The organism is Cellulomonas sp. ES6 (assembly GCF_030053835.1).
GTDB lineage: Bacteria > Actinomycetota > Actinomycetes > Actinomycetales > Cellulomonadaceae > Cellulomonas.
This window is the reverse complement of sequence record NZ_CP125655.1, coordinates 338,590-396,260: the sequence shown is the minus strand read 5'-3', so window position 1 is coordinate 396,260 and position 57,671 is coordinate 338,590. Positions and strand designations below refer to the sequence as shown.

Sequence of the window (57,671 nt, the reverse complement as noted above, 5' to 3'; positions counted from 1 at the left end):
CACGATCAACCTCGCCGCGGCGCTCGCCGAGTACGGGCGCCGGGTGCTCATCGTGGACTTCGACCCGCAGGGTGCCGCCTCCGTCGGCCTGGGCATCAGCCCGCACGAGCTCGACCGCACCGTCTACGACCTGCTCGTCGACCGGCACGCGCAGGTCGCGGACCTCGTGCGCCCGACCGAGGTCCCCGGGCTCGACCTGCTGCCGGCGAACATCGACCTGTCGGCCGCCGAGGTCCAGCTCGTCTCCGAGGTGGCGCGCGAGTCGATCCTGTCCCGCGTCCTGCGCCCCGTGCTGGACGACTACGACGTCGTGCTCATCGACTGCCAGCCGTCGCTCGGCCTGCTCACCGTGAACGCGCTGACGGCGGCGCACGGTGTGCTCATCCCGCTCGAGTGCGAGTTCTTCGCCCTGCGCGGCGTGGCGCTGCTCGTCGAGACCATCGAGAAGGTGCGCGACCGGCTGAACCCGCGCCTCGAGGTCGACGGCATCCTCGCGACCATGTACGACCCCCGCACGCTGCACGCCCGCGAGGTGGTGGCGCGGGTGCACGAGGCCTTCGGCGACACGCTGCTCCAGACCGTCATCGGCCGCACCGTGAAGTTCCCGGACGCGTCCGTGGCCGCGGAGCCGATCACCACCTACGCGCCGACGCACGCCGGGGCGCACGCGTACCGGCAGCTGGCGCGGGAGCTCGTCGCCCGTGGCGACGCCGCCTGAGGCGCCCGCGCCGCCGCAGCCCGACGGGACGACCGGGGCGGCCCCCGTCGGGTCGAGCGCGTTCGAGGTGCACCTCGACAACTTCTCGGGCCCGTTCGACCTGCTGCTCGGCCTGATCTCGAAGCACAAGCTCGACATCACCGAGGTCGCGCTGGCGGTCGTCACGGACGAGTTCATCGCGCACATCCGCGCCGCCGAGCGTGCGGCCACCGAGGGCGGGCGCACGTGGGACCTCGGGCAGGCGAGCGAGTTCCTGCTGGTCGCGGCGACGCTGCTGGACCTCAAGGCGGCCCGGTTGCTGCCGGCGGGCGACGTCGAGGACGCCGAGGACCTCGAGCTGCTCGAGGCCCGGGACCTGCTGTTCGCGCGGCTGCTGCAGTACCGGGCGTACAAGGTGGTCGCGGCGGACATCGGCACGCGCCTGGTCGAGCAGGGCCGCCGGTTCCCCCGCACCGTCGAGCTCGAGCCGCAGCTCGCGGCCATGCTCCCGGAGCTGGTCTGGCAGATCGGGCCGCAGGAGCTCGCGGCCCTGGCCGCCAAGGCGCTGTCGCCGGCGCCGCCCCCGCCGGGCGTCGACATCAGCCACCTGCACGCGCCCGCGGTGAGCGTCCGGGAGCAGGCCGCCCTGGTGGCGGACCGCCTGCGCCACTCCGGCGCGACGACCTTCCGCGCGCTGACCGCCGACGCGTCGTCGACGCTCGTCGTCGTGGCGCGGTTCCTCGCGCTGCTCGAGCTGTTCCGCGAGGGGGCGGTGGGCTTCGACCAGGTGACGCCGCTCGGCGAGCTGACGGTGCGGTGGACGGGGACGGGCGACGGCGACGTCGCGGTGGAGTCGGACTTCGACGAGGGGACGGACGCATGACGGACGCACCGACCGGGGACGCGCCGGTGCCGGCCCCCGCGGAGGGGGAGCTGGCGCCCGCGCCCGAGGAGCTCGCCTTCGACGTCGCCGACCTGCCCGGCGGGGCGCTGGCGGCGCTCGAGGCGGTGCTCATGGTCGCCGACGAGCCCGTCCCGGCGGTGCGTCTCGCGACCGTGCTGGGCCTGCCCACCGGGGAGGTCGTCGACCTGCTGCGCACCCTCGCGGAGGAGTACCGCGGGGAGCACGGCGGACGCCCGCGCGGGTTCGAGCTGCGGCAGGTGGGCGAGGGCTGGCGGATCTACTCCGCACCCGCGTACCACCAGGTCGCGGGCCGGTTCGTGCTCGACGGGCAGACCGCCCGGCTGACGCAGGCGGCGCTCGAGACGCTCGCGGTGATCGCGTACCGGCAGCCCGTCACGCGCGGGCAGGTCTCGGGGGTCCGCGGCGTCAACGTGGACGGCGTCGTGCGGACCCTGACGGCACGTGGTCTGGTGGCCGAGGCGGGCGTCGACCCGGCCTCCGGTGCGTTCCTCTACCGGACCACGGGATACTTCCTGGAGCGGATGGGCCTCACGAACCTCGACGAGCTGCCCCCGCTCGCTCCGTACCTGCCCGAGATCGACGCGTTCGACGGGCTGGACGGGGCCGACAGGATGAACGGAGACAGGTGATGGGTGCAGCAGGGCAGGACGGTCGCGGAGGGTCGGGCGGCGCACGGCGCGGCGGTGGCCCGCGGGGTGGCGCGACGGGTCGGCCCGGCGGCGCCGGCGCGGGCCGGGGTGCGGGAGGTGCCGGACGCGGCGGTCGTGACGGCGGCGCGGGCGGCGCGGGCCGTGGCGCCGGCGGCCGCGGCGGTGGGCCGCGTGGCGAGGCGGGCGCCCCCGCGTCGCGGGCGGCTCGCGGGGGGCGGTGCGCCGGCCCGCGGCGGCTCGGGCGCACCGCGTGGCGGCTCGGCGGCTCCGCGTGGCGGCTCGGGCGCAGCGCGCGACGGCTCCGGCGCGCCGCGTGGCGGGTCGGAGACGCCCCGCGGCAGCGGCGCCCCCCGCGGCGGTGCCCAGCGCAGCAGCGGGGCCGGTGCACGGCGCGGGCCCGACCTCGGCCGTCCCGGGTCGTCCTGGCCGTCCCGTCCGCCGCAGCAGCGCCGGCCCCGTCCGCAGCGCGCGCAGCAGGACCTCGACGTGCACGACCCCGAGGGCGTGCGGCTGCAGAAGGTGCTCGCGCAGGCGGGTCTCGGGTCGCGCCGGGCGTGCGAGGAGCTCATCACGTCGGGGCGCGTGAGCGTCGACGACCAGGTCGTGGTGGAGCTCGGCGTGCGGGTGGACCCCCGGTCGGCGGTCATCCACGTGGACGGCCTGCGGCTGCAGCTCGACCGGTCGGTGGTGACGCTCGCGCTGAACAAGCCGCTGGGGGTCGTGTCGACCATGCACGACCCCGAGGGGCGCCCGTCCCTCGAGCAGTACGTGCAGAACCGCGAGGAGCGGCTGTTCCACGTCGGACGGCTGGACGCCGACTCCGAGGGGCTGATGCTGCTGACGAACGACGGCGAGCTGGCGAACCGGCTCTCGCACCCGTCGCACGGCGTCACCAAGACGTACCTGGCGACCGTCGAGGGCCGGGTCGCCGGCAACCTCGGGTCGGTGCTGCGCAAGGGCGTCGAGCTGGAGGACGGGGTGGTGACCGTGGACGCGTTCCGGGTCGTGGACGCCACGCCGCAGGCCTCCCTGGTCGAGCTGGTGCTCCACGAGGGCCGCAACCGCGTGGTCCGCCGGCTGCTCGAGGAGGTCGGCCACCCGGTGACGCGGCTGCTGCGCACGCAGATCGGTCCGATCAAGCTGGGCGACCTGCGCCCGGGCCGTACGCGCGTGCTGGGGAAGCCGGAGGTCGGCTCGCTGATGACGTCGGTGGGCATGTGAGCGGGAACGGCGCCGTCGCGACCCGCGGGCCGGTCCGCGTCGTCGGCACCGGCCTGCTCGGCGCGTCCGTCGGCCTGGCGCTGACCGCCCGGGGCGTCGACGTCACGCTGCACGACCCGTCCCGGACGGCCCTCGCCCTGGCGCGGGACGTGGGGGCGGGCCGGCCCGCGGCGGCGGACGACCCGCAGCCCGCGCTCGTCGTCGTCGCGGCGCCCCCGGACGTCACTGCGGACGTGGTGCTGGCGGAGCTCGCGGCCCACCCCGCGGCGGTGGTCACGGACGTGGCGAGCGTCAAGGGCTACGTGCTGCGCGAGCTGCGCGCCGCGGGCGCGGACCTGACGCGCTACGTCGGCTCGCACCCGATGGCCGGCCGGGAGCGTTCCGGCCCGGCCGCGGCGGTGCCGGACCTGTTCGTCGGACGCCCGTGGGTGGTCGTCGACTCGGGGGAGTCGCGGCCCGACGCGCTGCTCGCGGTGCGGGCGCTGGCCGCGGACCTCGGGGCCGTGCCGGTCACGATGGACGCGGAGGCGCACGACGCCGCCGTCGCGGTGGTGTCGCACGTGCCGCAGGTCGCCGCGAGCCTCGTGGCCGCGCGCCTGCGGGACGCCGAGCCGGACGCGCTCGGCCTCGCGGGGCAGGGCCTGCGGGACGTGACCCGGATCGCGTCGTCGGACCCCGCCCTGTGGACGTCGATCCTCGCGGCCAACGCCGGGGCGGTGCGGGACGTCCTGGCCGGCCTGCGCGCCGACCTGGACGAGGTGCTGGCGGCGATCGACAGCGCCGCCCGCGCGACGGGCCCGGAGGACGTCGAGCTCGGCGCGCTCGCCCGGCTGGCGCGGCTGCTCGCCGACGGCAACGCCGGGGTCGCGCTGGTGCCGGGCAAGCACGGCGGCGCGCCGCGCACGTACGCGGTCGTCACGGCGCTGGTGCCCGACCAGCCCGGCGAGCTGGCCCGCCTGCTGACGGACGTCGGTGCCGCGGGCGTGAACCTGGAGGACCTGCAGCTCGAGCACGCCGCGGGACGGCCCGTCGGCATGGCGTCGGTGTCCGTGGACCCGGCGCGCTCGGCGCACCTGGAGGCGGAGCTGACGGCCCGCGGATGGAGGCTGGTGAGGTGACGACGCGCGAGGACGCGACGACGGGGACGGGACGCCGCGGCGTGGTGGTGGCGATCGACGGCCCGTCCGGGTCGGGCAAGTCGACCGTGTCCCGGCGGGTGGCCGAGCGCCTCGGCCTGGCCTACCTGGACACGGGGGCGATGTACCGCGCGGCGACGTGGTGGGCGCTGCACCGCGGCGTCCCGCTGACCGACGTCGAGGCGGTCGCCGCGCTGGTGCGGCGGATGCCGCTGGTCATGGGCGTGGACCCCCGCGACCCGAGCGTGCACGTGGACGGCCACGACGTGGGAGGGGCGATCCGCGAGACCGCCATCTCGGCCGCGGTGAGCGCGGTCGCGACCAACCTCGGGGTCCGCGCGGAGCTCGGGCGCCGGCAGCGCGAGGAGATCGCGGCGCAGGCCGTGCCGACCTCGTTCTCCGGCGGGCGGGGCGTCGTCGCCGAGGGGCGGGACATCACGACCGTCATCGCCCCGGACGCGGACGTGCGCCTGCTGCTGACGGCGAGCGAGGAGGCGCGCCTCGCCCGGCGCGCGCGCGAGGTCCACGGCACGGACGACGCGGCCGCGGTCGCCGCGACCCGCGACCAGGTGGTGCGGCGCGACGCGGACGACTCCACGGTGTCGCAGTTCCTCGTGGCCTCCGACGGCGTGGTCACCGTCGACTCCTCCGAGCTCGACCTGGACCAGACCGTGCAGGCGGTCCTCGACGTGGTGGCCCGCGTCGCGGACGTCCACGCGTGACCGCGGCGGGCCGGGCCGAGGGCGCCGGCGTGCGGTCGGCGGCGCCCGGGCGCCGGTACGCGGAGCGACCGGTCCCGCGCGGGGCCCGGGCCATCGGGTGGTTCCTGGCGCACGCGCTGTGGGACGCGAGGGTGGTGGGGGCGGAGCGCGTGCCGGCCTCGGGACCGGTGCTGTTCGCCGCGAACCACACGAGCGTCGTCGACGGGCCGCTGCTGGCCGGCGTCACCCCGCGACCGGTGCACATCCTGGTCAAGGAGGAGATGTTCGCGGGGCCGTTCGCGGGCATCCTGCGCTGGTCCGGCCAGATCCCGGTCGACCGCTCCGGCGGGCGCGCGGCCCTCGTCACCGCGCTCGGCGTGCTGCAGCGCGGGGACGCCGTGGGGGTGTTCCCGGAGGGCAACCGCGGGCGCGGTGACGCGGCGTCCGCGCGGGCGGGCGTCGCCTGGCTGGCGGTGAACGGCCACGCGCCGGTCGTCCCGGTCGCGATCCTCGGCACCCGGCGCACGGGGGAGTCGGTCGGGCACGTCCCCGGGCCGCGGCGTCGCCTGCACGTGGAGATCGGGGAGCCGCTGGACGTCCAGCCGGCCGCGGGGCAGTCGCGGCGCGACGCGATCGCGTCCGGGACCGAGGCGGTGCGGGTCGCCCTGCAGAGCCTCGTCGCGGCCGCCGCGGAGCGCACGGGCACGTCGCTGCCGAGCGACTGACGGCCCCGCGCCCGGGGTGCGGACGCCCGGCGCGCCGGGCCCGACGCCGGGGCCGGTCGTCTGCGGTCCGCCCGTCGGGGACAATGGTGCCCATGCGTGACAGCGAGCCGGCCCAGCCGACCACCAGCGGACCCGTCGACGGGAACGCCGACGTCGACCTCGACCTCGACCTCGACGCGGGCGGGTCGACCGACGTGCCGGTCGGCGCCGCGGAGGGCGAGCCGGCGGACGACGAGGCCCGCGAGCGGGCGCTGCGCGCCGGCCTGGAGGAGTACGAGCTCGAGGACGAGGACGTCGCGCTGCTGTCCGGCGCGCTCGGCGACGGCGACGACGACGAGATCGAGGTCGCCCTCCCGGTCCTGGCGGTCGTCGGCCGGCCGAACGTCGGCAAGTCGACGCTGGTCAACCGCATCCTCGGCCGACGCGAGGCCGTGGTCGAGGACCGCCCGGGCGTGACCCGCGACCGCGTGTCGTACCCCGCGGAGTGGGCCGGGCGGCGCTTCACCCTGGTGGACACCGGCGGCTGGGAGGTCGACGTCGCGGGCATCGAGGCGCGCGTGGCGGAGCAGGCCGAGGTGGCCATCTCCCTGGCGGACGCCGTGCTGTTCGTCGTCGACGCGACGGTGGGCCCGACGGCCACCGACGAGCGCGTCGTGCGCCTGCTGCGCAAGTCCGGCAAGCCGGTGGTGCTCTGCGCCAACAAGGTCGACGGCCCGCGGGTCGAGGCGGACGCCTCCGAGCTGTGGAGCCTGGGGCTGGGCGAGCCGCACCCCGTCTCCGCCCTGCACGGGCGAGGGACGGGCGACCTGCTCGACGCCGCGATGGACGCCCTGCCGCGCGTCTCCCAGCACGGCACCGTGCGCCCGGGCGGACCGCGCCGCGTGGCTCTCGTCGGCCGGCCGAACGTCGGCAAGTCCTCGCTGCTGAACAAGGTGCTCGGCACGAACCGCGTCGTCGTGGACGACACCGCCGGCACGACGCGCGACCCGGTGGACGAGCTGGTGGAGCTCAAGGGCGTCCCGTGGTGGTTCGTCGACACCGCGGGCATCCGGCGGCGCGTCCACCAGACGTCCGGGGCCGACTTCTACGCGTCGCTCCGCACGCAGGCGGCCATCGAGAAGGCTGAGGTCGCGGTCGTGCTGCTCGACGCGTCGCAGCCGCTGACCGAGCAGGACACGCGCGTGATCCAGCAGGTCATCGACGCGGGCCGGGCCCTGGTGATCGCGTACAACAAGTGGGACCTCATGGACGAGGACCGCCGGCCGTACCTGGAGCGCGAGATCGAGAAGGAGCTCGTGCAGATCCAGTGGGCGCCGCGCGTCAACATCTCGGCGCGGACCGGCTGGCACACGGACCGGCTCGTCCCGGCGCTCACGCGGTCGCTGGAGTCGTGGGACACCCGCGTGCCGACGGGCCGGCTGAATGCGTTCCTCGGCGAGCTGGTCGCGGCGCACCCGCACCCGCTGCGCGGCGGGAAACAGCCGCGGATCCTGTTCGCCACCCAGGCGTCGACCCGGCCGCCGCGGTTCGTCATCTTCGCGACCGGGTTCCTCGAGGCCGGGTACCGGCGGTTCATCGAGCGCCGGCTGCGCGAGACCTTCGGGTTCGAGGGCACGCCGATCTCGATCTCCGTGCGGGTGCGGGAGAAGCGCAAGCGGTGACGCGCGGGGCGGTGGACCCGGGGCAGCGGGCGGCACGGGCGGGCGGGGAGCGGGAGCTCGCGCCGCGCCGGTCGCCCGTGCTGGTCCTGGGCCTGCCGCGCGACCCCGCCGGTCCGCGGCACGTCGCGGGGTTCCTCGCGGTCACGGTCCTGACCGTGCTGGTCACCCGGGGGCTGCTGGCGCTGACCGGCTTCCCGCAGCTCGGCGGGGACGGGCTGCACATCGCGCACGTCCTGTGGGGCGGGCTGCTGATGGCCCTCGCCGTGGTGGCGGTGCTGTCGTGGGCGGGTCCCGTGGTGCGACCGGCGGCGGCGCTGGTCGGCGGGATCGGGTTCGGGCTGTTCGTCGACGAGATCGGCAAGTTCGTCACCGCGGACAACGACTACTTCTACGAGCCGACGGCGTCGCTCATCTACGTCGTGGTGGTGCTGCTGGTGCTCGCCGGGGAGGCGATCCACACCCGGCGCCGCGACCCGCACGAGACGCTCGCCGCCGCGACCGACCTGGCCGTGGCGGGGCTCGCCGGGGGGTTCACGCACCGCGCGCGACGTCAGGCGCGTGAGCTCGTCGACGCGGCGGGTGACGTGCGCGGCGCCGCGGAGGTGCGCGCGCTGCTGGCCGTCGTCGAGGACGACGCGCGCGAGCTGCCCGACCCGATCAGCGCCGTCGCCCGCGGGGTGGTCCGGGTGTCGCGCCGGGTGGTGCGGGTGCGGTGGCTGCCGCGGGTGACCGTGGCGGTGCTGGCGCTGGTGACCCTGGCGACGGTGGCGCGCGGCGTCGTCCTCGTCGCCACCGGGACCGACCTGCCGTGGTGGGCCCTCACCGGGATGCTGGTCAGCGCTGCCGCCTCGCTGGTGTGCTCGGGCGTGGGGCTGCACCACGTCGGCCGGGACCGCGCGCGCGGCTATGAGTGGTTCCGGCGCGCCGTGCTGGTGAACCTGCTGCTGACGCAGATCTTCCTGTTCCGTGTGGACCAGTGGGGCGCCGTGAGCGGGCTCGTCGTGGACCTCGCGCTGCTGGGCCTCGTGGCGGCGGAGCTGGACGTGCTGCGCGGCCGGTCGGGGACCGACCCGACGGCGCCCGTGGACGAGGCGGACGCCGCCCGCGGGTGACCCTCCGGGCGGTCCCGGCGACCGCTCCGCGGGACCGGGCCGTCCCACGGGGCGGACGCGTCGGGCGTGGTCGTGCACGACTGAGATACATGTAGTGCCCATGGATCTCGCACGGCCCTCCGCGCCGGCGGCCCCCGCGGCCGAGCTCGCCTACCGTCACGTCAAGGACGCCCTGCTCACGGGCCGGCTCCCCGCCGGGGAGATGGTCAGCGAGGGCGAGGTCGCGGACGAGCTCGGGCTGAGCCGCACGCCCGTGCGGGAGGCGTTCCTGCGCCTGGCGGCCGACGGCTGGCTGCGCCTGTTCCCCAAGCGCGGCGCGCTGGTCGTCCCGCTCGCGCCCGGCGAGGCCGAGGCGGCGGTCGAGGCCCGGCTGCTGCTCGAGTCGCACGCCGTCGACGTGGTCGCGACCGACGCCGCCGCGCGCACGGCGCTCGTCTCGCGGCTGCGGGACCTGCTGGCGCGGCAGCAGGAGGCCGTCGACGCCGGCGACCTCGACGGCTACGCGGACCACGACGCCGCGTTCCACCTCGCGGTCGTCGCCGCAGGCGGTAACGCGCTGCTGACCGGGTTCGCGGTGACGCTGCGCGAGCGGCAGCAGCGCATGATCGCCCTGTCCGTCGGGCGGTCGGGGGAGCGGGCGCCCGGGTTCGTCGAGGAGCACGAGGGCCTGGTGGCCGCGATCGAGGCGGGGGACGCCGCGCGGTTCCGCGAGCGGCTGCGCGCCCACCTGCACGCGGCGCACCTCGGCGGTGCGCGGTGACGGCCGAGGTGCGGACGGCGGCCGGGGTGCGCACGGCGGCCGAGGTGCGCACGGCGGCCGAGCCGGCCACCGCCCGCGCGACGGACCCCGCCGACCCTCGCGTCTGGCGGCGCGTCGCGGCGCTCATGGTCGCCATCGCGTGGGGCGGCAACGAGTTCACGCCGCTGCTCGTCATGTACCGCGAGGTCAGCCACCTGTCCGCACTGACCGTGAACGTGCTGCTGGGCGCCTACGTGCTCGGCATCGTCCCCGCGCTGCTCGTCGGCGGCCCCCTGTCCGACCGGTTCGGGCGCCGGCCCCTGCTGCTGCCCGCCGCGCCGCTCGGCGTCGTCGGGTCGCTCGTGCTGGCGCTCGGGCCCGCCTCGGTGCCGGCGCTCGCCGTGGGCCGGGTGCTCTCGGGCCTGGCGCTGGGCCTCGTCATGGCCGTGGGGACGACCTGGGTCGCCGAGCTGAGCGCCGCGGCGGGGGAGCCCCGCAGCGGTGCCCGGCGGGCGTCGCTCGCCCTGACCGCCGGGTTCCTGCTGGGTGCCGGGCTGGCGGGCGTGCTCGCGCAGTGGGGGCCGTGGCGCACCGGCACGCCGTACCTCGTGCACGCGGCCCTGACCGTCGCGGCCGGGGTCGCCGTGCTGGCGGTCCCCGAGACCCACGCCGCACCGGCGGAGCGCGGCCGGCTGCGCGACGACCTGCGCGTGCCGGCCGTCGGCCACCGCCGGTTCCTGCGCGTCGTGCTGCCGCTCGCGCCGTGGGTGTTCGGCGCCGTCGGCAGCGCCTACGCCGTCCTGCCCGGGCTGATGCGCGCGCACGCCGGCGGCGTACCGATCGCCTTCTCCGCGCTCCTCACGGTCGTGACCCTCGCGGTCGGCTTCGCGGTGCAGTCCGTCGCGCGCCTCATCGACACCCGGCACAGCGCCCGCGCGTCCGTCGTGGCGCTGGCGATCCTCGTGCCGGGCATGGCGCTGGCCTCCTGGGCGTCGGCCACGCTCGCGCTGCCGGTCGTGCTGCTCGCCGCGGCCGTGCTCGGAGCGGGGTACGGCCTGGCGCTCGTGGCCGGGCTGTCGGAGGTGCAGCGCATCGCCTCGCCGGCCGACCTCGCGGGGCTGACCGCGGTGTACTACTCGGTCGCGTACCTCGGGTTCTTCGTCCCGGCCGTGCTCGCCTGGCTCTCGACGCGCTGGGCGTACCCCGCGATGTTCCTGGGCGGCGCCGTGATCGCGACGGCGTGCCTGGTCGTGGTCGCGTGCGCGTGGCGCTCCCACCTGCCCGCGGGGGACAGCGGCACGGTCCGCATACGGTAGAGTTGCCGAGGCTCCTGCGGGGGCCATCGGGCTGTGGCGCAGCTTGGTAGCGCACTTGACTGGGGGTCAAGGGGTCGCAGGTTCAAATCCTGTCAGCCCGACCAGAGAGCCCCGGCGGGAGAGCCTCCCGCCGGGGCTCCGTCGTGTCCGGGGCAGCCCTCAGCGCCGGTCTCCCGCCGGGCCTCCCGGCTGCCGGTCCGCGCGCGCCGCCCGCGAGGCTCGCCGTGCGCGCACGGTCACGACGCCCCACAGGCCCACCGCGGCGAGCACCAGCGCCGCGCTGACGGCGAACGGGCCGCCGGCGCCGACGGCGTCGAGGGCCGGGCCGGCGCCGACGGGTCCGACGACGGCGCCGACGTTCAGCGCGGCCGTCGCGAAGGAGCCGCCCATCGTCGGGGCGTCCGCGGTGGCGACGACGCGCGCGACCAGGGTGCTGCCCAGCGCGAACGAGAGCGCGCCCTGCACCGGTGTGAGCACCCACAGCGCGACCGGGGCGTCCGCGGCCCACGTCAGCAGTGCCCACCCCGCGACCAGGGCCGGCCCGGTGACGGTGATGAGGCGGCGCCCGTGCCGGTCGCCGATCCGCCCGGCGAGCGTGACACCGAGGAGGGCCCCGACGCCGAACACGGCCAGGAGCGCGGGGAGCGCGCCGCCGGTGAGGCCGGCCGGCCCGGCGGCGACCGCGGCGAGGTACGTGAAGCTACCGAAGGTCGCGCCGTTGACCAGGGCCGTCAGGGCGAGGTCCAGCCGGACGGGGCGTGCCCGCAGGCTCGCCAGCTCGCGGCCGATCGTGCCGGCCGCTCCGGTCCCCGCGTCCGCCGCGGGGCGTGCCGGGGCGGCGACCAGCACCGCGACCAGCGGCGGGAGGCAGAGCAGGGCGATCGCCCCGAGGGTCGCGCGCCATCCGAGGAGGTCTCCGACGAGGGCTCCGGCCGGGACGCCGGCGACGAGCGCGAGCGTGGTGCCGCCCAGGACGACCGCCAGGGCACGGGTGCGGCGGCCGGCCGGGACGACCCGGGTCACCGTGGAGAGCGTGACGGCCAGGAACCCGGCGTTCGCCGCCGCCGCGACGACCCGGGACGTGAGCAGCAGGGCGAAGCTGCCGGTGCCGGCACCGAGGACGTGCGCGGCGATGAAGACGGCGAGGAACCCGCTGAGCGCCCAGCGGGGTGCGAGGCGGCGCGCGGCGGCCGCCATGACCGGCGCACCCAGGACCATCCCGAGCGCGAACCCGGAGGTCAGGAGGCCGGCCCGGGCGAGCGGGACGCCCAGGTCGGTGGCGATGCCGGGGAGCAGGCCGGCGAGGACGAACTCGGAGGTGCCTTGCGCGAAGACGGCGACGGCGAGCAGGCGGAGCAGAGCGGGCACGGGTGGACCTTCCGGAGCGCGGACGTGACGGGGTAGGCGCGTGGCGCCACCGGCGCTCCGGATGCGTGAGGGCTCCTGCGACGGCGCCGAGGGGTCGGCGCGTCAGGTCCCCGGGGGGACGGGCGGGGGCATCGCGGGCTACCGGCGGACCGGCAGCCCTGACCTGTCTGTCTGCGGCGAGCTCACCTCGCGAGGCTACCAACCGGCCCCGTCGGTCCCGCCCCTGCGCCCGACACGTTCGACGGAGCGATACCCCGGGGGGTATAGTCCGTCGCATGCTGAGCGAGAAGGTCGTCGAGGGTGCCGCGCGCGGCGCAGGGGCACGCCGCACGCGGATCGTCGTGGTCGGCGGGGTCGCCGGCGGCATGAGCGCCGCGGCCCGCGCCCGGCGGCTCGACGAGCGCGCCGAGATCGTCGTGCTGGAGCGCGGGGACCACCCGAGCTTCGCGAACTGCGGCCTGCCGTACTACGTCGGCGGGGAGATCGAGCGGGAGCAGAGCCTGCTGGTGCAGACCCCCGCCTCGCTCGCCGCGGCGCTCGACCTGGACGTGCGCGTGCGACACGAGGTCGTCGGCCTCGACGCCGGCACGCGTGCCGTCACCGTGCGGACGCCGTCTGGCACCGAGGTGATCGGCTACGACGCCCTGGTGCTGGCGCCCGGCGCCCGCGCCGTCGTGCCGCCCGTCCCGGGGATCGGGTCGCCGCGGGTGACGACGCTGCGCACCGTCGGCGACGCCGTGGCGCTGCGGGACGCCGTCACGGGGCCCGGGGCCGCCCGGCGCGCGGTCGTGCTCGGCGCCGGGTTCATCGGGATCGAGGCCGCCGAGGCGTTGCGGCTGCGCGGCCTGGAGGTCGACGTCGTCGAGCTCGCGGACCACGTGCTGCCGCCGCTCGAGCGCGAGCTCGCGAGCCTGGTGACCGCCGAGCTGCGCCGGCTCGGGATCACGGTGCACGACGGGGTGGCGGCCACGGCCGTCGAGCAGGGCGTCGACGCCGACGTCGTCGTCCTGGCCGACGGCACGCGCCTGCCGGCCGACACGGTGGTGCTGTCCGTCGGCGTGCGGCCCGACACGGCGCCCTTCGAGGTGGCCGGGGTGGCGTGCGAGCGCGGCGCGATCGTCGTGGACGAGCACGGGCGGACCAACCTGCCGGGTGTGTGGGCGACCGGCGACGCCACCGTGAGCACCGACGCGGTCACCGGCGTGCGGCGACCGGTGGCGCTGGCCGGGCCGGCGAACCGCGGCGGGCGCCTGGTGGCCGACGACATCCTGCGGCCCGGGACGGCCCGGACCCTGCCGCAGCCGCTCGGCACGGCGGTCGTGCGGGTCGGCTCCCTGACCGCCGCGATGACGGGCGCGAACCGCGCCGCGCTCGACGCCTCGGGCACCGGCTACGAGACCGTCCACCTGCACCCCGGCAGCCACGCGGGCTACTTCCCGGGCGCCGAGCAGGTGCACCTGGTGCTGCACGTCCGCACCGGCGACGGCCTGCTGCTGGGCGCGCAGGCGGTGGGCGCGGACGGGGTGGACAAGCGGATCGACGTGCTCGCGACCGCGATGCGGCACCGGGCCGTCGCCGCGGACCTCATCGACCTGGACCTCGCGTACGCGCCGCCCTACGGCTCGGCGAAGGACCCCGTGAACCTCGCCGGCATGATCGCGGACAACGTGGCGACCGGGACCGTCCGGCTCTGGCAGGCCGCCGACCTCGACGACGTGCTCGAGCGGGCGTTCGTGCTCGACGTGCGGTCGCCGGCCGAGTTCGCAACCGGACACCTGCCCGGCGCGCTCAACGTCCCGCACACGCAGGTGCGTGACCGGCTCGCCGAGATCCGTGAGGCCGCCGGCGACCGCCCGGTGCGGCTGCACTGCCAGTCCGGCATGCGCTCCTACCTGGCCCTGCGGGTGCTCGCGCAGGAGGGGTTCGCGGACGTCGCGCACCTGTCCGGCGGGATGCTGACGCTGCGGGGCTGGCTCGGCGACGCGGCGGACGAGGTGCTCGTCGTCCCGGAGCCGGCACGCGTCGCCTGAGCGCGGGCCCCTGCCCGCGCGGCTGACCACGACCCCCGAGATCCCTCGGACCCCCGGGCCGGCACCGGCCCACGACCCCTCTGGAGGTACACCCATGTGTCAGGCAGTGACGTGCCGGACGTGCGGCAAGGTCACCTGGTCCGGCTGCGGCCAGCACGTGGACCAGGTCATGCGCGGCGTCCCGCAGTCCCAGCGCTGCGAGGGCCACGTGAGCGAGCCGGGGTTCCTCGCCCGCCTGTTCGGCGGCCGGTGACCCCCGGTCCGGAGACGGTCCGGGCCCGCCGCGCGTGGCACGCTGTGCCGCGGACGCGGCGGGCCTGTCGCGTCCGGGACGGAGCGCGAGGAGCGGACGGGCGGATGACGGACGGGATCCCCGCGGGGCTGCGGCGCCGGACGATCGTGCTCCTCTCGGGGGCGCAGGTGCTCAGCGGGCTCGCCGCGGGGTCGGTGGTGTCGATCGGGTCGCTGCTGGCGGTCGAGCTGACGGGCCGCGAGGCCGTCGCCGGCTCGGTGACCACCGCCGCGACCCTCGGCGCCGCCGTCGCGGCGCTCGTGCTGTCGCGCCTCGCCCTCGCCCGCGGCCGGCGCACCGCCCTCAGCTCCGGGCTGGTGGTGGCGACGGCGGGCGCCCTCGGCTTCGTGCTCGCCTCCGTGCTGGAGAGCTTCCCGCTGCTGGTCGCCGGCGGCGTGCTCATGGGCGCCGGCTCCGCGGTGAACCTCCAGGCCCGGTTCGCCGCGACCGACCTCTCGACCGCCGGAACCCGGGCGCGGGACCTGTCGCTGGTGGTGTGGGCCGGCACCGTGGGCGCCGTGGCCGGGCCGAACCTCGTGGGGCTCGGGGGACCGCTCGGGCGGCTCACCGGGCTGCCGGAGCTCGGGGCCGCGTTCCTGTTCTCCGCCGCGGGCATGCTCGCGGCGACCGCGGTGCTCTGGTTCGGCCTGCGGCCGGACCCGCTCGAGGTGGCGCGCGCGGCGGAGCGCGGCACCTCGGTGGAGACGGGCGTCCGTCACCACGTCCCGCTCCGCCTGGCCGTCGCGACGCTGGCGCGGTTCCCGCGCGCCGTCGCGGCGCTGCTCGGCGTCGTCGTGGCGCACGCGGTCATGGTCGCGGTGATGGCCATGACGCCGGTCCACATGGCGGGGCACGGCGCGACGGTGACCGTGGTCGGGCTGACGGTGAGCCTGCACATCGCCGGGATGTACGCCCTCGCCCCGGTCATGGGGTGGCTGAGCGACCGGCTCGGCCCGCTCGCCGTCCTCGTCGGGGGGCTGGGCGTCCTGGTCGTCGCCGCCCTGGCCGCCGCCGCGTCGGGGGCGAGCACGGTCGTGGTGACGACCGGCCTCGTGCTGCTCGGCCTCGGGTGGTCCGCGGCGACCGTCGCCGGGTCGAGCATCATCGCCGCGGCCGTCCCGGGCGACGGCCGCGTGGCGATCCAGGGCCTGTCGGACGCGCTCATGTCCGCCGCCGGAGCCGGTGGCGGCGCCCTCGCGGGCCTCGTGCTGGCGGCCGCCGGGTACGGCGGGCTCGCGCTCGGTGCGGGAGCGGTCGCGGCCGCCGGGGCGGTGGCGGTGCTGCTGGTGCACGCCCGTGGCGGCGCTCGCGACCGTGCACCGGGTGCGGCCGGGCGGGCGTCGCCGCGCCCCTGACTCCGGCGCCCGGTTCGCACGTCCGCGACGCCGGAGGCGAAAACCGGCGGAGAGTGTCGGTGCCGGTGCGTACCCTCGTGCTCGCCGATACGGACGGTCCCCCCACCGGCCGTGGCCGTGACCTCGCCGCCTCGACCATGGAGACCCCCGTGCTCGCCCGACTGCTCTGGCGCTACCTGCGTCCCTACCGATGGCTCCTCGCGGGCGTGCTGGTGTTCCAGCTCGGCTCCGCGCTCGCGATGCTCTACCTGCCCAGCCTCAACGCCGACATCGTCGACCGGGGCGTCGCCCAGGGCGACACCCGCTACATCTGGCGCACCGGCGCCTTCATGCTGACCGTGTCGCTCGGGCAGATCCTCGCGGCGATCGTCGCGACGTACTTCGCCGCCCGCGCCGCCATGCAGGCCGGCCGGGACATCCGCGACGACGTCTACGGGCGCGTCAGCGGGTTCTCCGAGCGCGAGATCTCGCAGTTCGGCGCCGGCTCCCTCATCACCCGCAACACCAACGACGTCCAGCAGGTCCAGATGGTCACCATGATGGGCGCGACCATGCTGGTGTCCGCCCCGATGCTCGCCATCGGCGGCGTGATCATGGCGCTGCGCCAGGACGTCGGGCTGTCGTGGCTGATCGCCGTGTCCGTGCCCGTCCTGCTCGTGGTGGCCGGCCTCATCATCAGCCGGATGGTGCCGCTGTTCCGGTCCTACCAGGGCAAGCTCGACGCGGTGAACCGGATCATGCGCGAGCAGCTCACGGGGGTCCGGGTGGTGCGCGCGTTCGTCCGGGAGTCGATCGAGGCCGACCGGTTCCGGGTCGCGAACACCGACATCATGGTGGTCGGCCGCAAGATCGGCTCGCTGTTCGTCCTGCTGTTCCCGTTGGCGATGCTCGTCCTCAACGTCACGGTCGTCGGCGTGATCTGGTTCGGCGGCATCGAGGTCGACAACGGGAACGTGCAGATCGGGACGCTGCTCGCGTTCATGCAGTACATCGGGCAGATCCTCATGGGAGTCCTCATGGCCTCCTTCATGACGGTGATGATCCCGCGCGCCGCCGTCTCGGCCGAGCGCATCGCGGAGGTGCTGGCGAGCACGTCGACGCTGGCCGAGCCCGAGCAGCCCGTGCGCGGGCGCCCCCGCCCGGGGGAGGTCGCGTTCGAGGACGTGACCTTCGCCTACCCGGAGGCCGCGCACCCCGTGCTGTCGGGGATCACCTTCACGGCCCGGCCGGGGCAGACGGTCGCCGTCATCGGCTCCACGGGCGCGGGCAAGACCACGCTCGTGTCGCTGGTCCCGCGGCTGTTCGACACCACCGGCGGAACGGTGCGCGTCGGCGGCGTCGACGTCCGGGACGCCGCGCTCGAGGACCTGTGGGCCGGCATCGGCCTGGTCCCGCAGCGGCCGTTCCTGTTCGCCGGCACGGTCGCGTCCAACCTCCGGCTCGGCCAGGAGGACGCCTCCGACGGCGACCTGTGGCGGGCGCTGGAGATCGCCCAGGCCAGCGACTTCGTCTCGCAGATGGACGGCGGGCTCGAGGCGCGCATCGCGCAGGGCGGCACCAACGTCTCCGGGGGCCAGCGGCAGCGCCTCGCGATCGCGCGGGCCCTCGTGCGCCGGCCCGAGGTGCTGGTGTTCGACGACTCGTTCTCCGCGCTCGACCTCGCGACCGACGCCCGCCTGCGGCAGGCGCTGTGGCGCGAGCTGCCCGAGGTCACGAAGATCGTCGTCGCCCAGCGGGTCTCGACCGTGACCGACGCCGACGCGATCCTCGTGCTGGAGGACGGCCGCGTCGCCGGCCTGGGCACCCACGAGGAGCTGCTCGCCACCAACCAGACCTACCGCGAGATCGCGGAGTCCCAGCTCTCCGTGGAGGCCGGCCGATGAGCGACCAGACGCTGACCGAGGACGAGAAGCTCGAGATCGAGCTCGGCGAGCAGGCGCGGATCGCGTCCGACTCGTGGGAGGGCGTCGCCCCCGGGAAGGCCGACAACTTCAAGGAGTCGTTCGGCCGGATGCTCGGGCTGCTGCGCCCCTACAGGCTCGCGCTCGTCGCCGTGACTCTCATGGGCGCCGCGGGCGTCGTGCTCACCGTGCTCGCCCCGCGCATCCTCGGGCGCGCGACCGACGCGGTGTTCACGGGCTTCGTGTCGCGGCAGCTCCCGGAGGGCATCACGCAGGAGCAGGCCGTCGCCGGGCTGCGCGCCGACGGGCAGGACCGCCTCGCCGACATGGTCGCGGCCATGGACCGGCTCGTGCCCGGGCAGGGCATCGACTTCGACCACCTCGGGCGCCTGCTGCTGACCGTCCTCGCGCTGTACGTGGCGAGCGCCCTGCTCATGTGGGGGCAGGGCTACATCATCAACGTCGTCATGGTGCGGGCGATGTGGCGGCTGCGCGAGGCCGTCGAGCAGAAGATCAACCGGCTGCCGCTGGCGTACTTCGACCGCGTGCAGCGCGGCGAGCTGATCTCCCGCGTCACCAACGACATCGACAACATCACGCAGACCATGCAGCAGTCGCTGTCCACGGCGCTGACCTCGATCCTCACGGTCATCGGCGTGCTGGTCATGATGTTCTCGATCTCGTGGCAGCTCGCCCTGGTCGCGCTGGTGTCGCTGCCGCTGATGGGCGTGATCTTCGGCGTGATCGGCCCGAAGTCCCAGAAGGCCTTCGGGCTGCAGTGGCGCAAGGTCGGCCGCCTCAACGCCCGGGTCGAGGAGTCGTTCTCCGGCCACGCGCTCGTCAAGGTGTTCGGCCGCCGCCGCGACTTCGCCGACCGGTTCCGCGCGGAGAACGAGGAGCTCTACCGGGCGTCGTTCCGGGCGCAGTTCCTGTCCGGGATCATCTGGCCGGGCATGTCGTTCGTCGGCAACCTCACGTACGTCGGCATCGCGGTGCTCGGCGGCCTGATGGTCGCCAACGGCAGCCTGCGTCTGGGCAGCGTGCAGGCGTTCATCCAGTACACGCAGATGTTCACGCAGCCGCTGTCCGAGCTCGGCGGCATGGCCGCGGTCGTCCAGTCCGGCACGGCCTCGGCCGAGCGGGTGTTCCAGCTGCTCGACGAGGACGAGGAGAGCGCGGACGCGGCGGACGCCCCGGCGCCGGCCGACGGCGACGGCACCATCGAGTTCGAGCACGTGTCGTTCTCCTACAGCCCGGACCAGCCGCTCATCACCGACCTGTCGTTCACCGTCAGCCCCGGGCAGACGGTCGCGATCGTCGGGCCGACCGGCGCGGGCAAGACGACGCTGGTCAACCTGCTCATGCGGTTCTACGAGCTCGACGGCGGCCGCATCCTCGTCAACGGCCAGGACATCGCGGAGCTGAGCCGCCACGACGCCCGCGCCCGCACGGGCATGGTGCTGCAGGACCCGTGGCTGTTCTCCGGCACCATCCGGGAGAACATCCGCTACGGCCGGCAGTCGGCCACCGACGAGGAGGTCCTCGCCGCGGCGCAGGCCACCTACGTCGACCGGTTCGTCCACTCCCTGCCGCACGGGTACGACACCGTGCTGGAGGAGGACGCGGCGAACCTGTCCGCGGGCGAGAAGCAGCTGATCACGATCGCGCGCGCGTTCGTGGCCCAGCCGTCCGTGCTGATCCTCGACGAGGCGACGTCGTCGGTCGACACGCGCACGGAGCGGCTGCTGCAGCACGCCATGGCGTCGCTGCGCGAGGGGCGGACGTCGTTCGTCATCGCGCACCGGCTGTCCACGATCCGCGACGCGGACCTGATCCTCGTCATGGAGCACGGCGCGATCGTGGAGCAGGGCACGCACGAGGCGCTCATCGAGGCCGGGGGCGCCTACCACCGGCTGTACCAGTCGCAGTTCGCCGGGGCGGTCGTGGAGGAGCAGGTCTGACCCGCGCGGAGCGTCCGGGCCTGGCGGCGGTGAGCGCGCCGGGCCCGGACGAGGCCGCGACGGGTGGGCCGGGGCAGGATGGGCGCATGACGTCTCCGGCGAACCCCTCCCGCACCGGCTCGGCCACCCCGGCGGTGCCCCGGGGACCGTGGCCGCGGGTCCCGACGGCGGTCGTCGCGGCGGCCACCCTCGCCGGGGGCTTCGCCGCCGCCCAGGCGACGGGCGTGCGCGCGGTGGGCGGCGCCGTCCTGGTCGCGGGGGTCGCGTGGAGCGGCTGGCGTGCGCTGCCGGCCGCCGGCCCGGCGCGGGTCGCCGGGGTGCTCGTCCTCGGCGCGGGCTGCTTCGTCGCGTCCCACCTGCTCGCGCCGCACCTGGGCGCCTGGCCGTCCGTGGCCCTGGTCACCGGCGTCCTCGCGGCGGGCACGGCGGCGCTGGTCGACCGGCCGCGCCGCTGATCGTCAGCCCTCGCCGGTCGCCGGGTCCCGGTCGGTCAGGCAGTAGCGGCGCCCGGCCGGGTCCACGAGCACGGTCCACCGCTCGCGGACGCGCTCGACCTGCGCGCCCAGCCCCACGTGCCGCGCGGTCTCGGCCGGCCGGTCGTCGCACGCGACGTCGAGGTGGGCCCGCACCGCACCCGTGGGCTCGTCGAGACGCTGCAGCAGGATCCGCAGCGGCATGCCGTCCCCGCGGACGAGCGGCACCAGCGACGCGCCGGGGTCATGGGGACGCGCCGCCCACCCGGTGAGCGCCTGCCAGAACCGGACCTCCGGCTCCCACCGGTCGGCGGGCACGTCCACCGCGAGCTGGTCGAGGAGGCTCGTGTGGCTGCGGCCGTCCGGCGCCGTCCACCGCCGCGGTGCGGGGCGGGGTCCCTCGATCCCGTCCGCCGCCACCACGCAGAACGGCAGGCCGCCCGGCGAGCTCAGCAGGACGTGCCGGGCGCTCAGCACCTGCCGGGCGCCGAGCGCGACCGCCTCGTCCGCCGCCCGCCGCACGTCGTCGACGTGCACGTCCAGGTGCACGCGCGGCGCGCCGGTGGTGGTGCGCTGCGCGCGCAGGAACGCGACGCCGTCGTCCGGCAGCAGGGTGACGAACTCGTCGTCGGGGCCACGGGGCGCCGAGAGCCGGGTGGCGGTCGCCCGCGTCCAGAAGTCGAGGGTGGCGGGCCAGGCCGCTGCTCCGCCGTCGAGGAAGGCGGTGGTCCACACGATCACGGCGCCCACGGTAGCGACCGGGATCACCCGGGAGACGACGGCGCGGCCGCCCGCCGGTGGAAAAGTGTGGGGGAGTGTCGGACCCGGTGCCTAGGGTCGTCGGACGATGACCAGCACCGCCACCACCGCCACCGCTCCGCCGACACCGGACGCGCCCCGCCGTCCCGACGACCGGGCCCGCCGCCTCGACGTGCGCCGCCTCGGCGGCCGGGCCGCGGCGTTCGCGCTCACCGCGCTGACCGTCGGCGCGGTCGGGTCCGCGCTCGGCGCCGTGGTCGCGGGGCGCCTGGCGGAGGACCCGACGGGCACCGGGCTCGCGCTGCTCGCGCTCTGCCTGGTGGGGGCGGCGCTCGTCGACTCGGTCGGGCAGGTCGTGTGGGCCGGGGTCGTGGACCGGGCCGAGGGCCGGCTGCGCGGCGACCTGCTCAGCGCGGCGCTGCACCAGCCGCTCGCGACGCTCACCGAGCAGGCCGTGGGTGAGGTGCTGGACCGGGTCGACGACGACACGCACGCGGTCGGCGCCCTGGTGCGGCGGCAGGTCTGGGGCATGGGCCGCACCGTCGTCGGCTGCGTCCCGCTCTGGGTGGTCGCGGGCGTGACCTGGTGGCCCGCGTGGGTGCTCTTCCCGCTGCTCGGGGCCCTGACGGTGCTCGTCGTCCGGCCGTCCCTGGGCGAGATCGCGCGCCGCAAGGTCGTCGAGGAGCGCGCCTGGACCGACAACGCGGCGGCCTTCGAGGAGGCCGTGGCGGCGCGCGACGACCTGCGCACGAGCCACGGGCAGGCGTTCGCGGTGCGGCGGCTCGCGGAGTCCTCGGCGCTCGTGCACCGCACGCTCGACCGGGTGCTCGCCGTCGAGACGCTCATGACGGCCCGCGCCGGGATGCTGCTGCACGCCCTGCTCGGGGCGGTCGCCGTGGCGGGCGTCGCGCTGGCCGCCGGCGGCCGGCTGTCCGTGGCCGAGCTGGTCACGCTGTTCCTCGTCACCGCGTCGTTCGTCGGGCAGTTCGACCAGCTGGCGCGCAACCTGCCGGACCTCCAGGAGGGCATCGGCGCGGCGATCCGCATCCGGGAGCTGCTCGAGTCCCCGCCGGAGCCGGAGGGCGGGCTCCCGGTGCCGTCCGGGCCCGTCGGGCTGGAGCTGCGCGACCTCCACTTCGCCTACGAGGAGGGTGCGTTCGCGCTGCGGGACGTCTCGCTGCGCGTCCCCGCTGGGCAGACGGTCGCCCTGGTCGGGCGCACCGGCTCGGGCAAGACCACGCTCGCCGCCCTGCTGTCCCGCGCGGTCGAGCCGCCGCGCGGCACCGTCCTGCTCGGCGGTGTCGACGTGCGCGACCTGGACCTGCAGCAGCTGCGGGCGGCGGTCGGCGTCGTCACGCAGCGCACCGAGATCCTCGCCGGCACGCTGGCCGAGAACGTCGCGCTGTTCGCCGACGTGCCGCGGGCCCAGGTCGAGGCGGCCGTCCGCGAGCTGCGCCTCGAGGAGTGGGTGGCCGGCCTCCCCGACGGGCTGGACACGCTGCTCGGACCCGGCGGCACCACCCTGTCGGCCGGCGAGGAGCAGCTGGTCGTGTTCGCGCGCCTGCTCGTCCGCGACGTGCAGGTGGTCGTGCTCGACGAGGCGACCGCGCGGATGGACCCGCTCACCGAGGCCCGGGTCGTGGCGGCCGCGGACCGGCTGCTCGGGGGGCGCACGGGCGTGCTCGTCGCGCACCGCCTGGGCACGGTGGACCGGGCCGACCAGGTGGTCGTGCTGGACCACGGCCGGGTCGTCCAGCAGGGACCGCGCGCCGTGCTCGCGGCGGCGGAGGGGCCGTTCCGGACGCTGCTGACCGCGTCGTGCAGCGACGGGACCGAGCACGAGCAGGCACTGGGTGTCGAGGTGCCGGGTGTCGAGGTGACCGGCGACGAGGTGACGGACGCCGAGGTGACGGGCGAGGTCGTCCCGGACGGCGAGGCGGACGGTACGGGGTCGGTCGGCGTCCGCCGCCGCTCCGGCCCGCCCCCGGAGCTGCGCGAGCCCGGTCCCGGCCTGAGCCTGGCCCGCGGCATCGCCCACGCGCTGCGCGTCACGCCGCGCTGGGGCATCGGCGGCGGCCTGCTGTTCCTGGCCGCGAGCCTGGTGGCGGCCCAGGGCGCCGTCACGGGGTTCCTGTGGGGCCGCACGGTCGAGGGGCTGCGCGCGGGCGAGGCGCCGGTGGCGCTCGTCGCGGTGCTCGTCGTCCTCCTGCTGCTGGTCGCGCCGTGCGGTGCGCTGGCGTTCCGGCTCTACCCGCGCTGGTGGGTGGAGGTGCTGCTGCGCGTCCGCATGGCCGTCCTGGTCGGCCAGACGCAGCAGCACCGGCTGCGTCGCACGCCACCCGGGGAGGTCGTCGCGCGGGCGCTCGACGCCGACCGGTTCGCGCGGTACGCGGACCGGTGGGTCGACCTCGCCAACGGCCTGGTGCTGGTCGCCGTCACCGCCGTGCTGTCGTGGTCCCTGCTGGCGGGAGCGGTCCTGCTGGGCGTGCTCGTCGTCGGCGCCGCCTGCGCCCTCGCGGGACGCCGGGCGGCGGGCCGGTCCGCCACCCGCTCGGCGGCGGCCCGCGCCACGTTCGGGCGGGCGCTGGTCTCGGCGCTGGACGCCGCGCGCACGGTGAAGCTCGCGGCGCGGACGCCGGACGTCCACGCCCACCTGCGGCGGGTGGACTCGGGCCGGGTGGAGGCGGCGGTGCGCGAGCACCGGGTGCAGGCGGTGCTGGACGGCGTGCCGATCGTCGCCGTGCAGGCCGGCGTGGTCGTGGCCTGGGCCGCGCTGCTCGGGGGCGTGTGGGACCTCGCGTCGACCCTGCTGGTCGCCGGTGCGGTCGCCGGCTTCAACTGGTTCGGCGTCGTCGCCGGAGCGGTCGTCACCGAGGCGCCCGGCACCCGCGCCTGGCAGCGGGCCACCGCCGAGTTCGCCGGCGGCGCCGACCTGTGCGCCGTCCCCCCGGGCGTCCACCTGCCCGAGGGTGCGGCGCCGGCGCCGCGGGCCGACGGGCGCGACCGCCTCGAGCACCTGGAGCTGCGCGGGCTGTCCGCGGTGCACGACGACGGGACCGTCGGCGTCGCGGGGGTGGACCTGACCGTGCGGCGCGGCGAGCTGGTGCTCCTGCTCGGTCGCGTCGGGTCGGGCAAGTCGAGCCTGCTGTCGGCGCTCGCCGGGCTCATGACGCACACCGGCCGCATGGCGTGGAACGGCACGGAGGTGGACGACCCGGAGGAGTTCCTCCGGCCCGGTCGGGTCGCCCACGTGGCGCAGGTGCCCCGCGTGCTGTCCGGCACGTTCGCGGACAACGTGCGGCTCGACCACGCGGACCGGGACGTGGCGGGGCCCGTCGAGGACGCCCGCCTCGGCGACGACGTCGCGGACGCCGGCGGACCGGACGCCCTCGTGGGTCACCGCGGGGTGCGCCTGTCGGGCGGCCAGGTGCAGCGGCTCGCACTCGCGCGGGCGCTGGCGACCCGGTCCGAGCTGCTGCTCGCGGACGACGTGTCGAGCGCGCTCGACGCCGCGACCGAGATCGAGCTCTGGCAGTCGCTCCGCGCCCGGGGGACCACCGTGGTGGGCGCCTCGGCCAAGAGGTCCGCGCTCGCGCGGGCCGACCGGGTCGTGGTCCTGGAGGAGGGAGCGGTGGCCGCCGTCGGGCCGTGGCAGGAGCTCGCGGGACGCTGGGGCCATCTCGCGGGCTGAGCGCCGGTGATTGCCTGATGAGGTAAGGCTTGGCTAAGGTCGGCAGCGTGCTCGAGACCGCCACCGCGATGTCCGCCGCCGACGTCAGCATCGGCTACGGCGGCGACCCCGTCGTCACCGGGGCGAGCGTGACGCTCTCCCGGGGGCAGGTCACCGCGCTCGTGGGGCCGAACGGCTCCGGCAAGTCGACGCTCCTGCGGGGCATGGCGCGGCTGCAGCGGCTGTCCGCGGGGCGCGTCACCCTGGACGACGCCGACGCCGGTGCGCTCTCGGCGCGCGACTTCGCCCGGCGGGTCACGCTGCTGGCGCAGTCCCGGCCGACGCCGGCCGGCATCACCGTGCGCGACGCGGTCGAGTTCGGCCGGCACCCGCACCGCAGCGGCTGGCGGGGGACCGACCCCGCGGGCCGGGAGGCCGTGGACCGGGCGCTGGTGCTCGCGGGGATCGCCGACCTCGCGGACGCCGACGTCGACGCGCTCTCCGGGGGCCAGGTGCAGCGGGTCTGGTTCGCGTCCGCGCTCGCGCAGGACACCGGCGTGCTGCTGCTGGACGAGCCGACGAACCACCTCGACCTGCGCTACCAGGTGGAGGTGCTGGAGCTGGTGCGCTCGCTCGCCGACGTGCACGACGTCGCCGTCGGGGTGGTGCTGCACGACCTGGAGCAGGCCGCGGCGGTCGCGGACCGCGTGCTCGTGCTGCACGCCGGCCGGGTCGTCGCGGACGGGGCACCGGACCGGGCGCTGACGTCGCGCCTGCTCAGCGACGTGTACGAGATCGACGTGGAGGTCCGCACCGACCCCGGCACGGGCCACGTCGCCGTCCACACCCCACGGCTGCAGCTCCGGCGCCTGGCGCCCGCGGCCACCGACCGGGCGCCCACCGCGGTCCCGGCCTGACGGGCCGCCGCCGCGCGCGCGACCGACCGCGCGACGCGGCGCAGGCCCCGCGGCCGGTCCGGGGCAGCGCCGCTCCTCCCGGGCGGCCACGGCCGGCGGGAGCCGCGGCCGGCCCACGACGGCCACGCCTCGCCGGGGCCTCGACCACCACGACCACCACGACCACCGCCGCGCCACCGGCGCGGCCTCACCGGGGCGCGACGCGCGGGCGCCCATCCCACCCGCGCAGACACGAGGAACGATGACCACCCGACGCACGCTCACGGCGCTGGTCGCCGTGGGGGCGCTGGCCCTGCTGGCGGCCTGCGGCACCACCGACGAGCCCGCCTCCGACGCACCGAGCACCTCGGCCGCCTCCGGCCCGGTGTCCATCACCGACGACCGCGGTGAGACCGTCGAGCTCGACGCCCCCGCGACCCGCGTCGTGTCCCTGGAGTGGATGCAGACCGAGATGCTGACGTCGCTCGGCGTCACGCCGGTCGGCGCGGCAGACGTCGCCGGGTACACCTCCTGGGTCGGCACCGTCGTGCCGCTGCAGGGCGAGCCCGAGGACGTCGGCACCCGCGGCGAGCCGTCGGTCGAGGCGATCGCCGGGCTCGAGCCCGACCTCATCGTCGGCGTGACCTCCTCGATCCCCGAGGGGGCCATGGAGCAGATGGAGCGCATCGCCCCGGTGGCCCTGTTCGACGGGGCCGACGCCTCCGACCCGCTCGGCTACGTCGAGCAGACGTTCCGGAGCATCGCGACGCTCGTCGGCCAGGACGACGCCGCGGACGACGTCATGGCGGCCTCGCAGGCGACCATCGACGAGAACGCGTCCGCGATCGCGGACGCCGGCCTGGAGGGCACGCCCGTGGTGTTCGCCTCGCCGTACGCCGAGGGCGCGAACGTGACCATCCGCATGCACGGCCCGCGCACGGCGTTCCAGGCCGTGGCGGACGAGATGGGCCTGGCGGCCGCCTGGGAGGACCCGGGCGACGACGCGTACGGCCTGTCGTACGTGGACGTCGAGGGGCTGACGGCGCTGCCGGAGGACACCCGCTTCCTGTACTGGGGCAACGACGACGAGGACGACGTGGTCGCGACCACGCTCGCCGACAACCCCGTGTGGCAGTCGCTGCCGTTCGTCCAGCAGGACCACGTGCACCGCGCGGGCGTCGGGATCTGGGCCTACGGCGGTCCCGAGTCGCTGGCCGGCTGGTCGGACGACCTCGTCGCGCAGCTCACCGCCGAGTGACGCCCGCGCCGTGACCACCTCGCCACCTCGCGCCGGCACCCGGCGCGGCGCCGTCCCCTCTCCGCTGCCGGGCGGGGACGGCGCCGCCCGGCCCGGCGGTGCCGCGCCGCGTCAGCCGGTCCGCACCGGCGTCGCTCTCGGCCTGCTCGTGGCCTGGCTCGTCGTGGCCGCCGCGTGGCACCTGACCCAGGGGACGGCCGACGTCACCGTGGGCGAGCTGTGGCGCGCGCTGACGGGCCAGGGCGACCTGGACCAGGCCGCGGCGGTGGTCACGGCGTCGCGGCTGCCCCGGCTCGCGGCCGGTGTGCTGGTCGGCTGCGCGCTGGGGGCCTCCGGCGCCGCGCTGCAGGGCATCGCGCGCAACCCGCTCGCGGCACCGGACACGCTCGCGGTGAACGCCGGAGCGCACCTCGCGGTGACGGTCGCGGCGGTGGCGGGCGCCTCGCTGGGCGCCCTGCCGGGTGTCGCGGTGGCGTTCGCGGGCGGTCTGGCCGCGGCCGGGGTCGTGATCGGGCTCTCCGGCGGCCCGGCGGCCTCGCCGGTGCGCCTGGTGCTCGCGGGGTCGGCCATCACGCTGGGGCTCGCGTCGGTGACGCAGGCCCTGCTGGTGCTGTTCCCGTGGGAGACGCAGGGGCTGTTCGCCTGGGGAGCGGGCTCGCTCGGGCAGAACGGCATGGGCACCGTCCGCAGCATCGCGCCGGTCGCGGCCGCGGCCCTGGTCGGCCTGCTCGTCCTGGGGCGGCGCCTGGACCTGCTGCAGCTCGGCGACGACGCGGCGCGGTCGCTCGGGGTCGACGTCGCGCGGACGCGGCTGGTCGGTGTCGTGCTCGCGGTGCTGCTCGCGACCTGCGCGGTGGCCGTGACCGGACCCATCGGGTTCGTCGGCCTGTGCGCGCCGCTGCTCGTGCGCCTGCTGGCCACGTGGGTGCGCCCGCTGACGCGCCACCGGGTGCTGATCCCGGCCGCCGCGGTCGCCGGCACGGCCCTGGTGCTGACGGCGGACGTGGCGCTGCGGCAGCTCTTCGGGCCGGTCAGCGGCGTGACGGTGCCGACCGGTGTGGTCACGAGCCTCATCGGCGCGGTCGCGCTGGTGCTCCTCGCCCGCCGGGCGCGCGCCGCCCTCGAGCCGGACACGCTCGTCACCCTGCGCTCGGGCAGCGCGCTGGCGCGGCGGGCGCCCGCGCTCCTGCTCGGCGCCGCCGTCCTGCTGGCGGTCGCCGCCGTGGTGGCGGGCGTCCTGCTGGGTGACTCCACGGTGCTGCTGGGCGACGTGCAGAACTGGCTCGCGGGCCGGGCGTCGGTGCGGCTCGACATCGTCCTGGACTCGCGGGTGCCCCGGGTGGCGGTCGCGCTGCTCGCCGGTGCGTGCCTGGCGCTGGCCGGTCTGCTCGTGCAGGCCGTCACCCGCAACCCGCTCGCCGACCCCGGCGTGCTCGGCATCGCGCACGCCGCCGGGCTCGGTGCCGTGGCCGTGATCGTCGCCGTGCCCGGCCCCGCCTTCGCCGCGGTGTTCGCGGGGGCGGTGCTCGGCGCGGTGCTGGCCGGCCTGCTGGTGTTCGGCGCGACCGCGGGCAGCGGCATGGCGTCGGGTCGCCTGGTGCTCGTCGGCCTCGGGACCGGTGCGGCCGCCAGCGCGGTGACGACCCTGCTGCTGGTCCGTACCGACCCGTGGAACCAGAACCGCGCGATCACGTGGCTCGGGGGGTCCACGTTCGGCGCGGGCCTGCCGCAGATCGTGCCGCTCGTCGTGGCTCTCGCCGCCGCGGGGCTGGTCGTGGCCCGCACGCACCGCGACCTGGACCTCGTGCAGGTGGACGAGGTCACCCCGCGGGTGCTGGGCGTGGACCTGCCGCGGTCGCGCCGTCTGCACGTCGCGGTGGCCGTGCTGCTGACGGCCGCGGCCACGGCGGCGATGGGCCCGGTGGCGTTCGTGGGCCTGGTCGCCCCGCACGCGGCGCGGATGGTGATCGGCCGCAGGCACCGGTGGCTGGTGCCGATGACGGTCGTCCTCGGCGCCACGCTGGTGTGCGTCGCCGACACGGTGGGCCGGACGGCGATCGCCCCGGCGCAGCTCCCGGCGGGCCTGGTCACGGCCGTCGTCGGCACGCCGTACTTCCTGTGGCTCCTGTGGCGGATGCGGGCGACCGCACGGCGCTGACCACGCCGCTGTGCCAGTGCGCCGCTGCGCCGCTGCGCCACTGCGCCTCCGTCGCACCGCGCGGCGGGGCGGGGGTGTGCCCGCCCCTGCCCGCGCCCGCCCGGCGCGGTCCCTCAGCGCGCGAGCCGCTCGACCGCGGCGGCGAACACCGGGGGCAGCCGGACCGCAGCGGGCACGAGCGCCCCGCGCAGCGGGGACGTCGCCGCGGCCACGAGCGCGGACGTGAGCAGGCGGTAGTCGCGCGTCGCGGCCGACCACGCCCGCTCGTAGCCGTCCGGGTCGTCGAGGTGCGTGATCGCGGCGCGGGCCTGGGCGAACCCCAGGCGCAGGCCCTCGCCGGTGAGCGCGTCGACGTAGCCCGATGCGTCGCCGACCAGCAGCACCCGGTCGCACGCGCGCGCCCGGGTGCGCTGGCGCAGCGGCCCCGCCCCCCGGTCCGCGGCCTCCACCGGGGCCCCCTCGAGGTGCTCGGCGAGCCGGGGCATCGCCGCGAGCTCGTCGTCGACGTCGATGGGGGACGGTCCGAGCAGCGCGACCCCGACCAGGTCCGGCCCGACGGGCGTGACGTACGCCTCGGTCCGGCGGCCCCAGTGGACCTCGACGAGATCGGTCCAGGGCGTCACGCGGTAGTGGCGCCGGACGCCGAACCGCCGCACCCGGCGCCGGGGCGGCGGGGCCTCGAGGCCGGTGAGCCGGCGCACCGCGGAGTGCAGGCCGTCGCAGCCCAGCAGCCAGCGGCCCCGGACCTCGCGCCCGTCGGTGCAGCGCGCCGTGACGCCCGCACGGTCCTGCTCCACGTCGACCACCTTCGCGGGGTGCCGCGCCACGGCGAGCTCGGTCGCGCGCCGGTCGAGCTCGCCGTGCAGCACCGTCCGCCGCACGCCGCGCCCCGGGTCGCCCGCGAACCGGTGCTCGGCCCGCAGCGCGTCCCGCACGTACGCGATGCCCGCGAGCGGGTGCCCCGGCGGCCGCACCCCCAGCCGGTCGAGGGCGCCGACCGCCTGCGGCATGAGGCCCTCGCCGCACGCCTTGTCGACGGGCGGGCGGCGCGGCTCGACGACCAGCGCGGTCAGGCCGGCGAGCCGCGCCTCGACCGCGGCGGCGAGCCCGACCGGCCCGCCGCCCACGACGAGGACGTCGGCGTCGGGGGTCACGTGCGCTCGCCGGCCAGGCGGAGCGCCCGCTCCTCGGCGGGGATGCGGAACCCCAGCAGCAGGACCGCGTTGAGCACGGTGAACGCCACCGCCGTCACCCAGGCCGTGTGGACGAGCGGCAGCGCGACGCCCTCCACGACCACCGCGACGTAGTTGGGGTGGCGCAGCCAGCGGTACGGCCCGCCGGCGACGAGCGGCAGCCCCGGCACGACGATCACGCGCGTGTTCCAGCGCGGCCCGAGGGTCGCGATGCACCACCACCGCAGCGCCTGGCTGGCGACGACCAGCGCGAACGCCGGCCAGCCGAGCCACGGCAGGAACGGGCGGTCCGCGAGGTGCGCCTCGAGCACGCACGCGAGGAGGAGCCCGGTGTGCAGCGCCACCATCGCCGGGAAGTGGCCGAGGCCCGACTCGACGCCCCCGCGGGCGACGGACCAGCGGGCGTTGCGCGCCGAGACGACGAGCTCGGCGAGCCGCTCGAGCGCGGTGAGCGCCACGAGGACGTCGAACCACACCAGCGAGCTCATGCCGCGGCCCCCCAGCGCAGCGCGACCAGCTCCGCCCCGACGCCCGGCCCGAAGGCCAGCACCACGCCGAGGCCGCCGTCGTCCGGCGGGGGAGTCGCCGCCAGGACGTGCAGCACGGCCGCGGAGGACAGGTTGCCCGTGCGGGCCATCGTCGCGCGGCTGACGGCGAGCGCCTCGGGCGGCAGCCCGAGCGCGTCCTCGACGGCGTCGAGGATGCGCGGGCCGCCCGGGTGGACGACCCAGCGGGCGACGTCCGCGGTGGTCGCCCCGAGCGGCGCGAGCAGGGCGTCGACGTCCTGCGAGACGTGCGCGGAGACGGTGTCGGCCATGCCCCCCGACAGCACGATGCGCAGGCCCTGCTCGCCGACGCGCCAGCCGAGGTCCCCGGCGGTGCCGGGGTACAGCACGCTCCGCGGCCCGACCACCTGGGGACCGTCCACGCCGTCGAGCGCCGCACGCTCCTCGCCCACCAGGACCGCGGCCGCGGCACCGTCGCCGAACAGCCCGGTGGCCACGAGGTTCGCCGTCGAGTCGTCGTCCTGCTGGAACGTCAGCGAGCAGAGCTCGACGGACAGCAGCACGGCGACGTCGCCGGGGTGGGCCGTCAGCCGGTCGTGGGCGAGCGCGAGCCCCGCGGCTCCGCCCGCGCAGCCGAGCCCGAAGGACGGCGAGCGCCGCACGTCCGGTCGCAGCCCGAGCCGCTCCACCAGCAGCGCGTCGAGCGACGGCGCGGAGACGCCGGTGACGGTCGTGAACAGCAGGTGGTCGACGTCCGCGGGCCGCAGCCCGGCCGTCCGCAGGGCGTCGAGCACGGCGCCGGCGGCCAGTTCGGCCCCCTCGCGCAGGAACAGGTCGTTCGCCTCCCCGAACGACCCGAGCCCGGCGTACTTCTCGAGCGGCAGCACGAGGTGCCGGGTGTCGACCCCCGCCGATCCCTGGACCCGGTCGAGCAGCGCCCGGCGCCCGGGGTCCCGGGTGAGCAGGCCGCCGATCTCCGCCGTGATCTCGGCCTGGCGGTACGCGTGCGGCGGGAGGGCCGGGCTGACGGCGAGGATCCGGGACATGGCGCGATCCTCCCCCCGTGCAGGGGCGCTCGCGACCGGTGGCGGGGCGGGGCGCCGGCGGCCCCGGCGCCGGTCAGCCGGTCGCGACCAGGAGCACGACGACGACTGCCGCGGTGAGCATCGCCGCGCGGAACGGCCACCGGCTGGCCGGGCTGCGCAGCGCGACCACCGCGGCGGACGTCGCGAGCGCGGCGGTGGCGGCGAGCGCCAGGAGCCCGCCTGCCCCGGGCGCGCCGGGGGAGGCCAGGACGACCACGGCCGCAGCCGCCAGCAGCACCGCGGCGGCGCCGGTCGCGGTCCGGCGGCGCCCGAGCCGGTGCGGCAGCCCGTGCACGCCGGTCGCCGCGTCGTCCTCGAGGTCGGGCAGCACGTTGGCGAGGTGGGCGCCGACGCCGAGCCCCGCCGCTCCCGCGGTCACCCACCACGGCGCCGGTGCGGGGTCCGCCACGGCCAGCGTCGCGACCGACGGCAGCCCGCCGAACGCGACGGCGTACGGCACCCACGACCACGCGGTCGACTTCAGACCGGCGTTGTACCCCCAGGCGACGGCGACGAGCCCGACGTGCAGCGCGCCCGGCACGGCACCGAGGGCGGCCGACAGGAGCACGCACGCGGCGGCGGCCGCGAGCGCGGCGGTGCGCAGCCCGGCGGGGGAGACGTCGCCGGACACCACCGGCTTGCCCACCCGCCCGACCGCGCGGTCCCGCGCCGCGTCGATCCAGTCGTTCGACCACCCGACGGAGAGCTGGCCCGCGAGCACGGCGGCGGCGACGAGCAGCGCCCGGCCCGGGCCCGCGTCGGCGGCCCCGGCGGCGAACGCCCCGGCGAAGAGCGTGACCGCCGCCGCCGGCGCGGGGTGGCACGCCCGGAGCAGCGCGGTCGCGCGCCGTGTGGCGGACGGCGCGGCGGAGGGCGGGACGGACGGCGTGCTGGAGGGCGGGACGGGCTCCGGCGGCCGCCCGTCGGCGCGCCCGGCCCGCGGGGGCACGTCGTGCTGGCGCATGGGGCTCCTCGTCGCGGCGGCGGGTGCCCATCGTCCCCCGGCGGGGCGGCGCCCGCTCCCCGGGGCGTCAGGCGGCGCGGTGCGTGGGCGCGAGCAGGGCGTCGAGGAACCCCACGAGCCGCCCGGGCTCGCCGCCGAGCTCGGGCAGCGAGGTGACGATGGCGGTGGCGAGCGTCCGCACGGGCACGTTCGCGTCGTTCGACGCCACCCGCAGCCGGTCGAACGCGGTCCGCGGGTCTGTGCGCCCGGCGAGTGCGACCGCGCCGCACGCCTGGTCGATGACCGCCCTGCTCTGCGCCGCCGCGGCGATCGACGCCGTGGCGGCGGCCTGGGCGTGGTCGTCGACGACGCCCGTCAGCTCGGTCACGTAGCCGCCCACGGCGACCGCGGCCCCGTCCGGCCCGCCCTGGGTCTCCCCGACGACGCCGACCAGCCGTTCGTGCCCGGACGCGTCGCAGATGCGGTGGACGCACGAGAACGGCTCGCCGGGGCCGGTCCCCGGGTCGAGGGTGCAGGCCACGCGGTCCCGGTCGCCCGGGTGCTTGTGGGCGAGCAGCAGCTCGGTCGTCGGCACGACCTCGTGCGGGGCGAACCCGTGGATGGCGTAGACCTGGTCCGACCACCACCACGCGCCGGTGGTCAGGTCCAGACGGTAGGCGCCGCAGCGGACGGGTGTCCCCACGGCGAGGGCGTGCTCGACGGCGGTCGGGTGGGTCATGGTTCCGCGCTCCTGCCCTGGCACGGTTCTCCCCGGGCACGTCCCCGACCCGGGAGAGCGGTCTCGCTCGACGGTACGCGGGACGGCCCTCCGGCGACACCGGGGGGCCGACGTCGACCCGGCCCCGGGCTCAGTCCCCGGTGTCGGGCAGCGTCGGCACCTCGAGCCCGGTGCCGCGGTGCACGAGCGCGCCGCGCACCACCGCCGACGCCCCGAACCGGCGCGCCACCGCGTCCACCGCGGCGTCCAGCCCGCGCGGGTCGCTGCCGTCCAGGTCGAGCGTCGGCTGCCAGTGGTCGTCCGGCTCGAGGCCCGTGAGCGCCACCCCGACCAGGGTGAGCCCCCGCTCCCGCACCAGCCCGGCCGCGTCCGCGAGCAGCGCGGTGGCCGCGGCCGCGAGGTCGGCGCCCGAGGACGTCGCGTGGGCGAACGAGCGCGACCGGGTCGCGGTGCCGTAGTCCGCGAACCGCAGCCGCAGCACGACGGTCCGCGCGAGGCGGTGCCCCGCGCGCAGGCGACGGCACACCCGGTCGACCAGCCCGAGCAGCGCCGCGCGCACGTCGTCGGGGGCGTGCGGGCCGGGACCGAGCGCCCGCTGCGCCCCGACGGAGCCGCGGCGCCGGCCGGTCTCGAGCCGCTCGGGCGTGCCGCCGTGCACGACGGCGTGCAGGTGGCGCCCGCGCGCCGGGCCGAGCGCGGCCACGAGCACCTCCCGCGGGAGCGCGGCGACGTCGCCGGCGGTCCGCAGCCCGTACGCCCGCAGCCGGTCGGCCGTCACCTCGCCGACGCCCCACAGCAGCTCGACCGGCAGCGGGTGCAGGAACGCCGCCTCGGCGGCCGGGTCGACCAGCAGCAGGCCGTCCGGCTTGGCGACGCGGCTCGCGACCTTCGCGAGGAACGGCGTGCGCGCGACCCCCACGGTGATCGGCAGGCCGACCTCGTGGGCCACCCGGGCGCGGACCCGCGCGGCGAGCGCGAGGGGCGGGGCGTCGATCCGGTGCAGGCCGTGCACGTCGAGGAACGCCTCGTCGATCGAGACGCCCTGCACGGCGGGCGTCGTGTCCTCGAAGATCGCGAACACCGCGCGGCTCGCGGCGGAGTAGGCGTCGAACCGCGGCCGGACGACGACGAGCCCCGGGCACAGGGACCTCGCCTGCCGCGCGCTCATGGCGGTGCGGACCCCGCGACGCTTCGCCTCGTAGGAGGCGGCCAGCACCACGCCGCCGCCCACCGCGACGGGCCGTCCCCGCAGCCGCGGGTCGTCGCGCTGCTCCACCGAGGCGTAGAACGCGTCGAGGTCGGCGTGCAGGATCGTGGCGCGTCGCGGCGGCGCGGGCTCCGCCGGCGGCGCGACGGGTGGCCCCGGCGCTCCGCCGGGCGCGGGGCGGGCCGGACGGCTGGACACGGGCCCATGCTCGACCCGACCACCGACACGAGCGCGGTCCGGGTCGCACGGCCCGGCGCCCCGGCCGACGATGGGCGCATGGCCGAGCCCGACGCCCCCGCCGCCGACCGCCCCGACGCCGCGCACCTGCCGCCCGACGGCGTCCCCGAGGCGGTGGTCGAGGCGGTCGGGGGAGTGACCGCCGCGTTCGAGGTCGTCGAGCACGCCCGCGGGATGCTCTACGCGTTCCACCGGCTGATCGGGCGCGCGGACGCGGAGCTGGCCGAGGCGCTGGACCGGCTCGAGGCGGCGGGTCACGCCGACCTCGCCGAGGAGGTGCGCGCCGAGGTGGTCGGTCGCAACGTGCTCGCGGGGCGTTGGACGTTCCAGGTGGTGGAGGACTTCGACGACGGCTACCACCGGGCGTTCGCCGACGCCGAGCGCCGCGTCCGGGACGAGCTCGTCGCGGGCCGCCGGCACGTCCACGAGTCCCAGCTCAAGGAGCGCAACCGCACGCACGGCCGCCCGGGGCACGAGTCCCGGCCCGGTCCGACCGGGTGACGGCACCTGCGCGACACGGCGCGGGCGGCGCTAGCATCCAGGGTCGCGTCCGAGGAGGGGCACCCGTGCAGCGCAGCGTCGTGGAGGAGCTCGGTGCGCGTCTGAGCGCGCCCGCGGAGTTCGGGCGCGACGCGCTCGTGGTCTGCGACGCGGTGGTGCGCGTGTTCCGCACCGGGGGCGTCGAGGTGCAGGCGCTGCAGGGCCTGGACCTGCTGGTCCACGCGGGGGAGATGGTCGCCGTCGTGGGCGCGTCGGGCTCCGGCAAGTCGACGCTGCTGCGCATCCTGTCGGCCGCCGACGTGCCCACCGCCGGGCGGGTGCGCGTCGGGCGGTGGGACCTGGGAGCGCTGTCGCGGGCGGACCGCGTCGCGTACCGCCGCACCGTCGTCGGGTCGGTGCGGCAGCAGACGTCACGGAACCTCGTCCCGTACCTGACCGCGCGGCAGAACGTCATGCTGCCGCTCACGCTCGCCGGCAGGCGGCGGCCCGTGGCGCGCGGGCGCGCGGACGAGCTGCTCGGCCTGGTCGGGCTGCGGTCCGCGGCCGACCGGCGTCCGGCCGAGCTGTCGGGCGGCGAGCAGCAGCGCGTGGCGATCGCGGTCGCGCTGGCGAACGGCCCGCGCCTGCTGCTCGCCGACGAGCCGACGGGCGAGCTCGACACCGCGACCGGCCAGGAGGTGCTGGAGGTGCTGCGCGCCGCGCGGTCCGACGCCGGCGCGGCGGTCGTCGTCGTCACGCACGACCCCGGGGTCAGCGGCCAGGTCGAGCGCACCGTCGCCATCCGCGACGGCCGCACCAGCAGCGAGGTGCTGCGCCGACGCGACGCGGAGCAGGGCGACGTCGCCGAGGAGTACGCGGTGATGGACCGGGCCGGCCGCGTGCAGGTGCCCCGGGAGTACCGGGAGGCGCTGGACCTGACCCGACGGGTCCGGCTGGCGCTCGAGGCCGACCACGTGTCGGTCCGCCCCGACCGCCCCCGGCAGGGTGGCGCATGACGGCACCGCTCGTGCGCGTGCGCGACGTCCGGCGCACGTACGGCACCGGCCACGCCGCGGTCCACGCCCTGCGCGGCGTCGACCTGGACATGGCCCCCGGGGAGCTCGTGGCCCTGGTCGGGCGGTCGGGGTCCGGCAAGACGACGCTGCTGAACCTCGTCGGCGGCCTCGACCGGCCGGACGCCGGCTCCGTCCACGTGGACGGCACCGACCTGTCCACGCTGGACCGCGCGGGCCAGGTGCGGCTGCGGCGGGACGTCGTGGCGTTCGTGTTCCAGACCTTCGGGCTGGTCCCGGTGCTCAGCGCCGCGGAGAACGTCGCCGTGCCCCTGCGCCTGCGGGCGCTGCCCGTGGCGGACCGCGAGCGCCGGGTGGAGCTGCTGCTGCGGCTGGTCGGGCTCGAGGGCCACGCCGCCCTGCGCCCCGACGAGCTCTCGGGCGGCCAGCAGCAGCGGGTCGCGCTGGCCCGGGCGCTCGCCGGGTCGCCGCGGCTGCTCATCGCCGACGAGCCGACCGGGCAGCTCGACAGCGAGACCGGGCTGGCGGTCATGGCCCTGATCCGTGCCGTCGTGGAGGCCGAGGGCATGGCGGCGCTGGTGTCCACGCACGACCCGGTGATGATCGGGCTGGCGGACCGGGCGGTGCGGCTGGTCGACGGCCGCCTGGCCCCGGCATGACGGTCGCGCTGCTGCTGCGCCGTGCCCGGGCGCAGGCCGGCCTGCTGCTCGCGGTGACCGCGACGGCCCTCGTCGCGCTGACCGTGCTCGGCACGTGCGCCCTGCTGCTCGGGCCCGGCCGGTCGGGCGCCCTGGACGCCGCGCTCGCCGGCGCGCCGCCCGGCGCCACGGCCGTGCAGGCGCGGGTCGACCCGGCACCCGGGGAGGACGCCGCCGCCGTGGCCGCCCGGACGGTGGCGCTGCTCGAGGGGGCGCTCGAGCCGCTGGCCGCGGACTCCTCCGTGTGGTCGGAGACGCCGCTGCTGGCCCTCGAGGGGGTGCCGGCGTCCGACGGGCCGCCCCCCGACGGGCCGGCGTTCGCGTACCTCGCGGACGCTCCCGGGGTCGAGGACGTCGCCCGCCTGGTCGAGGGCACGTGGCCGGGCGGCAGGGAGGGCGGCGCGGACGGCCCGGTGCCGGTCGCCGTGCCCCGCGCGGCGGCGGGGGCGCTCGGCCTGGCGGTCGGCGACGTGCTCCGCCTCGGGCCGTCCGCGGACTCCGCGCCGGACGCCGCGCTCGCCGTCCGGGTGTCGGGCGTCTACGCGCCACGGGGTGCCGGCGGTGACGCGACGCCGTGGACCCGCGACCTGCTCGCCGGTGCGGGCGCCGACCCGGACCACGGGCGCCCCGGGACGCAGGACCGCCGCACGTCGCCCGCCTACGGGCCGCTGGTCGTCGCCCCGGGGGCGGCAGCCGGGGTCCTCGGGGAGGCCGGCACCGGACCGGTCGCGGTGGCGGTGCAGCCGCACGCGGCCGGCGCCGGCGCCGGCACGCTGAGCCGCGTCGCCGGGCGGGTCGCCGGGGTGCGCACCGAGCTGGCGGACGGGCTCGGCGAGACCGCGAACCGCGTCGTGGTCCGGACCAGCCTCCCGGCGGTGCTGCGGGCGGCCGTCACGCAGCACGGCGTCACCGGGGCCGCGGCGGCCGTCGCGGGCCTGCTGTGCGGTGTGCTCGCCGTCGCCGCGCTGCTGCTCGCCGGCCGGCTGCTCGCCGCGCGCCGGGCGGGCGAGCGCGCGCTGCTGGCGGACCGCGGCGCGGGCCGGGCGTGGCTGCTGCGGGCGGCGACGGCCGAGGCGGGCGTGGTGGTGCTGGTCGCGGCCGTGCTCGCGGTCCCGGCGTCGCTCGGCCTGTACGCGGTCGGCGCGGCCGTGGTGCCGGTGCTGCCACCCGTCGGGGCGCCCCCGGGCGTCCTCCTCGGCACCGTCGCCGCGGGGGCGCTCGCGCTGCTGCTCGCGCTGTGCGCGCCGGCCGCGGGCGCCGCGGCGTCGCACCCGGCCGAGGGCGTGCGCCGGTTCGCGCGCACGGGCGCCGACCTGCTGCTGGTCGCGCTGGCCGCCGTGGTCGTGCTGCGGCTGCGCGGCGGCACGTCGGACGCGCTCCGCACGCTCGCACCGGTCCTGTGCCTCGTGGCGCTGTCGGTGCTCGCGCTGCGCGCGGTGCCGCTCCTGGCCCGCGGCGCGGAGCGGTCGGCCCGGCGGTCGCGCCGGTTCGTGCTGCCGCTCGCGGCGCTGGACGTGGCCCGCCGGCCGCGCCCGGCCGCGGCGGTGCTGCTGCTGGTGCTGGCGGCGGCGGGCGGCACCTTCGGGACGTCGTGGTGGGCCACGGCGGAACGCTCCCAGGGGGAGCAGGCCGAGGTCCGGGTCCCCGCCGAGCTGGTCGCGTCCGGCCTCACCGGGACGCCGGCGGAGCAGGAGGAGGCCGTGCGTGCCGCCGGCGGGGTGGCGGCCCTGCCGGCCGTGGACCGCGTCACCGCGCTCGGGACCCTGGTGGGCGCCGGGTCGGGCGAGGCGCCCACCCGCCTGCTGGCCGTGGCGCGCGACGCCCCGCTGCGCGGCCGGTTGCCGGACGGGGCGCGCTGGCGCGACCTGACCGCCGACCTCCCGCCGGGGAGCCCCGCGCCGACCCTGGCGCTCGGGGAGGCGGGCGGGACCGTCGGGCTCCGGCTGGAGGGCACCGCCGACGGCGTGGTGCCGGTCACGGCCGCCGTGACGCTGGTGCTGCAGGACGGGCAGGGCGTGCGCACCGCGGTGGCCACCGAGGAGGTGCCGCTCGACGGCCGCGCCCACGAGCTGGTCCCCACGGCGGCACCGGGGCGCGCGTCGTCGGCCCTGCCCTCCGGTGCTGGTGCCCTGGCCGCCGTGCTGCTGCACCTGCGGGCCGACGCGCCGCTCCCGGAGTTGGGCGCGGCGCCGGCGCAGGTCCGGGTGCACCTGGGGTGGGACGCCCCCGCGACGGGCGGCGGGGTCGGGGCCGCCTGGGGCGCGGCCCCGACCACGGCCTCCGCGCTCGCGCTGCCGACGTCGTCCGTGACCGTCGACCGGGAGGGCCTGCGGGCGGGGGCGACGCTCGACCTCGTCGCGGCGGGCCCCGCCGACCTGGTGCTGAGCGGGTTCCCGCGGCCCGGTGCGCTGCCGGTGCTCGTGAGCGAGGACCTCGCGTCGGGCTCGTCGCTGCGGGCGGGTGACCTGCTGGAGGTGCTGGTCGGCCGGACGCCGGTGCCCGCCCGGGTCGTCGGCGTGGCGCCGTACCTGCCGGGCGCCCCGGAGGGTCCCGCCGTGCTGGCGGACCTCGACGCGCTGTCCCGGGCCGCCCTCGCGCAGGCGGAGACGGAGACGCTGGTGGACGGCTGGTGGGTCGACGGGGCCGCGCCCGGCGCCGCCGCCGCCCTGCGGGACGAGGGCGCCGACGTGACGGTGCGCGCCGAGGCCGCGGCGGCGCTCCGCGACGGGCCGCAGCAGGCTGCGGTGGGCGCCGCGCTCGCCCTCCTCGTCGGCGCCGCGGTGCTGCTCGCCCTCGTGGGCGCGGTGCTGCACGCCGCGGGCTCCGCCGACGACCGGGGACCGGAGGTCGCCCGCCTGCTCGCCCTCGGCGCGGCGCCGAGAGCGGTCGCCGCCACGCACACCGCCCAGCACGCCGTCCTGGACGTGCTGGGCGTCGCGGCCGGGGCGGCGGTCGGGGCGGCCACGGCGTGGCTGCTCGCTCCCGCCCTGACCGTCACCGCGTCCGGCGGGGCGCCCGTGCCGCCCCCGGTCGTGGTGTGGCCGTGGGCGGTGCAGGGCCCCGTACTCGCCGCGCTCGTCGTCGGGGCGACGGTGGTGACGCTGCCCGTGGTGCGCGCGCTGGTCCGGCGGGCCACGGCCTCGCACCTGCGGGTCGGGGACGCGGCGTGACGGCCCGGCACCGCGCACGCACCGGCGCCCTGCGGACGTGGTCCCGCGGCCCCGGGCGTCGCCGGGCGGCGGGCACGGACCTGCACACCCTCCCGCGACGGTCCCTGGCCCAGGCCGGGCCGCTGGTCCTGCTCGCGCTGCTCGTCGCGGCGGGCACCGCCCTGGCCGCGGCGGCGCCGCGGGTGGTCGCGCGGGTCGAGGACGAGGCGGTCCGCACCGCGGTGGCGGACGCGGGACGGGACGCCGACCTGGTCCTCAGCGGTCCGGTCGGCTACGAGGGGGCCGACGGCGGCCTGGACCGCGAGCCCGCCGGGACCGCCGCGGACGTCGCCGCCACGGTGCGCACCGCCGCGCTGACCACGTTCGGTCCCGTGCTCGGTGACCCGCTCACCACCGAGGTGTCGCGGGCGCTGCGCCTCCAGGAGGTGGCGGGGGAGCGGCCCGGGGACGCCCCGGGGCCCACGGGTGAGACGTCGGTCCGCCTCGCCTGGCAGGCGTGGACGCAGGTCGCCTGGGTGTCGGGCCGGTCCCCGGAGCACGCGCCGGAGGGCGACACCGAGGTGGCCCTGTCGCAGGAGACCGCGGCGGTGCTCGGCGCCGCGCCCGGGTCGGCGCTGGTGCTGAGCGGCGCGGACGGGGCGGACCTGACGCTGCGGGTCACCGGGGTGTTCCGGCCGGGCGGCACCGACGCGTCGTCGCGGTGGGTCGACGCCCCCGAGGTGCTGCGGCCACGGGTGACCCGGCAGGGGCCGGCCACCACCACCCAGGTCGCCGCCCTCCTCTCGGACGCGTCGCTGCGCGACGGGCTGGCGGCCGTCGGCCCGCGCGACGTGCAGCGCGTCGTACGCCTCCCGGTGACCGCGGGCGCGCTGTCGGCGCAGCGCGCGGACCGGCTGCTCGCCGAGCTGCCGGCCGTGCAGGCCGCACCGGCCGCGCTCGGGCAGGCCGCGTCCAGCAGCAGCCTGTTCACGGGCCTCGACGACGTGCTGGGGCGGGTGCGTGCGGACGTCGACGCGGCCCGGGCGCAGACGCTCGCCCTGGGCGTCGCCGTGGGCGCCGGGACGTCCGCGCTGCTGGTGCTCGCCGCACGTGTGCTCGCGCGGCGGCGGGAGCCGGACCTCGTGCTCCGGCGCGCACGGGGGTCGGCCCTGCCCGCGACGCTCGTCGAGCTCGGCACGGAGGCGGCGCTGGTCGCGGCGGCGGGCGCTGCGGCAGGCGTCGCGCTCGCCGCGGCCGTCGTCCCGGGGGACCTGGGCGCGGCGGCGCTGGTGCCGGCGGCGGTGGCGGTCCTGGCGAGCCCGGTGGCCGGGCTGCTGGTCGCCCGTTCGGCGGGTGACCCCCCGCGCGACGCCACCGGCGCGGCGGGTCGGCGGCTGGTCCACCGCCGGGCCGGGCCGTCCGGGCCCGGCGGCGGCACGTCGGCACGCGGTGCCATGGCGGGCGGTCGCCGCCTGGCGGCGGAGGGGGCTCTGCTCGTCGCCGCGGTGCTCGCGGTGGCCGCCCACCGCGACGGCGGGACGGACCTGCTCGCCGCGACCGCCGCGACGCTCGTCGCGGGTGTGGCGGCCGTGGTCGTGGCGCGGGTCGTCCCGCTGCTGCTGCGCGCGGCGGGGCCGCTCGTCGCGCGGTCCCGCGGCGCCGTCCCCGTCCTCGGGCTGGCCCGCGCCCGGGAGGCGGGCGCAGCGCCGGCGGCGGTGGTCTGCCTGACGCTGTGCGCCGCGCTCGTCGTCGTCGCGTGCGCCGTGGGCGCCGGCACCCGGCGGGACGCCGTCGTGGCGTCGTGGACCTCCGTCGGCGGTGACGTCGCCGTCCGCGCCGCGCCCGGGTCGGACCTGGCGGAGGCGGCAGCCGTCTGGGCGACGGCCCCGGGTGTCACGGCGGTGGTCGCCGCGCGGGTCGAGGACGACGTGCCGGCCGCCACGGAGCAGGGCCGGCAGCGCGTCCGGGTCCTCGTCGCCCCGCCCGCGGACCTGGAGCGGCTCGCCGCGGCCGCGCGGGCGGACGGAGCCGGGCCGGGCGGTGGCACCGTGGTCGGGACGGTCACCGTGGCCGGCCTGTGGGGCGCCGACCGGACGCTGGAGGGCCTCGACGTGCCGGTGCCGTCCGCGGGTGCGCCGGGCGCGGCCGGCGGGGCGGGCCGGCCGACCGTGGCGGTCGACCCCGCCGCGCTGGCGGACGCGGGACAGGACGCCGGGCAGGACCCAGGGCAGGACGCCGCGCAGGACCCCGGGCAGGACGCGGGGTCCCCGGACGCGGCCTGGCTCACGGGCCCCGGCGCCGCGGATGCGGTACGCGACACCCCGCCGCCCCCGGGGTCGGACGTCGTCGTGCGGGCCGACGTGCTGGCCGACGTGACCTCCGGCGTGCTGCTGCGCGCCCGGCTGGGCGTGGCCGCGGTCGCGGCGGCGCTGCTGCTCGTGCTGACCGTCGTGGCCGCGCTGCAGGCCGCCGCCGCGGGAGGCCCGGCGCGGCGGCGGGCGCTGGACACCCTCCGGACGCTCGGCCTCGGCGACCGCGGGGCGCGGGCCGTGGCGGTGGCCGAGCTGCTGCCGGCCGCGGCGACGGCGGCCGTGCTCGGCGCGGGCGGCGGCCTGCTGGCGGCGTCGGTCGTCGTCGGCGGGGAGACCGTGCGCGCGACCCTGGCCTGGCTGCTCGGCGCGGCGGGCCTGTCCACCGCGGCCGTCGTGGTGGCGGTCGTGGTGCTCGCCGTCGCCGAGCAGGCGGGCTCGCGCGCGCACCGCGTGGGGGCCTCCCTGCGGATCCCGGAGCCGTGACCTGCGGGGACGCCGCCGTGTGGCGGGACCTCGGGCGCTGACCTAGCGTCGGGCACGGCGGGCCGGCAGGTCCGCCGACAGCACCGGCGGAGGAAGCCCGTCGGCGCCATCCCCGGTCCCCGGGGGCGGACGCCGGACGGCCCCGCCCTCGCGACCGCGGTGACCGCTCCCGCACGAACCAGCGCCCGCAGAGGCGCGGAGGTCGCGATGTTCTTCCACCGCCAAGAGCTCCAGCACCAGGCCAAGCCCGACCGCCCGGACGCCGTGTACGCCCGCAAGCTCCAGGAGGTGCTGGGCGGGCAGTACGGCGAGATCACGGTCGCGATGCAGTACGGGTTCCAGTCCTGGAACACCCACCTGCCCGGCAAGTACCGCGACCTGCTCTACGGCATCGGCGCCGAGGAGTTCGGCCACGTCGAGATGCTCGCCACGATGATCGCCCAGCTGCTCGAGAAGGCGCCGGTCGGCGTCACCGAGGACGCCGTGCAGGACGACCCCACGGTCGCGGCCGTCCTCGGCGGCACCGACCTGCAGCACGCCATCGTGGCGGGCGCCGGCGCCCGCCCGGTGGACAGCATGGGCAACCCCTGGAGCGCGGGCTACGTCACCGCCAGCGGGAACCTGCTCGCCGACTTCACGGCCAACGCGAACGCCGAGATGCAGGGCCGCGTGCAGGTCGCCCGGCTCTACCACATGACCGACGACCACGGCGTCCGCGACCTGCTCGCGTTCCTGCTGGCACGGGACACCATGCACCAGAACCAGTGGATCGCCGCGGCGCGCGAGCTCCAGGAGGAGGGTCTCGAGGGGCTTCCCGTGCCGAGCAACTTCCCGCTCGGGCAGGAGAACCGGGACGTGGCGTACCAGTACATCAACTTCTCCGACGGCGCCCAGGCGGGCGAAGGGTCCTGGGCCTCCGGCCCGACCCCGGACGGCCTCGGGGAGTTCACCTACGTGCCGGAGCCGCCGGCGGGCGTGCCCATGCCGCCGCCCACGCAGCCGGACCCCCGGCTGTTCGGCACGACCCCGCAGCCCAACCTCATGGAGAAGGCCACGGGGAAGCTCAAGGACACCCTCAAGAGCGAGTGAAGGAGCACGTGATGAGCGCTCAGGACACGGGTGGCGGCGCCGCTGCGGCGGTCGGCACCGCGAAGGACGAGGCACAGGGGCTCGCGCACCAGGCCGCGGAGTCGGGGCAGGACCTGCTGCAGGACGTGAAGGACGGGGCCGGTGGCGTCGCGGCCGAGGCCGCGCAGCAGGCGCGTGACCTGCTGGGGGAGGCCCGTGACGGTCTCCGGTCCCAGGCGGCCGACCAGCAGGCGCGGGCCGCGCAGGGACTGCGCACCCTCGGCGACGAGCTCGGTCGGATGGCGGACGCGTCCGACGGGGGCCTCGCGCGCGACCTGGTGCGTGACGTGGCGGGCCGCACCGGTGCCGTGGCGTCGTGGCTGGACGACCGCGAGCCGGGCGACGTGCTCGGCGAGGTCGCTGTGTTCGCGCGGCGTCGGCCCGGGACGTTCCTGGCCCTCGCGGCCGGGGCGGGCGTGGTCGTCGGGCGGCTGGCGCGCGGGCTGAAGGACGCGCCGCCGAGCAGCGCGGGCGCCCGGTCCCGGCCGGGCGGCAGCGGCCTGCCCGGCTCGACGACGGGACTGTCGACGCCGTCCGCGGCGTCGGCGGGTGGGTCGCCGGCCGGCGGTCTCGCGACGTCCGCCGCGGGCGCGGGCCCGGACGGTCCCGGTGTCGTCGCCGGCGGGAACGCCGAGGTGCTCGAGGTCGGCGAGGACGAGCCGCAGCACCGCGAGCCGGGTCCGGCCCTCGGGGAGGAGCGTGCCTGGGCGGCCAGCGGCGGGGAGGCCCCGGTGGCGCCGGCTCCCGGCCACCTGCCCTCGGCCGACGGGGCGGGCACGGCCGGCGGCGACCCGCTGGCGGGCGTGCAGCGTGAGGACCGCCCGTGACCGGGCCGGGCGACCCGACGGTCGCGGCGGACCCCGGGGCCGTGCCGCGGGGCCCGGCCCCCGGCGGCGAGCCGGGAGCGGGAGGCGCACCGGGCGCCGGGCAGGAGCGCCCGTCACTGGGCGACCTCATCGGCTCCGTCACCCAGGACCTCTCCGAGCTCGTCCGGCAGGAGGTCGAGCTCGCGAAGGCGGAGCTCGGGCAGTCGGCCCGGCGGGCGGGGCGCGGCAGCGGGATGCTCGCGGGGGCCGGCGTGGCCGGCCACTTCGTGCTGGCGTTCCTCTCGGTCGCCCTGTGGTGGGGGCTCCCGATCGGCAAGGCCTGGTCCGCGGTGGTCGTGGCCGTGGTCTGGGGTGTGGTGGCGGCGGTGCTGGCGCTCCGGGGGCGCGCTGAGCTCCGCCGGGTGCGGGGCGCGCCGCGCACCGCCGAGACCGTCAAGAAGATCCCGAACGCGCTGAAGGGCGACGAGGAGGCGAACCATGAGTGAGGACCCGGAGCGGATCCGCGAGCGGATCGAGCGGACGCGGGCGGAGCTGTCGGCGGACGTGGACGCGGTCGGAGAGGCGATCGACCCGCGGCAGGTCGCGCACCGTCAGGCCGAGAAGGTGCGCAGCCGCGTCGGGGCGGTGCGCGACCGCGTCATGGGCACCGTCCAGGACGACGCGGGATCGGCCGGCAGCGCGGCGCGGGGCGCGGCCGACAGCGTGCGCGGGACGGCGGGCGACCTGACGAGCGGCGTCGCGGGCGGGCTGCGCGACGCGCCGCACGCGGTGACGCGGCAGGCCGAGGGCAGCCCGCTCGCGGCGGGACTCGTGGCCTTCGGCGTGGGGCTGCTGGCCGCGTCCCTGCTACCGGCCTCGCGTCGCGAGCAGCAGGCGGCGCAGGCGGTCAAGGACCAGGCGCAGGCCGCTCTCCCCGAGGTGAAGCAGGCGGCCCAGCAGGCGGCGGAGGACCTGCAGGCACCGGCGCAGGAGGCCGTCGAGGCCGTGAAGGAGCGCGCCGCCGACGCGGTCGGCACGGTGCAGGAGCACGGCACGCAGGCCGCGCAGGAGCTGCGCGACCAGGCGCAGGACTCCGCGGAGCACGTCCGCGAGGCCCCGCAGCAGGGCTGAGCGCCGGCCGACGCCGCCTGGGGGAGCCGTGTCCCGCAGGCGGCGTCGGCCGCGTCCGGGGGAGCGACCGCCGCGACCGTGGGGCTGGCCCCCGGGCGCGGTCCGTCGGAGACTGGGACGACCCCCGCCCCCTGCTCCGGAGACCTCGTCCGTGACACGCCCCGCCCCCGACCGGCGCGCCCGCCCTGCCGTCCCCGGCTCCCGCGGGGCGCGACACGGTCGGCCGCGCCCCGGCGTGCGCGCGGTCCAGGTCACCGCCGCCGTCGTCGCCGGTGCCCTGGGGGTGGGGCTCGCGCTGCACGACGCGGGCGCAGCGGGCCCGGTGACCGGACGCACGAGCACCGCGCCCGACCGACCCGCCGCCGACCACGCGCGCCGGAGCGCGGGCCTCGACGGCCCGGCCGACCCCGCCGCCGCCGACGCGGTCGCCACCCGCGCGGCCGACGCCGACCCCGCAGCCACCGACGCGGCGAGCCCCCGGGCGGCCGGCGTCGCGGCCGCGCCGGCCGACGTCGCCGACGCCCCGGGCACCGTCGCGCCAGGCGCCGAGCCCGCGTCGGACCCCGACGACCGGCTGCTCGACCCCGACCCGGGGGCGCCCGGTCGCCTCCGTCCGCCGCCCGAGGCGCCCGCCCCCCTGGTGCTCCCCGGGCTGCGGCCCCCCGCCCGGGTGGGGCTCGACCTCACGACGCGGTCGACGAGCGACCCCGCGAGCCTGTGGGTCGTGGTGAACAAGGCGCGCCCGCTGGACCCCGGCGACTGGGCGCCGTCGGACCTCGTGACGGTGGCGGGGTACGAGGTGCGGGCCCCCGTCGCGGAGCCGCTCGCCCGGATGCTCGCGGCCGCCGCGGCAGACGGCGTGGCGCTCGAGCTCCGCAGCGGGTTCCGGTCGCGTGCGTACCAGGAGCAGGTGCACGCCGCCTGGGCGGCCCGGGTCGGCGACGCGCGGGCCGACGAGGTGTCCGCGCGCGCCGGGCACAGCGAGCACCAGACGGGCCTCGCGGTGGACGTCGGCAGCGGCTCGGCGCCGGAGTGCGACTTCCAGGACTGCTTCGCGCAGACCCCCGAGGGCCGGTGGGTGGCGGAGCACGCCGCCGAGCACGGGTTCCTGCTGCGCTACACGGCGCAGGGGCGGCCGGTCACCGGGTTCGCCCCCGAGGGGTGGCACCTGCGCTACGTGGGCCAGGACCTGCTGGCGGAGATGGAGCGCCGCGGCGTCGGCACCCTGGAGGAGCTGTTCCGGCTGCCCGGCGGGCCCGGCTACTCCTGAGGCGCGCCCTCGCCGCGGCTCTGCCGCAGCCACTGCGAGTCGTCGTTGACGTACGCGTAGTACAGGCCGATCAGCAGCCCGCCGCCCAGGAAGTTGCCCAGCAGCGCGATCCCGACGTTCCCGGCGGCGGCAGCGAGGTCGATGCCGTCGCGGAGCCCCACGACGGAGAACAGCACCGTGTTGGCCACGGAGTGCTCGAGCCCGAGGAACGCGAAGATGAACACCGACGTGATCATCACCAGGCACTTGGTCAGGTCGTCCTTGATGAGCCCGTTGTAGACGAGCAGCATCGCGATGTTGATGCAGAAGTTGCACAGCAGCGCCCGGACGAGCAGGTCGACCCACCCGGCGGGCCCGTCGGTGACGTAGGCGAGCTTGTGCGCGACGGAGTCGGCCATCTCGGCGGCCGGGGCGCCCTCCACCAGGGTGGAGAACCGCAGCAGCACCGCGACGAACAGCCCGCCGAGCACGTTGCCGAGGTAGCACAGCCCCAGCAGCCGCAGCGCCCGCCCCCACGACGTGCGGCGGTGGTAGGCGCCGATCGAGACGATCATCATGTTGGACGTCAGCAGCTCGGAGCGCGAGTAGTAGATGAACACCAGCGCCCAGCCGAAGACGACGGCGCCGACCACCCGTCCGACGGTGCGCAGGGTGCCGTCGCCGACCTCGATCGCGGCGAAGGCCGCCACCAGCGCGTAGAACGTCGCGTAGAGCAGGCCGATCAGCACGCCCGCCATCGCCGCGCGCTGCAGGTAGCGCCGGGCCAGCCCGCCGGACATGGTGGTCTTGGTCTCGAGGACCTCCAGGGCGGTGCTGATGAACTGCTTGCCCGGGAACAGGGACTGCGGGTCGGCGGGACTCACGGCGCACACGGTGCCACACGCGCGACCCGCCCCGCAGCAGGCGGGCCGCGGGTCCTGCGGACCGGGGCGCCGCCGCCGCTAGCGTGGGCGCATGCTCGACGCCGACGTCGCCCCCGACCAGCACCTCCGCGCGGCCCTCCCGGGCGTGCTCGCACCGCTCGGGGAGGTGGTGGCCCTCGAGCGCCTCACGGGCGGCCTGTTCGCCACGACGTTCCGCGCCGCCCTCGCCGACGGCTCGCGCGTGGTGGTCAAGACGGCCCCGACCGCGACCGAGCGGCTGCTCACCTACGAGCACGACCTGCTGCGCACCGAGGCGCTGGTGTACCGGCTCGCCGCGGAGCGCCCGGCGCTGCTGATGCCCCGGCTGCTGCTCACCGACTTCACGCGCGCGGCGGTGCCCTCCGACGTCGTCGTCGCGAGCCACCTGGACGGCGTCCCGCTGCTGGAGCTGGCGGTCGACGGCGCGCTGCCGGCCGACGTCGAGGCGCGGGTCCGCCCGCAGCTCGGGGCGCTCATGGCCCGGCTGCACGCCGTCACGGGGGAGCGGTTCGGCTACCCGGACCCGGCGACCGCCCTGGCCGGGACGACGTGGCCGGAGGCCTTCGACCGCATCGTCGGGGCGCTGCTCGCCGACGCGCGCCGGTGGGGGACCGCGCTCCCGGAGTCCGAGATCCGGGCCGCGGTGGCCCGGCACCGCACCGCCTTGGCGGAGGTGCGCCGGCCCGCGCTGGTGCACACCGACCTGTGGGCGGGCAACCTGTTCGTGGACCCCGGGACGCTGCGCCTCACCGGGGTGATCGACCCGGAGCGCGCCGTGTGGGGCGACCCGCTGCTGGAGCTGGCGGGCGCCGACCAGACGGGGCTCGGCCCGGTGCCCGACGACCTCGTGGCCGGGTACGCCGACGCCGCGGGCGCCGTCGGGCCGCTCGCGCTCGGGACCCCCGCCGGTGACGCCCGGCTGCTGCTGTACCGGATGTCGATGACGCTGGTGCTCCTCGTCGAGATGACCCCGCGCGGCTACACCGGCCCGGGGGCCGACGCCCACCGGACCACGTGCGAGGCGACGCTGCGGGCCGTGCTCGACGCGCTCGGAGGGTAGCGGCCCGTCACCCGTGCGGGTGACGGGCCCCGCTCGGGACCGGATCCACCGGCCGGAACCGCCCGGCCGTGCGCCCGTCGCGTGCCACCATGACCCGGGCGCGTCGGCAGCGCGCGTCCCCCACCAGCGGCCCCGTCGGCGAGGTCGCGCCGGCAGCTGCCTCAGGGGGCAGAGCATGGCGGAGCCGCGCGCACCGGGTCCGGGCACGGAGCCGGGCCGGAGCATCCGCGGGCTGCTCGACGTGCTGACGCGTCGCCTCGCGGCGGCCACGGGCGGCCAGGCCGCCGCATCGGTGTGGGTGCGACGCCGCGATGCCGACGCGGCGGTCGCCGCCACGGCGGAGACGGCGCGGCGGGCCGACGTCGCGGGCGTGGCGGACGCCCCCGTCGTCCCGCTGGACCTCCCGCCCCGGGGCGTCGCGCCGGACGGCCCGCTCCACGTGGTGCTCGCCGGGGGCCCGGACGTGCTCGTCCCGGACGTCGCCGCGGGCGCGGGGTGGCCGGCGTGGCGGCGGGCCGCGCGCGGGGAGGGCTTCCGCGGAGCCGCCGTGGTCGGCGCCGAGATCTCGCGCGGCGGCACGCTGGCGCTGGCGCTCTACCTGGCGGCGCCCGGTGCGGTGGACGACGAGCTCGGCCACCGGGTCGCCCGGTTCGCCCGGCAGGCCGCCTCGCTCGTCGCCCTGCACAGCACGATCCCGGCGCGCCGTCCGGCGACCCGGGTCTCCGCGGCGGCGCGGCACCCCCGGGTCGGCGTGCAGACGGCCGTCGGCGCGCTCATGGAGGTGCGCGGCTGCGGCGAGGACGAGGCGCGCCGCGTGCTGACCGTGCTCGCGCGCGAGCAGGGCCGCACGCTGGAGGCCGTCGCCGCGTCGGTGCTGGAGCACGCGCGACGGCCCACCGGCAGCCGGCCCGTGCACCGGGGCGCGTGACCGGGCGGTCGCGTACGCTGCGCCGGGTGGATCGGGACGGCGCACGCGGGGTGAGCACGGTGGTGGACGGCCTGACGGCCACGACGTTCTGGGTGAACGGCCGCCTGGTGCCCGACGCCGAGGCGACCACGTCCGCCCGGGACCACGGCTTCGTGGTGGGCGACGGCGTGTTCGAGGCGGTCAAGGTGGACCGCGGCCGGCTGTTCGCGCTCACGCGCCACCTCGAGCGCATGGGCCGGTCGGCGGCGGGCATCGGGCTGCGCGGGTTCGACCCGGAGGTCGTGCGACGGGCCGCGCACGAGGTGCTCGAGGCGAACGCCGCGGTGCTCACCGGCGCGTACGACCTGCTGCGGATCACGTTCACCGCAGGCCCGGGGCTGCTGGGCAGCGGGCGGGTCGACAGCCCGCCGACCCTGGTGCTGGGGGTCACGCCCGGGCACGACCCGGACCCCGAGACGGCCGTGGTCACGGTCCCGTACCGCCGCAACGACGTCGGCGCGCTGACCGGCCTCAAGACGACGTCCTACGGGGAGAACGTCCTGGCGCTCGCGCAGGCGCACGCCGCGGGGGCGAGCGAGGCGGTGTTCGCCAACACGCGGGGGATGCTCTGCGAGGGCACCGGCACCAACGTGTTCGTGGTGCGCGACGGCGAGCTGCTCACCCCGCCGCTGTCGTCCGGCTGCCTCGCGGGCGTGACGCGCGCGCTGGTGCTCGAGTGGTACGGCGGGCGCGAGGCCGACCTGCCCTACGACGCGCTGACCACGGCCGACGAGGTGTTCCTGACCTCCTCCGGCCGCGACGTCCAGCCGGTCGTGGCGGTGGACGGCGCACCGGTCGCCGACGGCGCACCGGGGCCGGTGACCCGGGCGGCGGCGGAGGCCTTCGCCGCGGGGCAGCGGCGGCACGTCGACCCCTGACGGCGGCGGTCAGTCGCGGCCGTCGGCCCCGAACCGGCGCAGCAGCGCGTGCGCCGACTGCGCCACCAACGCGTGGTCGTGCGTCACCGCGAACTCGAACTGGCGGGACCTGTCCTCGCGCGAGCCGGCGGGCGCGCTGGAGGGCGGCCCCACCTCGCGGCCGACGAGGGCGACCGACTCGTGCGCGCCGAGCACGACGACCGCCCACTCGCGGGCGAGCGCCTCGTCCGGTTCGACGCGGGCCCAGCGCACGCCGCCGGGCACCGACGCCGGCGCCCCGGTGCCGAGCGCCCCGACGAACGGCAGCCGCTCGGCCAGGTGCCCGTACCGCACCGCGGAGCCGCCGGTGAAGTGCCGCTCGTCCTGGAAGGTCCCGAGCAGCAGCGGCGGGACCCGCTGCGCCAGCGCCGCCGTCTCGAGCGTGCGCGACAGCGGCAGCAGCAGGTGCTTCGGCGCCAGCCGCACCGCGCGGCGGGAGGCCACCAGCTCGTAGGGCGTCGCGTCGCCCTCCGGCGGCTCCGGCGCGCGGTGCAGCCGGACGGTGTGCCGCTCCCCGGCGGGCAGCACGCGGTGCGGCCGCCCCAGGTACCAGCCCTGACCCAGGTCCGCGCCGAGCACCAGCGCCCGGGTGAGGTCGTCGTGCGTCTCGATGCCCTCGGCGACGACCCGCGCCCCGGTGGCCTCGGCCCGGGCGCGCACCGCGCCCGCGACCGTGATGGTCGCCGGGTCCTCCAGCGTGCGGAGCAGCTGGAGGTCGAGCTTGATCACCTCGGGCGCCAGCAGCGGCAGGAACGCGAGCGAGTCGGGCACGGCACCCACGTCGTCGAGGGCGATCGCGCACCCGGCCTCCCGGAGCCGCGCGGCCGCGTCGAGGATGCCGGCCGGGTCGTGCGCGAGGGCGCGCTCGGTGATCTCCACGACCACGCGGACGTGCGGGTCCCGCCGGGCGAGCGTCTCGAGCACGAGGCCGATGTGACGCGACAGCGTGCGCGGCTCGATGTTGAGGAACAGCGTGTGGCCGGCACCGCGCGAGGCCTCGGCGGCGTCCGCCAGCGCCCGCGACATCGACGCCCGCTCCAGCTCGCCGAGCAGCCCCTCCTCCTGGGCGGCGTCGAGGACCTCCAGCGGCGAGCCCCAGCCGGAGCCCTCCGGGGTGCGCAGCAGGGCCTCACGGCCGACCACCTCGCCGGTCGCGAGCTCGACGACGGGCTGGTACGCGCAGTGCACGCCCCCGGTGCGGAGCAGGTCGGGCACCGGCACGCGCCCCCGCAGGTCCGACGGGCACAGGAGGGTCACGTCCTGCTCATCGGCCGGACCCGGCACCACCTGAACCGTCCGCGACGATCCGCCCGCCGCTGGTTCGCCCGCGCCGTCCCGCCCCGGTCCCGGGTGGCGCCGCCCCGCCGCGCGACGCGCCGGGGGCGTCGGTAGCCTGACCCGATCCGGACGGGGGGTACGCGTGGGGCGGCACGAGCAGGACCGGCGGGTCGGGGACCACCTCGTCGACCGAGGGCTCGTGACCACGGCGACGCTGGACGCGGCGCAGGAGGTCGCGGCGGGCAGCGGCGCGCGCATCGGCGAGGTCCTCGTGGCGATCGGCGCCCTCGACTCCGTCTCGCTGACGCGTGCCCTCGCCGACCTGTGGGGGCTGCCGTACGTCGCCGCGACGCGCACGGCGGCCGCGCTGGACGTGCCGGGCCTCGACGTCGGCACCGTGCTGGCCGAGGGCTGGCTGCCGCTGGAGCAGCGCGCGGACGGCGTCCCGGTGGTCGCGGTCACCGACGAGCCCACCCCGGAGCTGCGGGCCCGCATCACCGCCGCCGTCGGGCAGGACCCGTTCCTCGTGCTCGCCGACCGCTGGGAGTTCCAGCAGGCGGTGCTCGACCGGTACGGCGCGGAGCTGCGGGAGCGGGCGAGCCTCGGGCTGTGGGGCCGGTCGCCGGCGCAGTCCGCGCGCACGGTCCTGGTGCCCTGGCAGCGCGTGGCGCTGGTGGTCCTCGCGCTCGCGTCCGTCACCGCCGCGGTCCTGGCACCCGCCGCGCTGGTGGTCGGGCTGTCGCTGCTCGTCGGCCTGTCGTTCCTGCTCGGCACCGGCTTCAAGTTCTGGTCGTCGCTGCGCGGCGCCCGCATGGAGCACGTGCTGCGGACCCCGCCGGCGGCGCTGGCCGCGCTGACCGACCACGAGCTGCCCCGGTACACGGTGCTCGTGCCCGTGTACCGCGAGGCGAACATCGTCGCCCAGCTCATCGGCAACCTCGGCGCGCTCGACTACCCGACCCACCTGCTCGAGGTGATCGTGCTGGTCGAGGAGGACGACCTGGAGACCCGCGCCGCGGCCGAGGCCGCCTCGCCGCCCCCGCACTTCCGGTTCGTGACCGTCCCGGCCGGGCAGCCGCAGACCAAGCCCAAGGCCTGCAACGTCGGCCTCGAGTTCGCCACGGGGGAGTACCTGGTGATCTTCGACGCCGAGGACCGCCCCGAGCCGGACCAGCTCAAGAAGGCCGTCCTCGCGTTCCGGGACGCGGGGGACGACCTCGTGTGCGTGCAGGCGGCGCTGAACTACTTCAACGCCGAGGAGAACGCGCTCACGCGGATGTTCACGCTCGAGTACTCGTTCTGGTTCGACTACATGCTGCCCGGGCTGGAGGCCAACCGGTTCGCGATCCCGCTCGGCGGCACGTCGAACCACTTCCGGGTCGGCGGCCTGCGGCGGCTCGGCGGCTGGGACCCGTTCAACGTCACGGAGGACGCCGACCTGGGCATCCGCGCCGCGGCCGAGGGGCTGCGCGTCGGGGTGATCGACTCGACCACGTTCGAGGAGGCCAACACCTCGTACCCCAACTTCGTGCGGCAGCGCTCCCGGTGGATCAAGGGGTACATGCAGACGACCCTCGTGCACCTGCGCGACCCGCTGCGGCTGCTGCGGGTCGCGGGGCCGCGGCAGGCGCTGTCGTTCCTGTTCCTCGTGGGCGGCACGCCGGCGACGTTCCTGGCGGTCCCGCCGCTGTACGCCGTGTTCGTGGCGTCCCTGCTGGTCGACCCGGCGGCCCTCGCCGCCCTGTTCCCGGGGTGGGTGCTGTGGCTCTCGCTCGCCAACCTCGGTGTCGGCAGCGCCCTGATGATCTACGTGTCGATGATGGGCGCGTTCAAGCGCCGCCGGTACCGGCTGGTGCTCTGGGGCCTGGCGAACCCCGTCTACTGGCTGCTCCACGCGGTCGCCGCGTACAAGGCGCTGTGGCAGCTCGTCACGAGACCGCACTACTGGGAGAAGACCGCACATGGCCTCACTGGTCTCACCGGCACCGCAGCCCACCCCGCGGGCGACGGCGTCCCGGCTCCCGGCGCCTGACACCTGGCCCGCGCGCCCGGGTGCGCGCTGGCTGCTGCGGCTCGCGTTCGCGGCGCCGTTCGTCGTGGTCGCGCTCGTCTCGGGCGCGTCCCCGTGGCAGGCCGTCGCGAACGAGGAGCTCGCCGCCCGGGGCGCGCTCATCCGCTGGGGCGACGCCGCCCTGACGTGGACGGCCGAGGTCTTCCCGCCCCTGTCGGCGGCGGCGGCCTCGGTGCTCGGCGGCGACCTGCTGCTGATGAGCCTGTTCGCGGCCGCGGTGCTCGGCTTCACGCTGCAGCGGCTCGCCGGGGTGCTGGTGCGCGAGGGCCACGGTCCGTGGGCGACGGCCGCGGTGGTCGCGGCCCTGGTCCTCACGCCGCCGCTCGCGTACCTGGCGGTGAACGACCTGGAGTCGCTGCTGGGCCTCGCGCTGGTGGTCCTCGCGCTGGACGGCATCGCGTCGTTCGTCGAGCGGCGGTCGACGGAGGCGGGGTTCCGGGCGGGCCTGGCGATGGGCGTGCTCGTCGTGCTCGAGCCGGGCGGCTGGCTGTACGCGCTCGGGCTGGCGGCGACGGCCCCGTTCTTCGCACGGCACGCGGGCCGCGCGGGGCAGGGCGCCACGTCGGCGACGGTCGCGGTGCTGCTGTTCCCGGCCGTCGCGGCGGTGCTGTTCTGGCTCTACCTGTCCTGGTGGTTCTCGGACGACCCGCTGGGCGGCTTCGCCCGGGCGACCGCCGACGGCTGGTTCCCCGGCGGCGTCGGCGCGTCCGCGGTCTCCGCCGCCCGCCAGATGGCGCTGTCGCTGCTGGCGGCACCGCTCGTGCTGGTCGCCGGCACGGTCCGCGGGCTGCGTGACCCGTGGTCCCTGATCGCCCCGGGCATCGCGCTCGTGGGCCTGTACCTGTCGCTGTGGCTCGGGCTGCGGTCCCCGGCCGGCCAGACGTACGTCGTGCTGACGGCGCTGTGGGTCCTGCTGCTCGCGCCGCGGAACCCGTCGGCCCGGCGGCGCCTGCTCGTCGTGGGCGCGGCGCTGCTCCAGATCGCGATCGCCTGGCTCGTGGTGCTCACGACCGGGACCACCCTCGCGGACTGGGTGTCGGCCCTCGCGTCGGGCGGGTGAGGCGCGGCGCCGTGCTCCCGGGGTGGTCGCGGGCAGCGGATCGCGGTAGAACCGGGTCATGACCACCCGCCCCCGCAACCTCACCTCCGACCCCGCCGCCGAGCACCTGGCCGAGCCCCGGACCTCCGAGGCGGAGCTCCGCGCCGCCGACGCCCGCTCGGGCGGCGACCCGCGCCGCGCGCCCCGCTCGCTGCGGGAGAGCGAGCTCGTGCCCGACGACGAGCCCATCGCCGCCTCCGACGACTGGGACGAGCCCGAGCGCCTCTGAGGCGTCGCACGCCGGGCGGCACGAGGCCCCGGTCACCTCGAGGGTGGCCGGGGCCTCGGCGTCGGTGGGCGCCCGTGGGGCGCCGGGTGCGGCGACCGGGTCAGCGCGCCGCCGGGTCCACGGCGCCGGCGCTGCGGGCCGCGTCCTGCTCGGTGTGCGCGCCCTGCGTGCTGAGCTCGCCGCCGGCCGACTCGAGGTGAGCCCGGACGAACCAGTGGAACAGCTCCAGCTCGTGCAGGTGCCCGATCAGCAGGTCGTTCGTCACCGTGTCGAGCTCCTCGGTCGCCTCGGCGGCCGCGCGGTGGTCGCCGATGACGCCGACGTAGACCTCGTCGAGCGCCCCCAGGTGCTCGATCGCGCTCGCGCGGCCGATCGAGTAGTCGTCCCAGGTCCGCGCGGCGACCAGGGCCCCCGGGGTCCCGACGGGGGCGACGCCGAGGGTCGCGATGCGCTCGGCGATCGCGTCGACCATCGCGCGGACGGCGTCGACCTGCGGGTCGAGCATCTCGTGCACCGCGATGAAGTGCGGGCCCGTGACGTTCCAGTGGATGTGCTTCAGGGTGAGCGCCAGGTCGTTCAGCGCGTTGAGCCGCTGCTGCAGGACCTCGGCGACCTTCGCACCGTCCTCGACGGTCAGCGACGGGACCGTGTACTTCGGCAGCTCGGTGCGGGCCATGGGTGTCCTCCTCGTGACGTCCGGCGCCCGGCGGCGCCCTCCCGGCCCACGCTGCCCCAACCCGCGCGGCTCCGCAATCGCTGGTGGGAGCGGTGCCCGCACCACCCGCCGCCGCGGCGCCGGGCCCCGGTCAGCCGGTCCCGAACGGGTCCCCGTCGGCCTCCAGCCGCCGCAGCACCTCGTCCGGCGTCAGCTGGGTGAGGTCCGGCCCGATCTCGTCCCACCACCGGGGCGCCGCGACCGCCGGACGCTCCCGGCCGCGCAGCGAGTACGGGGTGATGGTGGTCTTCGCGGGGTGGTTCTGGCTCCAGTCCAGCAGCACGCGACCGCCGCGGACCTCCTTGCGCATGACGGCGACCACCAGGTCCGGGTGCGCGGCGGCGAGCTCGTGGGCCAGGTCCCGGGCGTACTGCCGGACCTCCATCGCGCTGCGCCGGCGGGGCAGCGGGGCGTAGAGCTGCATCCCCTTGCTGCCGGACGTGACGGGGACCGTCGTGCCGAGGCCGTCCTCGCGCAGCCGGTCCGCCACCAGGTGCGCGACGCGCGCGCACTCGGCGAGCCCCGCGGGAGCGCCGGGGTCCAGGTCGACGACCAGGCGGTCCGGCGGGCGCACGCCGCCGCGCGGGCCGACCCGCCACTGCGGGGTGTGCAGCTCCAGCGCGCCACCGTTCGTGACCCACACCAGCCCGGCGACGTCGTCGAGGAACGGCAGGTCGAGCTCCGTCCCCTCGTCGTCCGCGCCGGGGGCCGCCCGCAGCCGCTGGTGACGCAGCCACGCCGGCGCGCCGCGGGGCGTGTTCTTCTCGAAGAACCGCTCCCCGCCCACCCCCTCCGTGAACCGGATGCGCGTCACCGGCCGGTCCGCGAGCTGGCGCAGGAGCGCGGGCGCGGCGCGGACCACGTAGTCGACGGCCTCGGCCTTGGTCGTCCCGGTGCTCGGGTACAGCACCCGGTCGAGGTGCGTGAGGCGGACGTCGTGGTCGCCCACGCGGACGGTCTGCGGCGGGTCGGCGGGGCTCACGGGGCCTCCCAGGGATCGGGGTCGACGTCAGTGCGCCGGCCGCGGA

The 57,671-nt window shown here is 77.6% G+C and carries 50 protein-coding genes and 1 tRNA gene (2 of these 51 only partly in view); 38 read left to right on the top strand and 13 right to left on the bottom strand.

Going from position 1 to position 57,671, the window contains the following annotated elements; genetic code table 11:
- The 12 genes from P9841_RS01935 to P9841_RS01880 form a co-directional block, all read left to right on the top strand.
- Positions 1–718: the 3' portion of a ParA family protein gene (locus P9841_RS01935; protein WP_283320442.1), read on the top strand. Its footprint begins 149 nt before the window's first position; only the last 718 of its 867 coding nucleotides appear in the window; the start codon falls outside the window, past its left edge; the stop codon is at positions 716–718.
- Entirely contained in the window at positions 702–1,580 is an 879-nt protein-coding gene (locus P9841_RS01930) for a segregation and condensation protein A (protein WP_283320441.1), read from the top strand. Before P9841_RS01935 ends, P9841_RS01930 begins: the two co-directional genes overlap by 17 nt.
- Positions 1,577–2,251: an SMC-Scp complex subunit ScpB gene (gene scpB / locus P9841_RS01925; protein WP_283320440.1), complete on the top strand. Its 675-nt coding sequence runs from the start codon at positions 1,577–1,579 to the stop codon at positions 2,249–2,251. The genes P9841_RS01930 and scpB overlap by 4 nt, the downstream gene beginning before the upstream one ends.
- A 507-nt stretch (positions 2,252–2,758) precedes the next feature.
- A complete protein-coding gene (locus P9841_RS01920) occupies positions 2,759–3,493 on the top strand; it encodes a pseudouridine synthase (RefSeq protein WP_349306919.1) in 735 nt (244 codons plus the stop codon).
- Positions 3,490–4,611: a prephenate dehydrogenase gene (locus tag P9841_RS01915; RefSeq protein WP_283320439.1), complete on the top strand. Its 1,122-nt coding sequence runs from the start codon at positions 3,490–3,492 to the stop codon at positions 4,609–4,611. Before P9841_RS01920 ends, P9841_RS01915 begins: the two co-directional genes overlap by 4 nt.
- A complete protein-coding gene (cmk, locus tag P9841_RS01910) occupies positions 4,593–5,351 on the top strand; it encodes a (d)CMP kinase (RefSeq protein WP_502848257.1) in 759 nt (252 codons plus the stop codon). Before P9841_RS01915 ends, cmk begins: the two co-directional genes overlap by 19 nt.
- Positions 5,348–6,055, top strand: coding sequence for a lysophospholipid acyltransferase family protein (locus tag P9841_RS01905; protein WP_283320437.1), 708 nt, complete (start codon positions 5,348–5,350; stop codon positions 6,053–6,055). Before cmk ends, P9841_RS01905 begins: the two co-directional genes overlap by 4 nt.
- Positions 6,056–6,147: 92 nt before the next feature.
- Entirely contained in the window at positions 6,148–7,716 is a 1,569-nt protein-coding gene (gene der, locus P9841_RS01900) for a ribosome biogenesis GTPase Der (protein WP_283320436.1), read from the top strand.
- Positions 7,713–8,828 carry a hypothetical protein gene (locus tag P9841_RS01895; RefSeq protein WP_283320435.1) on the top strand — a complete coding sequence of 372 codons (1,116 nt, stop codon included), beginning with the start codon at positions 7,713–7,715 and terminating at the stop codon, positions 8,826–8,828. Before der ends, P9841_RS01895 begins: the two co-directional genes overlap by 4 nt.
- 100 nt (positions 8,829–8,928) lie before the next feature.
- Positions 8,929–9,588 (top strand): GntR family transcriptional regulator, encoded by a 660-nt coding sequence (locus P9841_RS01890; RefSeq protein WP_283320434.1) that lies wholly within the window; start codon positions 8,929–8,931, stop codon positions 9,586–9,588.
- The gene (locus P9841_RS01885; protein ID WP_283320433.1) at positions 9,585–10,883 is read left to right on the top strand and encodes an MFS transporter; all 1,299 of its coding nucleotides are present in this window, start codon (positions 9,585–9,587) and stop codon (positions 10,881–10,883) included. Before P9841_RS01890 ends, P9841_RS01885 begins: the two co-directional genes overlap by 4 nt.
- A gap of 27 nt (positions 10,884–10,910) precedes the next feature.
- Positions 10,911–10,987: transfer RNA gene (locus tag P9841_RS01880), tRNA-Pro, on the top strand.
- A 55-nt stretch (positions 10,988–11,042) separates the two neighbouring features.
- On the opposite strand, the gene P9841_RS01875 is transcribed toward P9841_RS01880, so the two are convergent.
- Complete coding sequence (locus P9841_RS01875) at positions 11,043–12,251, bottom strand: Cmx/CmrA family chloramphenicol efflux MFS transporter (protein WP_283320432.1); 1,209 nt, start codon at positions 12,249–12,251, stop codon at positions 11,043–11,045.
- 275 nt (positions 12,252–12,526) lie between these two features.
- On the opposite strand from P9841_RS01875, the gene P9841_RS01870 reads away from it, so the two are divergent.
- From P9841_RS01870 to P9841_RS01845, 6 genes are all read left to right on the top strand, one after another.
- On the top strand, positions 12,527–14,281 hold the full coding sequence (locus P9841_RS01870) for an FAD-dependent oxidoreductase (RefSeq protein ID WP_283320431.1): 1,755 nt from the start codon (positions 12,527–12,529) through the stop codon (positions 14,279–14,281).
- A gap of 94 nt (positions 14,282–14,375) precedes the next feature.
- Entirely contained in the window at positions 14,376–14,534 is a 159-nt protein-coding gene (locus P9841_RS01865; RefSeq protein ID WP_283320430.1) for a DUF8730 family Cys-rich protein, read from the top strand.
- Between the two features lie 104 nt (positions 14,535–14,638).
- Positions 14,639–15,928 (top strand): MFS transporter, encoded by a 1,290-nt coding sequence (locus P9841_RS01860; protein ID WP_283320429.1) that lies wholly within the window; start codon positions 14,639–14,641, stop codon positions 15,926–15,928.
- Positions 15,929–16,077: 149 nt separating this feature from the next.
- Positions 16,078–17,811 carry an ABC transporter ATP-binding protein gene (locus P9841_RS01855; RefSeq protein ID WP_283320428.1) on the top strand — a complete coding sequence of 578 codons (1,734 nt, stop codon included), beginning with the start codon at positions 16,078–16,080 and terminating at the stop codon, positions 17,809–17,811.
- Complete coding sequence (locus P9841_RS01850; protein WP_283320427.1) at positions 17,808–19,790, top strand: ABC transporter ATP-binding protein; 1,983 nt, start codon at positions 17,808–17,810, stop codon at positions 19,788–19,790. The genes P9841_RS01855 and P9841_RS01850 overlap by 4 nt, the downstream gene beginning before the upstream one ends.
- 86 nt (positions 19,791–19,876) lie before the next feature.
- Complete coding sequence (locus P9841_RS01845; protein WP_283320426.1) at positions 19,877–20,245, top strand: hypothetical protein; 369 nt, start codon at positions 19,877–19,879, stop codon at positions 20,243–20,245.
- A gap of 3 nt (positions 20,246–20,248) precedes the next feature.
- Here P9841_RS01845 and P9841_RS01840 read toward each other — a convergent pair whose 3' ends face one another.
- Complete coding sequence (locus tag P9841_RS01840) at positions 20,249–21,004, bottom strand: VOC family protein (RefSeq protein WP_283320425.1); 756 nt, start codon at positions 21,002–21,004, stop codon at positions 20,249–20,251.
- A gap of 106 nt (positions 21,005–21,110) precedes the next feature.
- On the opposite strand from P9841_RS01840, the gene P9841_RS01835 reads away from it, so the two are divergent.
- From P9841_RS01835 to P9841_RS01820, 4 genes are all read left to right on the top strand, one after another.
- Complete coding sequence (locus P9841_RS01835; protein WP_283320424.1) at positions 21,111–24,713, top strand: ATP-binding cassette domain-containing protein; 3,603 nt, start codon at positions 21,111–21,113, stop codon at positions 24,711–24,713.
- 68 nt (positions 24,714–24,781) lie between these two features.
- On the top strand, positions 24,782–25,609 hold the full coding sequence (locus tag P9841_RS01830; protein WP_283321825.1) for an ABC transporter ATP-binding protein: 828 nt from the start codon (positions 24,782–24,784) through the stop codon (positions 25,607–25,609).
- A gap of 241 nt (positions 25,610–25,850) precedes the next feature.
- Positions 25,851–26,846 (top strand): ABC transporter substrate-binding protein, encoded by a 996-nt coding sequence (locus P9841_RS01825; RefSeq protein ID WP_283320423.1) that lies wholly within the window; start codon positions 25,851–25,853, stop codon positions 26,844–26,846.
- Positions 26,847–26,856: 10 nt separating this feature from the next.
- Positions 26,857–29,004, top strand: a complete 2,148-nt coding sequence (locus tag P9841_RS01820) for an iron ABC transporter permease (RefSeq protein WP_283320422.1) — start codon at positions 26,857–26,859, stop codon at positions 29,002–29,004.
- A 113-nt stretch (positions 29,005–29,117) separates the two neighbouring features.
- Here P9841_RS01820 and P9841_RS01815 read toward each other — a convergent pair whose 3' ends face one another.
- The 6 genes from P9841_RS01815 to dinB all read right to left on the bottom strand — a co-directional run bounded on the left by P9841_RS01815 (position 29,118) and on the right by dinB (position 34,782).
- Positions 29,118–30,158, bottom strand: coding sequence for an NAD(P)/FAD-dependent oxidoreductase (locus P9841_RS01815; protein WP_283320421.1), 1,041 nt, complete (start codon positions 30,156–30,158; stop codon positions 29,118–29,120).
- Positions 30,155–30,685 (bottom strand): isoprenylcysteine carboxyl methyltransferase family protein, encoded by a 531-nt coding sequence (locus tag P9841_RS01810; RefSeq protein WP_283320420.1) that lies wholly within the window; start codon positions 30,683–30,685, stop codon positions 30,155–30,157. Before P9841_RS01810 ends, P9841_RS01815 begins: the two co-directional genes overlap by 4 nt.
- Positions 30,682–31,749 (bottom strand): type III polyketide synthase, encoded by a 1,068-nt coding sequence (locus P9841_RS01805; RefSeq protein ID WP_283320419.1) that lies wholly within the window; start codon positions 31,747–31,749, stop codon positions 30,682–30,684. The genes P9841_RS01810 and P9841_RS01805 overlap by 4 nt, the downstream gene beginning before the upstream one ends.
- 73 nt (positions 31,750–31,822) lie before the next feature.
- Positions 31,823–32,752, bottom strand: coding sequence for a UbiA family prenyltransferase (locus tag P9841_RS01800; RefSeq protein ID WP_283320418.1), 930 nt, complete (start codon positions 32,750–32,752; stop codon positions 31,823–31,825).
- Positions 32,753–32,819: 67 nt separating this feature from the next.
- Positions 32,820–33,470 carry a PAS and ANTAR domain-containing protein gene (locus tag P9841_RS01795; RefSeq protein ID WP_283320417.1) on the bottom strand — a complete coding sequence of 217 codons (651 nt, stop codon included), beginning with the start codon at positions 33,468–33,470 and terminating at the stop codon, positions 32,820–32,822.
- 130 nt (positions 33,471–33,600) lie between these two features.
- Positions 33,601–34,782 (bottom strand): DNA polymerase IV, encoded by a 1,182-nt coding sequence (gene dinB, locus P9841_RS01790; protein WP_283321824.1) that lies wholly within the window; start codon positions 34,780–34,782, stop codon positions 33,601–33,603.
- A gap of 171 nt (positions 34,783–34,953) precedes the next feature.
- Between dinB and P9841_RS01785 the strand changes: the two genes are divergently transcribed.
- From P9841_RS01785 to P9841_RS01740, 10 genes are all read left to right on the top strand, one after another.
- Complete coding sequence (locus P9841_RS01785) at positions 34,954–35,415, top strand: hypothetical protein (protein WP_283320416.1); 462 nt, start codon at positions 34,954–34,956, stop codon at positions 35,413–35,415.
- A gap of 65 nt (positions 35,416–35,480) precedes the next feature.
- Complete coding sequence (locus tag P9841_RS01780; protein ID WP_283320415.1) at positions 35,481–36,410, top strand: ABC transporter ATP-binding protein; 930 nt, start codon at positions 35,481–35,483, stop codon at positions 36,408–36,410.
- Positions 36,407–37,087 (top strand): ABC transporter ATP-binding protein, encoded by a 681-nt coding sequence (locus tag P9841_RS01775; protein ID WP_283320414.1) that lies wholly within the window; start codon positions 36,407–36,409, stop codon positions 37,085–37,087. Before P9841_RS01780 ends, P9841_RS01775 begins: the two co-directional genes overlap by 4 nt.
- The gene (locus tag P9841_RS01770; protein ID WP_283320413.1) at positions 37,084–40,296 is read left to right on the top strand and encodes a hypothetical protein; all 3,213 of its coding nucleotides are present in this window, start codon (positions 37,084–37,086) and stop codon (positions 40,294–40,296) included. Before P9841_RS01775 ends, P9841_RS01770 begins: the two co-directional genes overlap by 4 nt.
- Positions 40,293–43,070 carry a hypothetical protein gene (locus tag P9841_RS01765; RefSeq protein WP_283320412.1) on the top strand — a complete coding sequence of 926 codons (2,778 nt, stop codon included), beginning with the start codon at positions 40,293–40,295 and terminating at the stop codon, positions 43,068–43,070. The genes P9841_RS01770 and P9841_RS01765 overlap by 4 nt, the downstream gene beginning before the upstream one ends.
- Before the next feature lie 207 nt (positions 43,071–43,277).
- Entirely contained in the window at positions 43,278–44,159 is an 882-nt protein-coding gene (locus tag P9841_RS01760; RefSeq protein WP_283320411.1) for a manganese catalase, read from the top strand.
- An 11-nt stretch (positions 44,160–44,170) separates the two neighbouring features.
- A complete protein-coding gene (locus P9841_RS01755) occupies positions 44,171–45,025 on the top strand; it encodes a hypothetical protein (RefSeq protein WP_283320410.1) in 855 nt (284 codons plus the stop codon).
- Positions 45,022–45,510, top strand: coding sequence for a phage holin family protein (locus tag P9841_RS01750; RefSeq protein ID WP_502848245.1), 489 nt, complete (start codon positions 45,022–45,024; stop codon positions 45,508–45,510). Before P9841_RS01755 ends, P9841_RS01750 begins: the two co-directional genes overlap by 4 nt.
- Positions 45,503–46,135 (top strand): DUF3618 domain-containing protein, encoded by a 633-nt coding sequence (locus P9841_RS01745; RefSeq protein WP_283320409.1) that lies wholly within the window; start codon positions 45,503–45,505, stop codon positions 46,133–46,135. The genes P9841_RS01750 and P9841_RS01745 overlap by 8 nt, the downstream gene beginning before the upstream one ends.
- 235 nt (positions 46,136–46,370) lie before the next feature.
- On the top strand, positions 46,371–47,405 hold the full coding sequence (locus P9841_RS01740; protein WP_283320408.1) for a M15 family metallopeptidase: 1,035 nt from the start codon (positions 46,371–46,373) through the stop codon (positions 47,403–47,405).
- On the opposite strand, the gene P9841_RS01735 is transcribed toward P9841_RS01740, so the two are convergent.
- Positions 47,396–48,268, bottom strand: a complete 873-nt coding sequence (locus P9841_RS01735; protein WP_283320407.1) for a formate/nitrite transporter family protein — start codon at positions 48,266–48,268, stop codon at positions 47,396–47,398. The two genes, P9841_RS01740 and P9841_RS01735, sit on opposite strands and share 10 nt — an antisense overlap.
- Positions 48,269–48,359: 91 nt before the next feature.
- Here P9841_RS01735 and P9841_RS01730 point away from each other — a divergent pair, with 91 nt between their 5' ends.
- The 3 genes from P9841_RS01730 (at position 48,360) to P9841_RS01720 (ending at position 51,212) form a co-directional block, all read left to right on the top strand.
- Positions 48,360–49,367 (top strand): phosphotransferase family protein, encoded by a 1,008-nt coding sequence (locus P9841_RS01730; RefSeq protein WP_283320406.1) that lies wholly within the window; start codon positions 48,360–48,362, stop codon positions 49,365–49,367.
- Between the two features lie 175 nt (positions 49,368–49,542).
- Positions 49,543–50,295 (top strand): ANTAR domain-containing protein, encoded by a 753-nt coding sequence (locus P9841_RS01725; protein ID WP_283320405.1) that lies wholly within the window; start codon positions 49,543–49,545, stop codon positions 50,293–50,295.
- 26 nt (positions 50,296–50,321) lie between these two features.
- A complete protein-coding gene (locus P9841_RS01720; protein WP_283320404.1) occupies positions 50,322–51,212 on the top strand; it encodes an aminotransferase class IV in 891 nt (296 codons plus the stop codon).
- A gap of 9 nt (positions 51,213–51,221) precedes the next feature.
- On the opposite strand, the gene P9841_RS01715 is transcribed toward P9841_RS01720, so the two are convergent.
- Positions 51,222–52,508, bottom strand: a complete 1,287-nt coding sequence (locus P9841_RS01715) for a sensor domain-containing phosphodiesterase (protein ID WP_283320403.1) — start codon at positions 52,506–52,508, stop codon at positions 51,222–51,224.
- 220 nt (positions 52,509–52,728) lie between these two features.
- On the opposite strand from P9841_RS01715, the gene P9841_RS01710 reads away from it, so the two are divergent.
- Genes P9841_RS01710 through P9841_RS01700 form a run of 3 tightly spaced genes read left to right on the top strand, consistent with a single transcriptional unit; the run spans position 52,729 to position 55,928 of the window.
- On the top strand, positions 52,729–54,561 hold the full coding sequence (locus P9841_RS01710; protein WP_283320402.1) for a glycosyltransferase: 1,833 nt from the start codon (positions 52,729–52,731) through the stop codon (positions 54,559–54,561).
- On the top strand, positions 54,491–55,660 hold the full coding sequence (locus tag P9841_RS01705; protein ID WP_283320401.1) for a V-type ATP synthase subunit I domain-containing protein: 1,170 nt from the start codon (positions 54,491–54,493) through the stop codon (positions 55,658–55,660). Before P9841_RS01710 ends, P9841_RS01705 begins: the two co-directional genes overlap by 71 nt.
- Positions 55,661–55,718: 58 nt before the next feature.
- Positions 55,719–55,928 (top strand): hypothetical protein, encoded by a 210-nt coding sequence (locus tag P9841_RS01700; protein ID WP_283320400.1) that lies wholly within the window; start codon positions 55,719–55,721, stop codon positions 55,926–55,928.
- Positions 55,929–56,028: 100 nt separating this feature from the next.
- On the opposite strand, the gene P9841_RS01695 is transcribed toward P9841_RS01700, so the two are convergent.
- The 3 genes from P9841_RS01695 to P9841_RS01685 all read right to left on the bottom strand — a co-directional run.
- The gene (locus P9841_RS01695) at positions 56,029–56,604 is read right to left on the bottom strand and encodes a Dps family protein (RefSeq protein WP_283320399.1); all 576 of its coding nucleotides are present in this window, start codon (positions 56,602–56,604) and stop codon (positions 56,029–56,031) included.
- Positions 56,605–56,734: 130 nt separating this feature from the next.
- Positions 56,735–57,625: a non-homologous end-joining DNA ligase gene (ligD, locus tag P9841_RS01690; RefSeq protein WP_283320398.1), complete on the bottom strand. Its 891-nt coding sequence runs from the start codon at positions 57,623–57,625 to the stop codon at positions 56,735–56,737.
- On the bottom strand, positions 57,622–57,671 hold the final stretch of the coding sequence (locus P9841_RS01685) for an ATP-dependent DNA ligase (protein WP_349306950.1). The gene runs 883 nt beyond the window's last position; the window shows 50 of its 933 coding nt (coding positions 884–933); its start codon lies beyond the right edge, outside the window — the gene reads right to left on this strand; the stop codon is at positions 57,622–57,624. The genes ligD and P9841_RS01685 overlap by 4 nt, the downstream gene beginning before the upstream one ends.

Coding starts and splice junctions, on each gene's coding strand:
- scpB (WP_283320440.1), top strand. CDS start 1,577: ATGACGGACGCACCGACCGGGGACGCGCCGGTGCCGGCCCCCGCGGAG.
- cmk (WP_502848257.1), top strand. CDS start 4,593: ATGGAGGCTGGTGAGGTGACGACGCGCGAGGACGCGACGACGGGGACG.
- der (WP_283320436.1), top strand. CDS start 6,148: ATGCGTGACAGCGAGCCGGCCCAGCCGACCACCAGCGGACCCGTCGAC.
- P9841_RS01890 (WP_283320434.1), top strand. CDS start 8,929: ATGGATCTCGCACGGCCCTCCGCGCCGGCGGCCCCCGCGGCCGAGCTC.
- P9841_RS01870 (WP_283320431.1), top strand. CDS start 12,527: ATGCTGAGCGAGAAGGTCGTCGAGGGTGCCGCGCGCGGCGCAGGGGCA.
- P9841_RS01865 (WP_283320430.1), top strand. CDS start 14,376: ATGTGTCAGGCAGTGACGTGCCGGACGTGCGGCAAGGTCACCTGGTCC.
- P9841_RS01860 (WP_283320429.1), top strand. CDS start 14,639: ATGACGGACGGGATCCCCGCGGGGCTGCGGCGCCGGACGATCGTGCTC.
- P9841_RS01850 (WP_283320427.1), top strand. CDS start 17,808: ATGAGCGACCAGACGCTGACCGAGGACGAGAAGCTCGAGATCGAGCTC.
- P9841_RS01845 (WP_283320426.1), top strand. CDS start 19,877: ATGACGTCTCCGGCGAACCCCTCCCGCACCGGCTCGGCCACCCCGGCG.
- P9841_RS01835 (WP_283320424.1), top strand. CDS start 21,111: ATGACCAGCACCGCCACCACCGCCACCGCTCCGCCGACACCGGACGCG.
- P9841_RS01830 (WP_283321825.1), top strand. CDS start 24,782: ATGTCCGCCGCCGACGTCAGCATCGGCTACGGCGGCGACCCCGTCGTC.
- P9841_RS01825 (WP_283320423.1), top strand. CDS start 25,851: ATGACCACCCGACGCACGCTCACGGCGCTGGTCGCCGTGGGGGCGCTG.
- P9841_RS01810 (WP_283320420.1), bottom strand. CDS start 30,685: ATGAGCTCGCTGGTGTGGTTCGACGTCCTCGTGGCGCTCACCGCGCTC.
- P9841_RS01805 (WP_283320419.1), bottom strand. CDS start 31,749: ATGTCCCGGATCCTCGCCGTCAGCCCGGCCCTCCCGCCGCACGCGTAC.
- P9841_RS01800 (WP_283320418.1), bottom strand. CDS start 32,752: ATGCGCCAGCACGACGTGCCCCCGCGGGCCGGGCGCGCCGACGGGCGG.
- P9841_RS01795 (WP_283320417.1), bottom strand. CDS start 33,470: ATGACCCACCCGACCGCCGTCGAGCACGCCCTCGCCGTGGGGACACCC.
- P9841_RS01785 (WP_283320416.1), top strand. CDS start 34,954: ATGGCCGAGCCCGACGCCCCCGCCGCCGACCGCCCCGACGCCGCGCAC.
- P9841_RS01775 (WP_283320414.1), top strand. CDS start 36,407: ATGACGGCACCGCTCGTGCGCGTGCGCGACGTCCGGCGCACGTACGGC.
- P9841_RS01770 (WP_283320413.1), top strand. CDS start 37,084: ATGACGGTCGCGCTGCTGCTGCGCCGTGCCCGGGCGCAGGCCGGCCTG.
- P9841_RS01760 (WP_283320411.1), top strand. CDS start 43,278: ATGTTCTTCCACCGCCAAGAGCTCCAGCACCAGGCCAAGCCCGACCGC.
- P9841_RS01755 (WP_283320410.1), top strand. CDS start 44,171: ATGAGCGCTCAGGACACGGGTGGCGGCGCCGCTGCGGCGGTCGGCACC.
- P9841_RS01745 (WP_283320409.1), top strand. CDS start 45,503: ATGAGTGAGGACCCGGAGCGGATCCGCGAGCGGATCGAGCGGACGCGG.
- P9841_RS01730 (WP_283320406.1), top strand. CDS start 48,360: ATGCTCGACGCCGACGTCGCCCCCGACCAGCACCTCCGCGCGGCCCTC.
- P9841_RS01725 (WP_283320405.1), top strand. CDS start 49,543: ATGGCGGAGCCGCGCGCACCGGGTCCGGGCACGGAGCCGGGCCGGAGC.
- P9841_RS01705 (WP_283320401.1), top strand. CDS start 54,491: ATGGCCTCACTGGTCTCACCGGCACCGCAGCCCACCCCGCGGGCGACG.
- P9841_RS01700 (WP_283320400.1), top strand. CDS start 55,719: ATGACCACCCGCCCCCGCAACCTCACCTCCGACCCCGCCGCCGAGCAC.
- P9841_RS01695 (WP_283320399.1), bottom strand. CDS start 56,604: ATGGCCCGCACCGAGCTGCCGAAGTACACGGTCCCGTCGCTGACCGTC.